The sequence below is a fragment of the Streptomyces sp. NPDC048018 genome, assembly GCF_043202995.1.
Taxonomy (GTDB): Bacteria; Actinomycetota; Actinomycetes; order Streptomycetales; family Streptomycetaceae; genus Streptomyces.
In genome coordinates this window covers 1-57671 of record NZ_JBIDBK010000016.1, presented here as the reverse complement: position 1 = coordinate 57671, position 57671 = coordinate 1, and the positions used below count along the sequence as shown (strand labels likewise).

The 57671-nt window shown below is 72.9% G+C and carries 44 protein-coding genes and 1 other RNA gene (1 of these 45 running past the window's edge); 29 read left to right on the top strand and 16 right to left on the bottom strand.

The window, feature by feature from the left end:
- The 6 genes from mtrA to ACGF1Z_RS34245 all read left to right on the top strand — a co-directional run.
- Positions 1–75, top strand: partial view of a two-component system response regulator MtrA gene (mtrA, locus tag ACGF1Z_RS34270; protein WP_393010339.1) — the 3' end only. 603 nt of this gene lie to the left of the window's left edge; the window shows 75 of its 678 coding nt (coding positions 604–678); its start codon lies beyond the left edge, outside the window; the stop codon is at positions 73–75.
- 1 nt (position 76) lies between these two features.
- On the top strand, positions 77–2071 hold the full coding sequence (gene mtrB, locus ACGF1Z_RS34265) for an MtrAB system histidine kinase MtrB (RefSeq protein WP_393010337.1): 1995 nt from the start codon (positions 77–79) through the stop codon (positions 2069–2071).
- Positions 2061–3935 (top strand): LpqB family beta-propeller domain-containing protein, encoded by a 1875-nt coding sequence (locus tag ACGF1Z_RS34260; RefSeq protein ID WP_393010335.1) that lies wholly within the window; start codon positions 2061–2063, stop codon positions 3933–3935. Before mtrB ends, ACGF1Z_RS34260 begins: the two co-directional genes overlap by 11 nt.
- A gap of 160 nt (positions 3936–4095) precedes the next feature.
- On the top strand, positions 4096–4926 hold the full coding sequence (locus ACGF1Z_RS34255; RefSeq protein ID WP_393010333.1) for a ComF family protein: 831 nt from the start codon (positions 4096–4098) through the stop codon (positions 4924–4926).
- A 293-nt stretch (positions 4927–5219) separates the two neighbouring features.
- Positions 5220–5897 (top strand): ribosome hibernation-promoting factor, HPF/YfiA family, encoded by a 678-nt coding sequence (gene hpf, locus ACGF1Z_RS34250; RefSeq protein WP_393010331.1) that lies wholly within the window; start codon positions 5220–5222, stop codon positions 5895–5897.
- Between the two features lie 234 nt (positions 5898–6131).
- On the top strand, positions 6132–6887 hold the full coding sequence (locus tag ACGF1Z_RS34245; RefSeq protein ID WP_393010329.1) for a response regulator: 756 nt from the start codon (positions 6132–6134) through the stop codon (positions 6885–6887).
- Positions 6888–6944: 57 nt separating this feature from the next.
- Here the strand turns inward: ACGF1Z_RS34245 and ACGF1Z_RS34240 are convergent, their stop codons facing one another.
- Both ACGF1Z_RS34240 and ACGF1Z_RS34235 read right to left on the bottom strand, forming a co-directional pair.
- Entirely contained in the window at positions 6945–8108 is a 1164-nt protein-coding gene (locus tag ACGF1Z_RS34240; protein WP_393010327.1) for a winged helix-turn-helix domain-containing protein, read from the bottom strand.
- 68 nt (positions 8109–8176) lie between these two features.
- Positions 8177–8758 carry a GNAT family N-acetyltransferase gene (locus ACGF1Z_RS34235; protein ID WP_393010325.1) on the bottom strand — a complete coding sequence of 194 codons (582 nt, stop codon included), beginning with the start codon at positions 8756–8758 and terminating at the stop codon, positions 8177–8179.
- 253 nt (positions 8759–9011) lie between these two features.
- On the opposite strand from ACGF1Z_RS34235, the gene secA reads away from it, so the two are divergent.
- Positions 9012–11816 (top strand): preprotein translocase subunit SecA, encoded by a 2805-nt coding sequence (secA, locus tag ACGF1Z_RS34230; protein WP_393010323.1) that lies wholly within the window; start codon positions 9012–9014, stop codon positions 11814–11816.
- A gap of 420 nt (positions 11817–12236) precedes the next feature.
- Here the strand turns inward: secA and ACGF1Z_RS34225 are convergent, their stop codons facing one another.
- On the bottom strand, positions 12237–12665 hold the full coding sequence (locus tag ACGF1Z_RS34225) for an Rv3235 family protein (RefSeq protein ID WP_393010321.1): 429 nt from the start codon (positions 12663–12665) through the stop codon (positions 12237–12239).
- Positions 12666–12953: 288 nt separating this feature from the next.
- Here ACGF1Z_RS34225 and ACGF1Z_RS34220 point away from each other — a divergent pair, with 288 nt between their 5' ends.
- Together ACGF1Z_RS34220 and ACGF1Z_RS34215 are read left to right on the top strand one after the other, a co-directional pair.
- On the top strand, positions 12954–13460 hold the full coding sequence (locus ACGF1Z_RS34220; protein ID WP_393010319.1) for a DUF6912 family protein: 507 nt from the start codon (positions 12954–12956) through the stop codon (positions 13458–13460).
- 47 nt (positions 13461–13507) lie between these two features.
- Positions 13508–14167, top strand: a complete 660-nt coding sequence (locus ACGF1Z_RS34215) for an HAD family hydrolase (RefSeq protein WP_393010317.1) — start codon at positions 13508–13510, stop codon at positions 14165–14167.
- Positions 14168–14235: 68 nt separating this feature from the next.
- Here the strand turns inward: ACGF1Z_RS34215 and ACGF1Z_RS34210 are convergent, their stop codons facing one another.
- Positions 14236–14793: a DJ-1/PfpI family protein gene (locus ACGF1Z_RS34210; protein ID WP_393010315.1), complete on the bottom strand. Its 558-nt coding sequence runs from the start codon at positions 14791–14793 to the stop codon at positions 14236–14238.
- A 380-nt stretch (positions 14794–15173) separates the two neighbouring features.
- On the opposite strand from ACGF1Z_RS34210, the gene ACGF1Z_RS34205 reads away from it, so the two are divergent.
- A complete protein-coding gene (locus ACGF1Z_RS34205; protein WP_393010313.1) occupies positions 15174–20123 on the top strand; it encodes an NAD-glutamate dehydrogenase in 4950 nt (1649 codons plus the stop codon).
- A 102-nt stretch (positions 20124–20225) separates the two neighbouring features.
- Here the strand turns inward: ACGF1Z_RS34205 and ACGF1Z_RS34200 are convergent, their stop codons facing one another.
- Genes ACGF1Z_RS34200 through ACGF1Z_RS34190 form a run of 3 tightly spaced genes read right to left on the bottom strand, consistent with a single transcriptional unit; the run spans position 20226 to position 23294 of the window.
- Positions 20226–21611 (bottom strand): glycosyltransferase 87 family protein, encoded by a 1386-nt coding sequence (locus ACGF1Z_RS34200; protein ID WP_393010311.1) that lies wholly within the window; start codon positions 21609–21611, stop codon positions 20226–20228.
- Positions 21612–21637: 26 nt separating this feature from the next.
- On the bottom strand, positions 21638–22369 hold the full coding sequence (locus tag ACGF1Z_RS34195) for an ABC transporter ATP-binding protein (protein WP_393010309.1): 732 nt from the start codon (positions 22367–22369) through the stop codon (positions 21638–21640).
- Positions 22362–23294 (bottom strand): ABC transporter permease, encoded by a 933-nt coding sequence (locus tag ACGF1Z_RS34190; protein ID WP_393010307.1) that lies wholly within the window; start codon positions 23292–23294, stop codon positions 22362–22364. Before ACGF1Z_RS34190 ends, ACGF1Z_RS34195 begins: the two co-directional genes overlap by 8 nt.
- 142 nt (positions 23295–23436) lie before the next feature.
- Between ACGF1Z_RS34190 and ACGF1Z_RS34185 the strand changes: the two genes are divergently transcribed.
- Positions 23437–24051 carry a TetR/AcrR family transcriptional regulator gene (locus tag ACGF1Z_RS34185; RefSeq protein ID WP_393010305.1) on the top strand — a complete coding sequence of 205 codons (615 nt, stop codon included), beginning with the start codon at positions 23437–23439 and terminating at the stop codon, positions 24049–24051.
- 101 nt (positions 24052–24152) lie between these two features.
- Here the strand turns inward: ACGF1Z_RS34185 and ACGF1Z_RS34180 are convergent, their stop codons facing one another.
- The 4 genes from ACGF1Z_RS34180 to ACGF1Z_RS34165 form a co-directional block, all read right to left on the bottom strand.
- Positions 24153–25136 carry a carbohydrate ABC transporter permease gene (locus ACGF1Z_RS34180; RefSeq protein ID WP_393010303.1) on the bottom strand — a complete coding sequence of 328 codons (984 nt, stop codon included), beginning with the start codon at positions 25134–25136 and terminating at the stop codon, positions 24153–24155.
- Entirely contained in the window at positions 25133–26488 is a 1356-nt protein-coding gene (locus tag ACGF1Z_RS34175; RefSeq protein WP_393010353.1) for a carbohydrate ABC transporter permease, read from the bottom strand. Before ACGF1Z_RS34175 ends, ACGF1Z_RS34180 begins: the two co-directional genes overlap by 4 nt.
- Before the next feature lie 72 nt (positions 26489–26560).
- Entirely contained in the window at positions 26561–27928 is a 1368-nt protein-coding gene (locus ACGF1Z_RS34170) for an ABC transporter substrate-binding protein (protein WP_393010301.1), read from the bottom strand.
- 122 nt (positions 27929–28050) lie between these two features.
- Positions 28051–31656, bottom strand: a complete 3606-nt coding sequence (locus tag ACGF1Z_RS34165) for an FHA domain-containing protein (protein ID WP_393010299.1) — start codon at positions 31654–31656, stop codon at positions 28051–28053.
- Between the two features lie 478 nt (positions 31657–32134).
- Here ACGF1Z_RS34165 and ACGF1Z_RS34160 point away from each other — a divergent pair, with 478 nt between their 5' ends.
- From ACGF1Z_RS34160 to ACGF1Z_RS34145, 4 genes are all read left to right on the top strand, one after another.
- Positions 32135–33892, top strand: coding sequence for a serine/threonine-protein kinase (locus ACGF1Z_RS34160; RefSeq protein WP_393010297.1), 1758 nt, complete (start codon positions 32135–32137; stop codon positions 33890–33892).
- Between the two features lie 127 nt (positions 33893–34019).
- Positions 34020–35261: a serine/threonine-protein kinase gene (locus ACGF1Z_RS34155; RefSeq protein ID WP_393010295.1), complete on the top strand. Its 1242-nt coding sequence runs from the start codon at positions 34020–34022 to the stop codon at positions 35259–35261.
- Between the two features lie 43 nt (positions 35262–35304).
- A complete protein-coding gene (gene prfB / locus ACGF1Z_RS34150) occupies positions 35305–36414 on the top strand; it encodes a peptide chain release factor 2 (RefSeq protein WP_393010294.1) in 1110 nt (369 codons plus the stop codon).
- A gap of 397 nt (positions 36415–36811) precedes the next feature.
- The gene (locus tag ACGF1Z_RS34145) at positions 36812–37729 is read left to right on the top strand and encodes a hypothetical protein (protein WP_393010292.1); all 918 of its coding nucleotides are present in this window, start codon (positions 36812–36814) and stop codon (positions 37727–37729) included.
- Between the two features lie 125 nt (positions 37730–37854).
- On the opposite strand, the gene ACGF1Z_RS34140 is transcribed toward ACGF1Z_RS34145, so the two are convergent.
- A complete protein-coding gene (locus ACGF1Z_RS34140) occupies positions 37855–38040 on the bottom strand; it encodes a hypothetical protein (RefSeq protein WP_376637865.1) in 186 nt (61 codons plus the stop codon).
- 225 nt (positions 38041–38265) lie between these two features.
- Here ACGF1Z_RS34140 and ftsE point away from each other — a divergent pair, with 225 nt between their 5' ends.
- The 5 genes from ftsE to ssrA all read left to right on the top strand — a co-directional run bounded on the left by ftsE (position 38266) and on the right by ssrA (position 42192).
- The gene (ftsE, locus tag ACGF1Z_RS34135) at positions 38266–38955 is read left to right on the top strand and encodes a cell division ATP-binding protein FtsE (protein WP_046910798.1); all 690 of its coding nucleotides are present in this window, start codon (positions 38266–38268) and stop codon (positions 38953–38955) included.
- A 21-nt stretch (positions 38956–38976) separates the two neighbouring features.
- Positions 38977–39894 (top strand): permease-like cell division protein FtsX, encoded by a 918-nt coding sequence (gene ftsX / locus ACGF1Z_RS34130; RefSeq protein WP_393010290.1) that lies wholly within the window; start codon positions 38977–38979, stop codon positions 39892–39894.
- A gap of 79 nt (positions 39895–39973) precedes the next feature.
- Entirely contained in the window at positions 39974–41158 is a 1185-nt protein-coding gene (locus tag ACGF1Z_RS34125; protein WP_393010288.1) for a S41 family peptidase, read from the top strand.
- Positions 41159–41176: 18 nt separating this feature from the next.
- Entirely contained in the window at positions 41177–41719 is a 543-nt protein-coding gene (gene smpB, locus ACGF1Z_RS34120; protein ID WP_393010286.1) for an SsrA-binding protein SmpB, read from the top strand.
- A 104-nt stretch (positions 41720–41823) separates the two neighbouring features.
- Positions 41824–42192, top strand: a transfer-messenger RNA (tmRNA) gene (ssrA, locus tag ACGF1Z_RS34115).
- 34 nt (positions 42193–42226) lie between these two features.
- Here ssrA and ACGF1Z_RS34110 read toward each other — a convergent pair.
- A complete protein-coding gene (locus ACGF1Z_RS34110; protein ID WP_393010284.1) occupies positions 42227–43516 on the bottom strand; it encodes an MFS transporter in 1290 nt (429 codons plus the stop codon).
- Between the two features lie 198 nt (positions 43517–43714).
- Here ACGF1Z_RS34110 and ACGF1Z_RS34105 point away from each other — a divergent pair, with 198 nt between their 5' ends.
- The 3 genes from ACGF1Z_RS34105 to ACGF1Z_RS34095 all read left to right on the top strand — a co-directional run bounded on the left by ACGF1Z_RS34105 (position 43715) and on the right by ACGF1Z_RS34095 (position 47456).
- A complete protein-coding gene (locus tag ACGF1Z_RS34105; protein ID WP_393010282.1) occupies positions 43715–44698 on the top strand; it encodes a LysR family transcriptional regulator in 984 nt (327 codons plus the stop codon).
- Between the two features lie 116 nt (positions 44699–44814).
- Positions 44815–46182 (top strand): nitrate/nitrite transporter, encoded by a 1368-nt coding sequence (locus ACGF1Z_RS34100; protein WP_393010280.1) that lies wholly within the window; start codon positions 44815–44817, stop codon positions 46180–46182.
- 113 nt (positions 46183–46295) lie between these two features.
- The gene (locus tag ACGF1Z_RS34095) at positions 46296–47456 is read left to right on the top strand and encodes a uroporphyrinogen-III synthase (protein WP_393010351.1); all 1161 of its coding nucleotides are present in this window, start codon (positions 46296–46298) and stop codon (positions 47454–47456) included.
- A 68-nt stretch (positions 47457–47524) separates the two neighbouring features.
- Here the strand turns inward: ACGF1Z_RS34095 and ACGF1Z_RS34090 are convergent, their stop codons facing one another.
- Positions 47525–48067: a DUF1772 domain-containing protein gene (locus ACGF1Z_RS34090; RefSeq protein WP_393010279.1), complete on the bottom strand. Its 543-nt coding sequence runs from the start codon at positions 48065–48067 to the stop codon at positions 47525–47527.
- A 136-nt stretch (positions 48068–48203) separates the two neighbouring features.
- The gene (locus ACGF1Z_RS34085) at positions 48204–49028 is read right to left on the bottom strand and encodes a helix-turn-helix domain-containing protein (RefSeq protein ID WP_393010277.1); all 825 of its coding nucleotides are present in this window, start codon (positions 49026–49028) and stop codon (positions 48204–48206) included.
- A 321-nt stretch (positions 49029–49349) separates the two neighbouring features.
- Here ACGF1Z_RS34085 and ACGF1Z_RS34080 point away from each other — a divergent pair, with 321 nt between their 5' ends.
- From ACGF1Z_RS34080 to ACGF1Z_RS34065, 4 genes are all read left to right on the top strand, one after another.
- Positions 49350–49910 carry an ABATE domain-containing protein gene (locus ACGF1Z_RS34080; protein WP_393010275.1) on the top strand — a complete coding sequence of 187 codons (561 nt, stop codon included), beginning with the start codon at positions 49350–49352 and terminating at the stop codon, positions 49908–49910.
- Positions 49911–49971: 61 nt separating this feature from the next.
- On the top strand, positions 49972–52338 hold the full coding sequence (locus ACGF1Z_RS34075) for a HelD family protein (protein ID WP_393010273.1): 2367 nt from the start codon (positions 49972–49974) through the stop codon (positions 52336–52338).
- Between the two features lie 351 nt (positions 52339–52689).
- Positions 52690–54129 (top strand): NAD-dependent malic enzyme, encoded by a 1440-nt coding sequence (locus ACGF1Z_RS34070; protein WP_393010271.1) that lies wholly within the window; start codon positions 52690–52692, stop codon positions 54127–54129.
- Between the two features lie 347 nt (positions 54130–54476).
- A complete protein-coding gene (locus ACGF1Z_RS34065) occupies positions 54477–54758 on the top strand; it encodes an HU family DNA-binding protein (RefSeq protein ID WP_003968811.1) in 282 nt (93 codons plus the stop codon).
- A 187-nt stretch (positions 54759–54945) separates the two neighbouring features.
- On the opposite strand, the gene murA is transcribed toward ACGF1Z_RS34065, so the two are convergent.
- Positions 54946–56292, bottom strand: coding sequence for a UDP-N-acetylglucosamine 1-carboxyvinyltransferase (gene murA / locus ACGF1Z_RS34060; RefSeq protein WP_393010269.1), 1347 nt, complete (start codon positions 56290–56292; stop codon positions 54946–54948).
- A 263-nt stretch (positions 56293–56555) separates the two neighbouring features.
- Between murA and ACGF1Z_RS34055 the strand changes: the two genes are divergently transcribed.
- Both ACGF1Z_RS34055 and ACGF1Z_RS34050 read left to right on the top strand, forming a co-directional pair.
- Positions 56556–57116 (top strand): YqgE/AlgH family protein, encoded by a 561-nt coding sequence (locus ACGF1Z_RS34055; RefSeq protein WP_393010267.1) that lies wholly within the window; start codon positions 56556–56558, stop codon positions 57114–57116.
- 51 nt (positions 57117–57167) lie between these two features.
- On the top strand, positions 57168–57458 hold the full coding sequence (locus tag ACGF1Z_RS34050) for a DUF3039 domain-containing protein (protein WP_037879418.1): 291 nt from the start codon (positions 57168–57170) through the stop codon (positions 57456–57458).
- Positions 57459–57671 lie beyond the last annotated feature (213 nt).

Sequence of the window (57671 nt, the reverse complement as noted above, 5' to 3'; positions counted from 1 at the left end):
GTCGAGAAGGACCCCGAGCGCCCGGAGATCGTGGTGACCGTCCGCGGTGTCGGTTACAAGGCAGGGCCGAGCTGACATGAACGCAGGCAGTACTGCTCCGAAGCCCGGGGATCCGGGAGTCCGTACGGGGCGGGCTGCCGGACCGGGGCGGGGGGGCTCGAGTCTTGGCCGTCTGCTCCAGGACGGGACACCGGGTGGACCGGTGTTCCGGCTTCTCGCGCGCTGGGTGCGCCGGCCGTTGCTGCCCGCCGTGCGGCTGTGGCGCCGCAACCTCCAGGTGCGGGTCGTCGCCGGCACCCTGCTGATGTCGCTCGGCGTGGTGCTGCTGCTCGGCCTGGTCGTCATCGGCCAGGTCCGCAACGGCCTGCTCGACGCCAAGGAGAAGGCCGCGCAGAGCCAGGCGGCCGGCGGATTCTCCGCCGCGCAGGACCGGGCGGCGACCACGCCGTCCGCGCCGGGCGGGGACCAGGACGGCGGCCGGGCCGGGTCCTCGGTCAACTGGCGTTCCACGCTCGTCGAGCAGCTCGCGAGCGGTGGCCAGAGCGCCTTCAACGTCGTCGCGCTCTCCCTGGAGACCGGGGACACCGCGAGTCGCGGTGCCCGTGCCTCCGGCGAGGTCGACCCGACCACGAGCATCCCCGCCAATCTGCGGCACAGCGTCGCGCAGGGCACAAGCACCTTCCAGTCGTACGCCCGCATCCACTACACGAGCGGCAAGGCCTCCGAGGCCGGCCTGGTGGTCGGCAAGCGCCTCAACGACGCCGACGGCACCCCGTACGAGCTGTACTACCTCTTCCCGCTGACGCAGGAGGAGGACTCCCTCGCCCTGGTCAAGGGCACCCTGGCGACGGCCGGTCTGTTCGTCGTGGTGCTGCTCGGCGCCATCGCGTGGCTCGTCGTACGGCAGGTCGTCACGCCCGTGCGGATGGCCGCCGGGATCGCCGAACGGCTCTCGGCGGGCCGGCTCCAGGAACGGATGAAGGTCACCGGCGAGGACGACATCGCGCGGCTCGGTGAGGCCTTCAACAAGATGGCGCAGAACCTCCAGCACAAGATCATGCAGCTGGAGGAGCTGTCCCGGATGCAGCGGCGCTTCGTCTCGGACGTCTCGCACGAGCTGCGCACGCCGCTGACGACCGTGCGGATGGCCGCCGACGTCATCCATGACGCGCGGGCCGACTTCGACCCGGTCACCGCGCGCTCCGCCGAACTGCTCGGCGACCAGCTCGACCGCTTCGAGTCGCTGCTGGCCGACCTGCTCGAGATCAGCCGTTTCGACGCGGGCGCGGCGGCCCTGGAGGCCGCGCCGATAGACCTGCGCGAGGTCGTCCGGCGCGTCATCGGCGGCGCGGAGCCGCTGGCCGAGCGCAAGGGCTGCCGGATCGTCGTCGTCGGCGACGAGCAGCCCGTGGTGGCCGAGGCGGACGCCCGCCGTGTCGAGCGGGTGCTGCGCAACCTGGTCGTGAACGCCGTCGAGCACGGCGAGGGCCGGGACGTGATCGTGCGACTCGCCGCCGCCGGCGGGGCCGTCGCGGTGGCCGTCCGGGACTACGGCGTGGGCCTCAAGCCGGGCGAGGCGACCCGGGTCTTCAACCGGTTCTGGCGCGCCGACCCGGCACGCGCCCGCACCACCGGCGGTACGGGCCTGGGCCTGTCGATCGCGGTGGAGGACGCGCGGCTGCACGGCGGCTGGCTCCAGGCCTGGGGCGAGGCGGGCGGCGGTTCGCAGTTCCGGCTGACGCTGCCGCGCACCGCGGACGAGCCGCTGCGCGGCTCCCCGATCCCGCTGGAGCCGGAGGACTCGCGGCGCAACCGCGAGCAGGCGGCGGCCGGGACCGGTGCCGGGGCGCGTCTGACGTCGGTGCCGGCGCAGCCGGCCGGGGACCGCACGGCGGGCCTGTCCGTACCGCCGCGGATGCCGCCCGTGCCGAGGGCGACGGTGGACCCGACGGCTCTGCCGGGCAACGGTGCCCGGGTGGTGGCCAGGAACGCCGAGGGGGCGGACGGCGACGGTGGTGAGGCGATGGCGTCGACGCGCGCCGAGCGGGAGGACGGAACACGTGGGCGCTGACCTTCGAGGGGCGCGGGAGGCCCTGGGGCGGGGACGGTCGGTGCGGGGCGTGGTCCTCGCGGCGTGCGGTTCGCTGCTGGTGGCCGGCTGCGCCACCATGCCCGACAGCGGTGACGTGCGCGCGGTGAAGGCGTCCAACCCGGGCGACTCCCAGGTGCGGGTCTACGCGGTCGCGCCGCGCGAGAACGCGGATCCGGACGAGATCGTCGACGGCTTCCTGGAGGCCATGACGAGTGACGACCCCGGTTTCGCGACGGCGCGGAAGTACCTGACGAAGCAGGCGGCCCGGACGTGGAAGCCGGAGGAGAGCATCACGGTGCTCACCAACGCGCCCGACCGCGACCAGGCCGACCACCTGGCCGACCCGGAGTCGAAGGGGCGGACGTATCCGCTGTCCGGGCGCCGGATCGCGACGGTCGACGCGAGTCACGCCTACCAGCCGCAGGCGCCCGCCGAGTTCAACCAGTCGGTCCACGTCGTGCAGCAGCTCTCGGCGGACGGCAAGACCAGGGAATGGCGCATCGACAACCTGCCGCAGGGCCTGGTGCTCGGCGAGGCGGACTTCCTGCGCAACTACCGTTCGGTCAACAAGTACTACTTCGCCTCCGGTGAGAACTGGGTCGTCGCCGACCCCGTCTACATCCGGCAGCGGCAGGACCCGGTGACCCGCATGGACCCGGTAACGCAGACCGTCAGGGCGCTCCTGGAGGGGCCCACGGGCTGGCTCGGCCGCGCCGTGGACTCGCGCTTCCCGTCCGGTACGCAGCTGCGTACCGGCGTGACGTCGCTGACGACCGACGACCAGTCCACGCTGAAGGTGCCGCTCAACGCGAAGGCCGACCACGTGAGTTCGCCCGCCTGCAAGGGCATGGCGGCGCAGCTGCTGTTCACGCTCGGCGACCTGACCTCGGTCCGGGTGGAGCAGGTCGAGATCCTGGGCAGCGACGGCAACTCCCTGTGCCGCCTCGGCAAGGGGCAGGCCCTGGAGGAGTACTCGCCGGTGCGCGACCCGCGCCGGGGCGAGAACCCGTACTTCGTCGACGACCACGGCAAGCTGATGATGATGTCGGTCGGCGCGAAGCAGGCCGACCGGCCGACGGAGGCGCCCGGGCCGTTCGGCAGGGGCGTGGCGCCGCTGCGTTACGTGGCGGTGGACCGCGACGAGAGCCAGGCGGCGGGTGTCGTGCAGGACGGGCGCGAGCTGCGCGTCGGATCCCTCAGCTCCGAGGAGGAGCTGCCGGCGCCGGTCGTGATCAGCAGCGCGCTCCGGCCCGAGGACCGTCTGTCGGCACCGAGCTGGGACGGCCGCGGCGACCTGTGGGTCGCCGACCGCAATCCGGTGAAGCCGCGCCTGTGGATGGTGCCGGGCGGCCGGGGCGAGCGGGTCGAGGTGAGCACGCCGTGGCTGAAGGACGGCGCCCGCGTCGAGTCGCTGCGGGTCTCCGCGGACGGCGTGCGCATCGCGCTGCTGGTGACGAAGGACAAGAAGACCACCCTGCAGATCGGCCGGGTCGAGCGCAGCTACACCGACGGCCACGAGGTCGTGTCGGTCATGGACCTGCAGAACGCGGCGCCGCGCCTGGAGTCCGTCACCGCAGTGTCCTGGGCCGGTCCGAGCCGGCTCGTCGTGGTGGGCACGGAGGCCGGCGGGGTGCAGCAGGTGCGGTACGTGCAGACGGACGGCTCGACGTCGACGACGTCCGTCCTGCCGGGGCTGAACGGGGTCACGGCGGTGGCCGCTCCGCACGGCGAGCAGGCCCCGGTGGTCGCGGACTCCAAGCCGGACGGCATCGTGCGCCTGGTGCCGGGCGCGAACTGGCAGCCGGTGGTCAAGGAGGGCAGTTCCCCGGTCTACCCGGGCTGACCCGAGCTCGCGGCCCCGCCCTGTCGGCGGGCCCTGCGGGACGAGGGCGAACCGCCCTCCCGGCGTCGCCGCCCCCCCTCCTGGAACCCCCGTCCGGTCGTCCGGCCGGGGGTTTTCCACAGGGGTGGCCGGAGCCGGCCCGCAGGGGGACAGTGGACCCATGCGGGGGTGGTGGCGAGAGATGGCCGGGCTGATGCTGCCGGTCTCCTGCGGTGGATGCGGGAGCGCCGGGGCGGCGCTGTGCCCGCCGTGCGCGGCCGGGCTCCACGGGAGCGGGCCCCGCAGGGTGCGGCCGACGCCCGAGCCCCGGGGACTGCCGGCGGTGCACGCGGCGGCGCCGTACGAGGGTGGGGTGCGCGCGCTGATCCTGGCCCACAAGGAGCGTGGCGCGCTGGCGCTCGCCGGACCGCTGGGCGGCGCGCTGGCCGATGCCGTGGAGGCCGCCGAGCGGGTCTCTGGCGGGCCCGGGGCCGGGCCCCTGCTCCTCGTACCGGTGCCGTCCTCCCGGCGCTCCGTGCGCGCGCGTGGCCACGATCCGACGCGGCGGATCGCGCTGGCGGCGGCAGGGCGGCTGCGGCGCGGGGGACGGGCGGCGCGGGTGCTGCCGGTGCTGCGCCAGCGGCGGCCGGTGGCCGACCAGGCGGGGCTCGGCGCGCGGGAGCGGCTCGCGAACCTGACGGGAGCGCTGGAGGTCGCCGGGGGCGCGGTGCGGCTGCTCGACGGGGCCGCGCGGGCGGGCGGCCGGGTGGTGCTCGTGGACGACCTGATGACCACCGGGGCGTCACTGGCGGAGGCGGCGCGGGCGCTCGCGAAGGCCCGGCCCGGTGTCCACCGTCCGTTCATTCCGGGATTACCGGACGGTCCGGAGGGAGCCGTGACGGAAGCACTATTCGAACACCCGGCGGCGGCTGTGGTGGCATCCTCTCCGTCCTCGTTCGAGATAAACAGGAACTCGCGGAGAAGTTGCATCGTTGCAGGTGGTGAGAGGTGAATGCACCCGAATGGAGGTAACTGGCCGCAGCGGGTGCCGACACCCGTCGGAAGGGGCTATGTTCGGTTGTGAGGAATGGCGAATGCCACGCCTCGCCGAATGCACGGGTGCGCCTTCAGGACAGGAGTTCAGGGCGAATTAACCTCCGGTTGGTGGGATGGGAAGCGTGATCACGGGGGAGGAGGAGGTCAGTTCGCCAAGTCCGACACTTCGGTAACCACCGGAGTCTGGTGCAAAGGGAGATGCTCGCCGGCCAAGGAGCCGGACCGAGCGATCCGGGAACGGAGTTCTGCGTGGACATCGTCGTCAAGGGCCGCAAGACCGAGGTGCCCGAGCGCTTCCGGAAGCACGTGGCCGAGAAGCTGAACCTGGAGAAGATCCAGAAGCTCGACGGCAAGGTGATCAGCCTCGACGTCGAGGTGTCCAAGGAACACAATCCGCGGCAGGCCGACCGGTCCGACCGCGTGGAGATCACCGTCCATTCCCGAGGCCCGGTGATCCGGGCGGAGGCGGCGGCAGGCGACCCGTACGCAGCGCTCGACCTCGCCCACGGCAAGCTGGAAGCGCGTCTGCGCAAGCAGCACGACAAGCGGTTCACCCGCCGCGGCAACGGCAGGCTGTCGGCCGCGGAGGTCCCCGACGTCGTGCCCGGTGTCGCCCAGCTCAACGCGAACGGCGAGCTGGTCGCCGACGAGCCCGGCGTGCCGACCACGATGATGGGCTCGATCGAGGTCCAGGGCGAAGGACCGCTGGTGGTCCGGGAGAAGACCCACAGGGCCGCCCCCATGACCCTCGACCAAGCGCTCTACGAGATGGAGCTGGTCGGGCACGACTTCTATCTCTTCGTCGACTCCGACACGAAGCAGCCGAGTGTCGTCTACCGGCGGCACGCCTACGACTACGGCGTCATCCACCTCGAGAGCGACCCGCTCGCCGAGGGCGGAGGCGCGGGCGGTGCGCTGGGCGGCTGACCCCCGGCCGCAGGAACACGACACCGCAGACCACGACCCCCGGTGCCCCTGGAGCGCCCCTCGCGCTCCCAGGGGCACCCCTGTGCGCCCCCACGCGCCCACAGGATCACCGCGCGACCGCCGCGGCATGAAATCATGGCGTGCACACCAACCGGTGCTCCCCGAGCAGCGGTTGGAGGGCCGAAAGCACAATCAAAAGACGACTTCAGGCCACGGCCTTCAGGGGGAGGAACGATGGCGGACGGCTTCGGGCCGGTGCACAGCGGGCGGGGCGGGCACGGCCCGGTGAACTCGGAGGGGTCGGAATCGGCCAACGGTTCGTCACGAGACGAGCCGATCCGGGTTCTTGTCGTGGACGATCACGCCCTTTTCCGCCGCGGTCTGGAGATCGTCCTCGCGCAGGAGGAGGACATCCAGGTCGTCGGCGAGGCGGGGGACGGCGCGGAGGCCGTCGACAAAGCCGCCGATCTGCTTCCCGACATCGTCCTCATGGACGTCCGGATGCCCAAGCGGGGCGGGATCGAGGCGTGTACCTCCATCAAGGAGGTCGCCCCCAGCGCGAAGATCATCATGCTGACGATCAGCGACGAGGAGGCGGACCTCTACGACGCGATCAAGGCGGGCGCGACCGGTTATCTCCTCAAGGAGATCTCCACCGACGAGGTCGCCACCGCGATCCGCGCGGTCGCCGACGGGCAGTCGCAGATCAGCCCGTCGATGGCGTCGAAGCTCCTCACCGAGTTCAAGTCGATGATCCAGCGCACCGACGAGCGCCGGCTGGTGCCCGCGCCCCGGCTGACCGACCGCGAGCTGGAGGTCCTCAAGCTCGTCGCGACCGGGATGAACAACCGGGACATCGCCAAGGAGCTGTTCATCTCCGAGAACACCGTGAAGAACCACGTCCGCAACATCCTGGAGAAGCTGCAGCTGCACTCCCGGATGGAGGCCGTGGTCTACGCGATGCGGGAGAAGATCCTCGAGATCCGCTGACCCGTCCCCGGCTCACGTCCCCGCCGCCGACCACAGGGCCCCGGGACCGGGCCGCCCTCAGCCGAGGGCCTTCACCAGGTCCGGGGCGAGCTCCGGAGCGTCCACGCGCTCCACCGCCACCGCGTCGCAGCCCACCCACGCGGCCGCCTCGCGCAGCGCGGTCGCCACCGCGGGCACCGCCTTGGGGCCCGACAGCGACACCTGCCGCGCGACCAGGGTCCGGCCGTCGCGTGCCGGGTCCACCCGGCCGACCAGCCGGCCGCCGGCCAGGACGGGCATCGCGAAGTACCCGTACACCCGCTTCGGCTTGGGCACGTACGCCTCCAGGCGGTGCGTGAAGCCGAAGATGCGCTCGGTGCGGGCCCGCTCCCAGATCAGCGAGTCGAAGGGCGACAGCAGCGTCGTCCGGTGCCGGCCGCGCGGCTCCGTCGCCAGCGCCGCCGGGTCGGCCCAGGCCGGCTTCCCCCAGCCGGCCACCGTCACCGGGACCAGGCCCGAGTCCGCCACGACCGCGTCGAAGGCCTCGGCCTTGATCCGGTGGTAGTCGGCGATGTCCGCCCGCGTGCCGACGCCGAGCGCCTCGCCCGCCTGGCGGACCAGTCGGCGCAGGCACTCGGTGTCGTCCAGGTCGTCGTGGAGCAGCGCGGCCGGGACGGCGCGCTCGGCCAGGTCGTACACGCGCTTCCAGCCCCGCCGCTCGGTGACCACCACCTCGCCGTACATCAGCGCCCGCTCGACGGCGATCTTCGAGTCGGACCAGTCCCACCACTCGCCCTTGTTCTTGGCGCCGCCGAGTTCGGTCGCGGTCTGCGGCCCCTCCGCCCTGAGCTGGGCGATGACCGCCTCGTAGGCGCCGTCCGACAGCTGGTGGCCCCAGTGCGGGCGGTCCCGGTAGGCGCGGCGGCGGAAGGCGAACAGCGGCCACTCCTCGACGGGCAGGATGCAGGCCGCGTGCGACCAGTACTCGAAGGCGTGGCCCTCGGTCCAGTAGGCGTCCTCGACCGTGCCGCGGCCGACGGCGCCCAGGCGCGCGTAGGGGATGAGCTCGTGCGAGCGGGCCAGGACCGAGATGGTGTCGAGCTGGACCTGACCGAGATGGCGCAGCACGCCCCGGACCCCGGCCCGGCGGTCCGGGGCGCCGAGGAATCCCTGGGCCCGCAGGGCGATCCGGCGGGCGTCGTCGGCGGACAGTTCGGCGGCGGGGCGCGGAGCGGTCGTCATGGTCCGCAGCCTAGGACCCGGCTCTGACACCCGGCCGGGGCCCGGCGCGCGGGCGGCCCCGGCGGGGCTCAGGCCTCCGTCGTGACCTTCGCCGGCAGGTACGGCAGCGGCGAGGGGAGGCCCAGGTCGGAGGGGAGCAGCGAGCCGAGCCAGGAGTCGCGGACGGTGCCGTTCTGGACCAGGCCGGCCCGCTCGACGCCCTCGATGGTGAAACCGACCCGCTCGGCCACCGCGCGCGAAGGGCCGTTGCCGACCTCGGCGCGCCACAGCAGGCGGTGGACGCCGATCGAGAAGGCCCAGCGGGCGACGGCGCCGACGGCCTCCGTCATGTAGCCCCGGCCGCGGTGCTCCCTGGCCTGCCAGAAGCCGATCTCGCGGACGCCCGGGGCGCGCGCGTGCAGACCGGTGGCGGCGAGCAGCGGGCCGCCGTCCAGGGGCTCGACCGCGAAGGCGTACTCGCCGTCCTGCTGCCAGCCCTCGGGCACGAGGCGGGTCACGAAGAGCTCGGCGTCCGCACGCGCGTACGGGGAGGGGACGGTGGTCCAGCGTTGGATGTCGGGGTCCTGACAGGCCTCGTACACGGCGTCGGCGTCTGCCGCCGTGAAGGGGCGCAGGCGCAGCCGTTCTGTGGTGAGTGTGATGGGCTCCATGACGGAATTCTGCTGACCCGCCCCGGCCTGTGCGAACCGTTTTCCGGAGGAGGCGGCACCTTCGGGGGGCCTCGCGCGTTCTCCCTTCACGGGAGGCGTCACGGGCGCGAACGGAGCTCCGGCACTGCGGGCCTCCCTTCGTGAGGGCGGTCTCGCTTACGATGGCCGTTGCGGTGGGGACCACCTGCCGTGCCCGCGCCCGAGTCATGACAAGACCCAGTGCCAGGCCCGACCGGCAAGGAGACCAGCCTCAGTGTCCGTCTTCAACAAGCTCATGCGTGCAGGCGAAGGTAAGATCCTGCGCAAACTGCACCGCATTGCGGACCAGGTCAACTCCATCGAAGAGGATTTCGTCAACCTCTCCGACGCCGAGTTGCGGGCGCTCACCGATGAGTACAAGCAGCGCTACGCCGACGGTGAGAGCCTCGACGACCTGCTTCCGGAGGCGTTCGCCACCGTCCGCGAGGCCGCCAAGCGCGTCCTCGGCCAGCGTCACTACGACGTGCAGATCATGGGCGGCGCCGCCCTCCACCTCGGCTACGTCGCCGAGATGAAGACCGGTGAGGGCAAGACCCTCGTCGGTACCCTCCCGGCGTACCTGAACGCGCTGTCCGGCAAGGGCGTGCACCTGATCACGGTGAACGACTACCTGGCCGAGCGCGACTCCGAGATGATGGGCCGCGTCCACCGCTTCCTGGGCCTGAACGTCGGCTGCATCCTCGCCAACATGACGCCGGCCCAGCGCCGCGAGCAGTACGCCGCCGACATCACGTACGGCACGAACAACGAGTTCGGCTTCGACTACCTGCGCGACAACATGGCGTGGTCCCAGGACGAGCTCGTCCAGCGCGGCCACAACTACGCGTGCGTCGACGAGGTCGACTCGATCCTCGTCGACGAGGCCCGTACGCCGCTGATCATCTCCGGTCCGGCGGACCAGGCCACCAAGTGGTACGGCGACTTCGCGAAGCTCGTCACCCGCCTCGTCAAGGGTGAGCCGGGCAACCCCCTCAAGGGCATCGAGGAGACCGGCGACTACGAGGTCGACGAGAAGAAGCGCACGGTCGGCATCCACGAGTCCGGTGTCGCCAAGGTCGAGGACTGGCTGGGCATCGACAACCTGTACGAGTCGGTGAACACTCCCCTCGTCGGTTACCTGAACAACGCCATCAAGGCCAAGGAACTGTTCAAGAAGGACAAGGACTACGTCGTCATCGACGGCGAGGTCATGATCGTCGACGAGCACACCGGCCGTATCCTCGCGGGCCGCCGCTACAACGAGGGCATGCACCAGGCCATCGAGGCCAAGGAGGGCGTGCAGATCAAGGACGAGAACCAGACGCTCGCCACGATCACCCTTCAGAACTTCTTCCGCCTCTACGACAAGCTCTCCGGCATGACCGGTACGGCCATGACCGAGGCGGCCGAGTTCCACCAGATCTACAAGCTGGGCGTCGTCCCGATCCCGACGAACAAGCCCATGCAGCGCAAGGACCAGCCGGACCTGATCTACCGGACCGAGGTCGCCAAGTTCGCCGCCGTCGTCGACGACATCGCGGAGAAGCACGAGAAGGGCCAGCCGGTCCTCGTCGGCACCACCTCGGTCGAGAAGTCCGAGTACCTGTCGCAGCAGCTCAGCAAGCGCGGCATCCCGCACGAGGTGCTCAACGCGAAGCACCACGAGCGCGAGGCCGCGATCGTCGCCCAGGCGGGCCGCCGGGGCGCCGTCACCGTCGCCACGAACATGGCCGGCCGCGGTACGGACATCAAGCTCGGCGGCAACCCCGACGACCTCGCCGAGGCCGAGCTGCGCCAGGCGGGCCTCGACCCGGTCGAGCACGTGGAGGAGTGGGCCGCGGCCCTTCCGGCCGCCCTGGAGCGCGCCGAGAAGGCCGTGAAGGCGGAGTTCGAGGAGGTCAAGGAGCTCGGCGGGCTCTACGTCCTGGGCACCGAGCGCCACGAGTCCCGCCGCATCGACAACCAGCTCCGCGGCCGCTCCGGCCGTCAGGGCGACCCGGGCGAGTCCCGCTTCTACCTGTCGCTCGGCGACGACCTGATGCGCCTCTTCAAGGCGCAGATGGTCGAGCGCGTCATGGCCATGGCCAACGTGCCGGACGACGTGCCGATCGAGAACAAGATGGTCACCCGTGCCATCGCCTCCGCGCAGGGCCAGGTCGAGTCCCAGAACTTCGAGACGCGTAAGAACGTCCTGAAGTACGACGAGGTCCTCAACCGCCAGCGCGAGGTCATCTACGGCGAGCGCCGCCGCGTCCTGGAGGGCGAGGACCTGCACGAGCAGGTGCGCCACTTCATGGACGACACCATCGACGACTACATCCGCCAGGAGACCGCCGACGGCTTCGCCGAGGAGTGGGACCTGGACCGGCTGTGGACCGCGTTCAAGCAGCTCTACCCGGTGAAGGTGACCGTGGAAGAGCTGGAGGACGCCGTCGGCGACCGCGCGGGCATCACCGCCGAGTTCATCGCCGAGTCCGTCAAGGACGACATCCACGAGCAGTACGAACAGCGCGAGAAGCAGCTCGGCTCGGAGATCATGCGCGAGCTGGAGCGCCGCGTCGTCCTCTCGGTCCTCGACCGCAAGTGGCGTGAGCACCTCTACGAGATGGACTACCTGCAGGAGGGCATCGGCCTGCGCGCGATGGCCCAGAAGGACCCGCTGGTCGAGTACCAGCGCGAGGGCTTCGACATGTTCTCCGCGATGATGGAGGGCATCAAGGAGGAGTCCGTCGGCTACCTGTTCAACCTGGAGGTCCAGGTCGAGCAGCAGGTCGAGGAGGTCCCGGTGCAGGACGCCCCGTCCCTGGAGAAGCAGGACGCGGTCGCGGCCGGCGCCGGCCGTCCGGAGATCCGCGCCAAGGGCCTGGACGCCCCGCAGCGTCCGGACCGCCTGCACTTCTCCGCGCCGAAGGTCGACGGCGACGGCTCGGTCATCGAGGGCGACTTCGCCTCGGACGGCGACCCCTCAGGCGACGGCATGACCCGCGCGGAGCGCCGCAAGGCGCAGAAGAGCGCGGGCGGGCGCCGGCGCAAGAAGTAGCCGTCGCGAGCAGGAGTGCGGCGCCGGGAGCACCCCGGCGCCGTTGAAGGGCCGGTCGCCAGGCGACCGGCCCTTTCGCGTGCCGGGGCGCGACGGGGTGGCGGTGCGCGCTTCGGCCGCGGGGGGCCGCCGGGGCTCCCCGCGGCCCGGGCCCGCACCCTTCGCGTCCTCCGGACACGGGGCTCGGCGGGGCCCGGTGTCGCGAGCCCCGCCCGGTGTCGCCGGCCCCAGGTGTCGCAGGTCCGGCCCGGTGGCGGAGGCCCGGCCCGGTGGCGGAGGCCCGGCCCGGTGTCGCAGGTCCGGCCCGGTGGCGGAGGGCCGGCCCGGTGTCGCAGGTCCGGCCCGGTGGCGGGAGGCTTCGCCCGGTGCCGGGCCGGGCCCGCGGAAGCCCGGTGTCGCAGGCCCGGTGTCGCCAGGGGCCTACGGGTTCGGCAGGCCGTCCAGTTCCACGGCCGCGCAGCGCCAGCGGCGGTCCCGGCCGCGTTCGAGGCGGAAGGCCATGGCGCGGACCCGGTCGCCCGTGGTGACGGTCGCGCAGGCCTCCAGGGTGTCGTCGGCCGGCACGTGGCCGTGGCAGCGCTGGAGGACCGGGCGGGGGCCGGAGGACCGGAAGGGCGTCGCCGGGGCCAGGTGGACCAGCTGCTCGTACGCCTCGCCGACCGTGTACCCGAGCATCCAGTGGACCGGGCGCTCGCCGCTCAGGACGGCCAGCAGGCGCTCCGCGAACACGACGTGGGCCGGCAGCACCCGGCGCGGGCCGGCGCCCGCACGGCCCCGCGGACGGGTGCCGGCGGGACCGGAGGGGTGGCGTGGGGCGGCGGGCCGGCGCGTGGTCATCGGCGTGGTCATGGGATCCCCGTTCGTAGCGCTGGGTACGCGAGCGGTACCGGGCGGTAACTTCGCTGGGGACCTTCTACGGGGGGACGGGACGCACCGGCAAGGCGCGCGTCCGGGTCGCCCGTCACGCAGGGCGATTCACCTATCAGGGGGACAGGCGCCGCGGAAGGGTGCACGGGCGTGCGAAGGGGCGGCGCCGGGGCCGTGCCGACGGCGCCGGGAGGTGCGGGGGGGAGCTGCCCCCGAAGGGGGACTCCGCACGTATCCTGAGGCTGTCTCCGACTACGAAAGCGGCCAGCCATGCGCGTGTACGTCCCCCTGACCCTCCCCGGTCTCGCACAGGCGCACAAGGCGGGCGAGCTCGGCCCCGGCCCGCTCACCGCCTACGCCGTCACGCCCGCGCTGCGCGAGTGGTACGTCTCCGACGACATCGAAGAGCTCGAGTACGCCGCGCTCAACCGCGCCGCCGCCGCCTCCCTGCGCCTGCTCGCCGGCGACCCCGAGGCCGCCCGGCGGCGTGTCGTCGTCGCCGTGGACGTGGCCGACAAGGAGGCCGTCGTCGACCCCGACCGCGGCCTGGACGCGAGCTCGCTCGGCGAGGTGCGGATCGCGGGCACCGTTGCGCTGGCCAAGGCCGCGGCCGTGCACGCCGACGCCGACGACGCCGAGCCGGACGTCTCGGCGGCCGCCGACGCGCTCGGGGCGGCGGACCAGGGCGACGACGACGCCCAGTTCGTCGTGGACGGTGCCGAGGACCACGAGCTTCTCTGGTACGGCGTGCAGGAGATCCCCGCCCTGCTCGGCTGAGGCCTCGCCGGGTCGGCCTCACCCGTTCGGCCGGTACGGTGCTTCCCATGGGGAAGCACGCGAAGCATCTGGTCTGGGACTGGAACGGCACTCTGCTCGACGACATCAGCGCGGTCATCGGCGCCACCAACGCGGCCTTCGCCGAGCTGGGACTCGAACCGATCACGCTGGAGCGGTACCGGGACCTGTACACGGTGCCGGTGCCGAAGTTCTACGAGCGCCTGATGGGGCGGCTGCCCACCGACGCGGAGTGGATCGTCATGGACGACGCCTTCCACCGCCACTACTGGCAGCAGGCCGAGGGCTGCGGGCTGACCGTCGGCGCGGCGGAGCTGCTCGCCGCGCGGCAGACGTCCGGGTTCACCCAGTCGCTGCTCTCGCTCGCGCCGCACACGGAGCTCGTACCGCTGGTGCGGCGGCACGGGATCGCGGAGCGGTTCGTCCGGGTCGACGGGCGGACCGACCGGTCCACGGACGGGAAGTCCGGGCACATGGTGCGGCATCTGGCGGCCCTGGAGGGGGTGCCGGCCGATCGGGTGGTCGTCATCGGCGACGCGGCGGACGACGCGATCGCGGCGCGCTTCGTCGGGGCGAAGGCGGTGCTGTACACCGGGGGCTCGCACAGCCGCGCGTCCCTGGCACGGGTGGGGGTGCCGGTGGTCGACTCGCTCGCCGAGGCGGTCGCCGTGGCGGACGAGCTGGTCTAGGCCGTGGGCTCCGGGCGGCCGGGGTGTGGTGTCACGGCCCCGGCCGGAACGGGGCGGGCGGCCCCGGGTCAGGCCTTCGCCTCGCGGAGGACCTTCAGGAACTCCCGCATCCACGTCGGGTGGTCCGGCCAGGCGCGGGACGAGACCAGCCGGCCGTCGACCACCGCCGCCGTGTCCTGGAACGTGGCGCCCGCGGACTGCATGTCCGGCTCCAGGGCCGGGTACGCGGTGACGCGGCGGCCCTCCAGGCTGCCGAGGGCGGCCGTGAGGAGGGGGCCGTGACAGATCTGGGCGACGGGCTTGTCCGCGTCGAAGAACGACTTCAGGATCTTGCGGAGCTCCGGGTCGTTGCGCAGGTACTCCGGGGCGCGGCCGCCGGGGATGACCACGGCCACGTACTCGCCGGGGTCGACCTCCGAGAACGCCAGGTCGGCGGGCCAGGTGTACCCCGGCTTCTCCGTGTACGTGTCGTAACCGGGCTCGAAGTCGTGGACGACGAAGCGCAGCTGCTTGCGGGCCGGGGCCGCGATGTCGACCTCGTAGCCCTCCTCCAGCAGGCGCTGGTAGGGGTACATCACCTCCAGCGACTCCGCCGCGTCTCCCGTCACGATCAAGATCTTCGCCATGGCGACTCTCCCCGGTCTGTCGGATCCGTCTGTGGCCGTGTGCCCCGGAGAACCATTCGTCGCTGTCCAGATCGTCAAACTTACCGACCCGCTTTTGTACACATAAGGCTCATGACGGCCGGGGGGGCATCAGCGATAGGCTTTTCCCGTGATCAGCGCTATACGCCGAGGGGGCAGCGCAGCCCCCGGCCTCCGCCCGGTCCGCCTCGGCGGCCGGGCCGACGGCGCGTTCGCGGGGATCCCCCGTCCGGTGGCCGAGAAGCGCCCGGACATCTCTCATCGCGGCATAACGTCTCTTGCGACCGGTACCACCGCGTCGTGGCGTTGTGTCCTTTCTTCCACCGACGTCACGCAACGGCGCGCGACAGGAGTCAGAGGACATGCAGACCAAGCTGGACGAAGCCAAGGCCGAGCTGCTCGATCGGGCTGCCCGGGTAGCTGAGAACAGCCCGGTCGGGGGGCTACTTCCGACAGGGCCGGAGAAGGGCAAGCGTCCGGACCGCGCGACCCTGCTCGACTACCTCCAGCGCTACTACCTGCACACCGCGCCCGAGGACCTCACCGGCCGCGAGCCGGAGGACGTCTTCGGCGCCGCGCTCTCGCACTACCGTCTCGCCGAGAACCGTCCGCAGGGCACCGCGAACGTGCGCGTCCACACCCCCACGGTGGAGGAGAACGGCTGGACCTGCAGCCACTCCGTCGTCGAGGTGGTCACCGACGACATGCCGTTCCTCGTCGACTCCGTGACGAACGAGCTGTCGCGCCAGGGGCGCGGCATCCACGTCGTCATCCACCCGCAGGTCACCGTCCGCCGCGACCTGACCGGCAAGCTCATCGAGGTGCTCGCCAAGCAGCCCAAGGGCGAGCTGCCGCACGACGTGCTCACCGAGTCGTGGATCCACGTCGAGATCGACCGCGAGACCGACAAGGCCGACCTCAAGCAGATCACCGCCGACCTGCTGCGCGTCCTGTCCGACGTCCGCGAGGCCGTCGAGGACTGGGAGAAGATGCGCGACGCCGCGCTGCGCATCGCCGAGGGCCTGCCCGGCGAGCCCACCGCCTCCGACCTGCGGCCCACCGAGGTCGAGGAGGCCCGGGAGCTGCTGCGCTGGCTGGCCGACGACCACTTCACCTTCCTCGGCTACCGCGAGTACGAGCTGGTCAACGGCGACGCCCTGTCCGCCGTCCCCGGCACCGGCCTGGGCATCCTGCGCTCCGACCCGCACCACAGCGGCGACGACCACCACGCCCACCCCGTCTCGCCGTCCTTCAGCCGGCTGCCCGCCGACGCCCGCGCCAAGGCGCGCGAGCACAAGCTGCTGATCCTGACGAAGGCCAACAGCCGCTCGACCGTCCACCGGCCCTCGTACCTCGACTACGTCGGTGTGAAGAAGTTCGACGCCGACGGCAACGTCGTGGGCGAGCGCCGCTTCCTCGGCCTGTTCTCCTCGGCCGCCTACACCGAGTCCGTGCGCCGCGTCCCCGTCGTCAAGCGCAAGGTCCAGGAGGTCCTCGAGGGCGCCGGCTTCGCGCCGAGCAGCCACGACGGCCGCGACCTGCTCCAGATCCTGGAGACCTACCCGCGCGACGAGCTCTTCCAGACCCCGGCCGACGAGCTGCAGTCCATCGTCACCAGCGTCCTGTACCTGCAGGAGCGGCGGCGGCTGCGCCTCTACCTGCGCCAGGACGAGTACGGCCGCTACTACTCGGCCCTCGTCTACCTGCCGCGCGACCGCTACACCACCCGCGTCCGGCTGCGGATCATCGAGCTCCTCAAGGAGGAGCTGAACGGCACGTCGGTCGACTTCACGGCCTGGAACACCGAGTCGATCCTGTCCCGGCTGCACTTCGTCATCCGCGTCGAGCCCGGCACCGTGCTCAGCAAGCTGACCGACGCCGACGTCGACCGCATCGAGTCCCGGCTCGCCGACGCCGCCCGCTCCTGGTCCGACGGCTTCGGCGAGGCGCTCAACGCCGAGCTGGGCGAGGAGCGCGCCGCCGAGCTGCTGCGCCGCTACGGCAACGCCTTCCCCGAGGGCTACAAGGCCGACCACTCGCCGCGCGCCGCCGTCGCCGACCTGTGCCACCTGGAGGCCCTGGCCGACAGCGACAAGGACTTCGCGCTGTCGCTGTACGAGCCCGTGGCCTCCGGCAGCGGCGAGCGCCGCTTCAAGATCTACAAGACGGGCGAGCAGATCTCGCTGTCCGCCGTCCTGCCGGTCCTCAACCGGCTCGGCGTCGAGGTCACCGACGAGCGCCCGTACGAGCTGCGCTGCTCCGACCGCACCCACGTCTGGATCTACGACTTCGGCCTGCGGATGCCGCTGACCGGCGGCGACTACCTCGCGGACGACGCCCGCGAGCGCTTCCAGGAGGCGTTCTCGGCCACCTGGACCGGCCTGGCCGAGAACGACAACTTCAACTCCCTCGTCCTGTCCGCCGGGCTCAACTGGCGCGAGGCGATGGTGCTGCGCGCCTACGCGAAGTACCTGCGCCAGGCCGGTTCGACCTTCAGCCAGGACTACATGGAGGACACCCTCCGCAACAACGTCCACACCACCCGGCTGCTGGTCAACCTCTTCGAGGCGCGCATGGCCCCGGAGCGGCAGCGCGCCGGCACCGAGCTGATCGACGGCCTGCTGGAGGAGCTGGACGGCGCCCTCGACCAGGTCGCCTCCCTCGACGAGGACCGCATCCTGCGTTCCTTCCTCACCGTCATCAAGGCCACCCTGCGGACGAACTTCTTCCAGAAGGCCGCCGACGGCAGGCCGCACTCCTACGTGTCGATGAAGTTCGACCCGCAGGCCATCCCGGACCTGCCGGCCCCGCGCCCCGCCTTCGAGATCTGGGTGTACTCGCCGCGGGTCGAAGGCGTCCACCTGCGCTTCGGCAAGGTCGCCCGAGGCGGACTGCGCTGGTCCGACCGCCGCGAGGACTTCCGTACGGAGATCCTCGGCCTGGTCAAGGCGCAGATGGTGAAGAACACCGTCATCGTCCCGGTCGGCGCCAAGGGCGGCTTCGTCGCCAAGCAGCTGCCGGACCCGTCGGTCGACCGTGACGCGTGGCTGGCCGAGGGCGTCGCCTCGTACAAGACCTTCATCTCCGCGCTCCTCGACATCACCGACAACCTGGTCGCCGGCGAGGTCGTGCCCCCGGTCGACGTGGTCCGCCACGACGAGGACGACACCTACCTGGTCGTCGCCGCCGACAAGGGCACCGCGACCTTCTCCGACATCGCCAACGGCGTCGCCGAGTCCTACGGCTTCTGGCTGGGCGACGCGTTCGCCTCCGGCGGCTCGGCCGGCTACGACCACAAGGGCATGGGCATCACCGCCCGCGGCGCCTGGGAGTCCGTCAAGCGGCACTTCCGCGAGCTGGGCCACGACACCCAGACCGAGGACTTCACCGTCGTCGGCGTCGGCGACATGTCCGGCGACGTCTTCGGCAACGGCATGCTGCTCTCCGAGCACATCCGCCTCGTCGCGGCCTTCGACCACCGCCACATCTTCATCGACCCGAACCCGGATGCGGCCACCTCGTACGCCGAGCGCCGCCGCCTCTTCGAGCTGCCGCGCAGCTCCTGGGCCGACTACGACACCGAGCTGCTCTCGGCCGGCGGCGGCATCCACCCGCGTACCGCCAAGTCGATCCCGGTCAACGCGCACATGCGGGCCGCCCTCGGCATCGAGGCCGGCGTCACCAAGCTGACCCCCGCCGAGCTGATGAAGGCGATCCTGCAGTCGCCCGTCGACCTGCTGTGGAACGGCGGCATCGGCACGTACGTGAAGTCCTCGGCCGAGTCGAACGCCGACGTCGGCGACAAGGCCAACGACGCCATCCGCGTCGACGGCCAGGACGTCCGCGCCAAGGTCGTCGGCGAGGGCGGCAACCTCGGTGCGACCCAGCTGGGCCGCATCGAGTTCGCCCGCTCCGGCGGACCCGGGGGCGAGGGCGGCAAGATCAACACCGACGCCATCGACAACAGCGCCGGCGTGGACACCTCCGACCACGAGGTCAACATCAAGATCCTGCTCAACGGGCTGGTCGCCGAGGGCGACATGACCGTCAAGCAGCGCAACAAGATCCTCGCCGAGATGACGGACGAGGTCGGCGCGCTCGTGCTGCGCAACAACTACGCGCAGAACACCGCCCTGGCCAACGCCGTCGCCCAGTCGCCGTCCCTGCTCCACGCCCACCAGCGCTTCATGCGCCGTCTGGGCCGAGACGGGGCGCTCGACCGCTCGCTCGAGTTCCTGCCCAACGACCGGCAGATCCGCGAACTGCTGAACGGCGGCCGCGGCCTGTCCCAGCCCGAACTCGCCGTCCTCCTCGCCTACACCAAGATCACGGTGGCCGACGAGCTGATCGGCACCGACCTGCCCGACGACCCGTACCTGCGCGGGCTGCTCCACGCGTACTTCCCGACGCTGCTGCGCGAGCAGTTCACGGACGCCGTCGACAACCACGCGCTGCGCCGCGAGATCATCACCACGGTCCTGGTCAACGACACCGTCAACACCGGTGGCTCGACCTTCCTGCACCGCCTCCGCGAGGAGTCCGGCGCGTCGATCGAGGAGATCGTGCGGGCGCAGACCGCGGCCCGTGAGATCTTCCGCCTCGGCGAGGTCTGGGACGCCGTCGAGGACCTCGACAACAAGGTCGCGGCCGAGTTCCAGACCCGGATGCGCCTGCACTCGCGCCGGCTGGTCGAGCGCGGCACCCGCTGGCTGCTCAACAACCGCCCGCAGCCGCTCCAGCTCAGCGAGACCATCGAGTTCTTCTCGGAGCGGGTCGGACAGGTCTGGGAGAAGCTGCCGCAGCTGCTGCGCGGCGCGGACCTGGAGTGGTACGAGTCGATCCTCGCGGAGCTGACCGCGGTCGGCGTCCCGGAGGAGCTCGCGCTGCGCGTGGCCGGCTTCTCCTCGGCCTTCCCGACGCTCGACATCGTCGCGATCGCGGACCGCACCGGCAAGGACCCGCTGGCGGTCGCCGAGGTCTACTACGACCTGGCCGACCGGCTGCGGATCAGCAGCCTGATGGACCGGATCATCGAGCTGCCGCGGGCCGACCGCTGGCAGTCGATGGCCCGGGCCTCGATCCGCGAGGACCTGTTCGCCGCGCACGCGGCGCTGACCTCGGACGTCCTCGCGGCCGGGAACGGCACCTCCACCCCGGAGGAGCGGTTCAAGGCCTGGGAGGACGACAACGCGGCGATCCTGGGCCGTGCGCGCACGACCCTGGAGGAGATCCAGGGCTCGGACGACTTCGACCTGGCGAACCTGTCGGTCGCCATGCGGACGATGCGCTCGCTGCTCCGTACGCACAGCTGACCGCCCGGCGGCACGGGGACGCCCCCGCCGGTCCTTCGGGACCGGCGGGGGCGTCCGCTTCTCCGCGTGCGGGCCCGCCCGCGGCGTCCCTCTTCTCGCGCGTCAGACGGCCGGGCCGACCGCGGACGTCCACAGGCGCCGGGCGGCGAGCGCCGCCGCCGCGAGCAGGAGGGCGTTGCGCAGCACCATCACGGTGAGACCCGGCCAGGTGCCGGTGACGACGTCCTCGTAGAGCACGGGGTACGCGAGGGCGCTCAGGGCCGCGGCGGGCAGGAGCAGCAGCGCGACCGGGCGCATGACCGTACTGCGGGAGGTCAGGCAGACGGCGGCCAGGCCGAGCAGCCAGATCAGGTACTGCGGGCTGATCACCCGGCTGGTGACGGTGAAGAGCAGGACGGCGGCGAAGGCGGCGTCGAGCGGGGTGGCAGCGGTCCAGCGGCGGGCCCGGACCCGCCACAGCAGCAGCCAGATGAAGGCCAGGGTGGTCAGCAGCAGGGCGAGGTGCCCGACGGTGGAGACGTACGGGCCGACGTACTCGAAGGCGCCGTAGCGGAACTCCACTGCGCCCGGCCAGGTGCCGGTGGCCTTCGCGAGGGCGAGGCCGGTGCCGCCGAGGGACTCGATCTGGACGCCGCGGCTGCCCTGCTGGCGCAGGAAGCCGAGGGAGTCGGAGAAGAGCAGCGCCAGGGCGGCGAGGAGGGCCGTGGCGGTGACGGCCGCGGCGGTCCAGGCCTCGCGGGTGGTGCGCCCGCGCGGGGTGCCGATCAGCGTGAGCGCGGGCCAGACCTTGACCATGGCGCCGAGTCCGGCGAGCACCCCGCCGATCCGGTGGGCGGCGGGGGAGCGGGCGGTGAAGGCGAGCAGGGCGAGGACGGCGAGCGCGGTGGTCTGCACGTCGTAGCGGGCGAGCGGGATGTGCAGCAGCAGCGGGAGCCCGAGCACCCAGTACCAGGCGCCGTGGGTGAGCCGGGCGCGGTCGGCGCGGGCCAGGGCCGCGGCGACCGCCAGGTCGGCGAGCAGGGTGAGCAGGACGAAGCCCTGGAAGTACGTGAGCGAGGGCAGGGCTCCCGGCGCCATGATGACCAGGCCGGCGCCCGGCGGGTACTGCCAGGTGACGTCGTCGGGCGGGAAGGTGCCCTGGGCGAACTGCCCGTACCAGTGCCGGTAGAGCACGTGGACCTCGCTCGCCACGCCGCCGATGCCGAGCGTGTCGCGGTCGAGCAGGAACAGCATGCCGGCCCGGGTGAGCAGCCACGTGATGCCGAGGGCGAGCAGCGGGCCGCGTCCCACGGTCACGAAGGTGGCGGAGGTGAAGGTCTCCGACTCGAAGGGGGACCGGGTGAGGGCGGGCGGCGCCGCTCCGGTGCGGGGGGCGCCGCCTTGCCCGGCGGGCGGCCCAACGGGGTGACCGGTCGTGCTTCCCGGGGCGGCGGCTCCGGTCGGGGGGCTTCCGGTGGCGGGTTCGTACGGAGGCGGGTCGGTCGTCATTCCTCCGCACTCTAGACCGCTATGCCCTATTTGCCCTTTCTCTGGACGTCCGTCCCGGTGAAGTGTTCGTAGGCCTTCACCACCTCGTCCGCCGGGCCGTCCATCCGCAGGGTCCCCGATTCCAGCCACAGTGCGCGGTCGCAGGTCTCGGTGATGGTCGAGTTCGCGTGGCTGACCAGGAAGACGGTGCCCGCCTCGGCCCGCAGTTCGTCGATCCGCTGCCGGCTGCGCCGCCGGAACGGCGCGTCGCCGGTCGCCAGGGCCTCGTCGATGAGCAGCACGTCGTGGCTGCGGGCGGCGGCGATGGCGAAGCGCAGCCGGGCGCCCATGCCCGAGGAGTAGGTGCGCATCGGACGGGAGACGGCCTCGGCGTCCTTGTCGTTGATCCCGGAGAACTCGACGATGGAGGCGTAGCGGTGGGCGATCTCCTTGCGGCTCATGCCCATCGCGAGCCCGCCCAGGATGACGTTCCGCTCGCCCGTCAGATCGCCCATGAGCGCCGCGTTGACGCCGAGGAGGGCGGGGCGGCCGCGCGTGTAGACCCGGCCCGCGCTGGTGGGCAGCAGGCCGGCGACGGCCTTCAGGAGGGTGGACTTCCCCGATCCGTTCGAACCGATCAGGCCGATCGCCTCACCCCGGTACGCGGCGAAGCTGACGCCCCTGACCGCGTGGACCGCCCGCTTGCCGCCCCGCTCGGTGTAGGTGACGTGGACGCCGTCGGCGACGACCGTCGGCTCCCGCTCCGCTCGCTCAGCCACGGCCGTACCTCTCCTCCGCCTGCCAGAAGTAGACGAACCCCCCGGCGAAGGTCAGTGCCGCCCAGCCGGCCGCCAGCGCCCACACGTGCGGCGGCAGCTGCGAGCCGGTGAAGCTCTCGACGAGCGCGAAGCGCATCAGGTCGATGTAGACGGCGGCCGGGTTCGCCTGGAGCAGCAGGATCACCGCGTGCGGCAGGTCGCGGCCGTGGGTCAGGTGCGCGATCGACCACATGACCCCGGAGGCGTACATCCAGGTGCGCAGCACGAACGGCATCAGCTGGGCGATGTCGGGCGTGCGGGCGGCCAGCCGCGCCATCGCCATCGCGAGCCCGGTGCCGAAGAGCGTCTGGAGCAGCAGTGCGGGGATCGCGAGCAGCCAGCTCCAGCGCGGGAACTCGCCGCAGCAGAAGAGGATCGCGACCAGGGCGCCCAGCGAGAAGACCAGCTGCTGGAGCTGCTGGATCGCGAGCGCGATGGGCAGGCTCGCGCGCGGGAAGTGCAGGGCGCGCACGAGGCCCAGGTTGCCGCTGATGGCACGGGTGCCGGTCATGATCGTCTGTGAGGTGAAGGTCCACACGAAGACGCCGGTGATCAGGAACGGGACGTAGTCCGGGACGCCCCGCTGCACGTCCATCAGGACGCCGAAGATGGCGTAGTAGACGGCCGCGTTGAGCAGCGGGTTCATCACCTGCCAGATCTGGCCGAGCCGGGCCTGGCTGTACTGCGCGGTCAGCTTGGCCGTCGCGAACGCGGTGATGAAGTCGCGGCGGGACCACAGCTGCCGCACGTAGGCGGGGAGCGAGGGGCGTGCGCCGCTCACGGTGAGCCCGTGGCGCAGGGCGAGGGCGCGCAGCTCCTCCGAGGAGGGAGGGGTGGGCGGCGCGGGCCGCTCGGGCGGGGCGAGGGTCTGGGTCGTCACGTGCATCGCCTTCGGTGGGGCGGTGGAACCCGTCCGACGGAACGGGTCCGTATCGTCGCTACGAGGAGAGTAGGACGCCCTCACGTCGCAACGCAACCGTGTCGTCGTCACGCGCTCCGCCGCGTGACCGCTGGTTAGGATCCTGTGCATGACGACACCCTCCGGACCCCCGGGAACCCCTCGCCGCGCCCCCGCGGGAGCCGCCGTGCTCCGGGAGGACGTCACGGAGGCCATCCGCGCCGCCGTCTTCGAGGAGCTGGCCGCGGTCGGCTTCGCCCGCATGTCCATCGAGGGCATCGCCCGCCGCGCCGGCGTCGGCAAGACCGCCGTCTACCGGCGCTGGAAGTCCAAGCTCGCGCTCGTCCTCGACCTCGTCGGCGCGGTCGCCCTCCAGGGCCTGCCCGCGCCCGCCACCGGCTCCCTGCACGGCGACGTCCGCGCGCTCCTGGAGGTCGCCTCCCACGCCCTGCGCCACCCGGTGGCCTCGCAGGTCATCCCCGACCTCCTGGTCGAGGCCGTCCGGCACCCCGAGATCGCCGACACCCTCAAGGCCGCCCTCCTCGACCCCCAGAAGGGCGTCGTCGCCCAGGTCGTCCGGGCGGCCGTCGAGCGCGGCGAACTGCCCGCGGGCGCCGACCCCGACCGGGCCGTCGACCTCGTGATCGGGCCGCTCTACTGGCGGCTCGTCGTGGTGCGCACCGAGCCGCCGGAGGGCTACCTCGACGACCTGACCCGCTCGGCCGTCGCCGCGCTGACGGCGTGACGGCGTGGGGCGCGCCGGGCGGGGCGACGGCGCGCCGGGCGGCGTGACGGCGTGGGGCGGGCCGGCACGGTCACCCGGTCCGTCTCACCGTGCCGTACGGGTCACTTCACCGCGCCCGCCATCACGCCCGACACGAACTGCCGCTGGAACGCGAAGAAGACCAGCAGCGGGATCACCATCGACACGAAGGCGCCCGGCGCGAGCACGTCGACGTTGTTGCCGAACTGCCGGACCTGCTGCTGCAGCGCCACCGTGATCGGCGGCGACTGGGCGTCCGCGAAGATCAGCGCCACCAGCATGTCGTTCCACACCCACAGGAACTGGAAGATCCCGAGCGAGGCCAGCGCCGGGCCGCCCAGCGGCAGCACCACCCGGGTGAACAGGCGCACCTCGCCCGCCCCGTCGAGCCGCGCCGCCTCCAGGAGTTCGCGCGGGATCTCCGCGAAGAAGTTCCGCAGCAGGAAGATCGCGAACGGCAGCCCGAAGGCGGTGTGGAACAGCACCACGCCCAGCGTCGTCTCGAAGATCCCGACCGCGCCGAACAGCTTCGACACCGGCACCAGCGCCACCTGCACCGGCACCACGAGCAGCCCGACCACCAGCAGGAACCACCAGTCCCGGCCCGGGAAGTCCAGCCACGCGAAGGCATAGCCGGCGAAGGCCCCGATGACGACCACGAGGACGGTCGCCGGGACGGTGATCAGGACGGTGGAGACGAGCGAGTCGGTGATCGCCTCGTTGGAGAGGAGGTGGCGGTAGTTCTCGGTGGTCAGCTGCGCGGGGGCGGTGAACACCTGCCACCAGCCGCCCGAGGCGATGTCGGAGGGCGAGCGCAGCGAGGAGACCAGCAGCCCGACCGTCGGCATCAGCCAGAACAGCGCGACCAGGACCAGCAGGAGCCGCACCCCGCCGGAGCCGGCGCGGGCGGCGATCCGGGACACCGCGCCGCCCGCCGGTCCGCCCGTCCTCCCGCCCGTCCTCCCGCCCGTCGGTCCGCCCGGCCTCCCGCCCGCCGGTCCGCCCGGCCTCCCGCCGGCAGGGGGAGTCGGCGGGTTGCCGACCGGGGGGCTCGTCTGGCCGCTCATCGGCGGGTCTCCCTTCGCGCGCGGCGGACACGGCGGATGTTGACCGCCATCACCGGCAGGACGAGCAGCAGGAGCAGCACGGCGATGGCCGAGCCGACCCCGAGGTCCGCGTCCGTGCCGAAGGACGAGCGGTAGAGCTGGAGCGCCAGCACGTTGGCGTCGTCCTGCGCCGAGCCCGGCGCGATGATGAAGACCAGGTCGAAGACCTTCAGGACGTTGATCATCAGGGTGACGAGGACGACGCCGAGGACCGGTGCGAGCAGCGGGACCGTGATCCGGCGGAACACCTGCCACTCGCCGGCCCCGTCGACCCGCGCCGCCTCCAGGAGTTCGCGCGGCAGGCCCGCGAGCCCGGCGGCGATGAGGACCATCGCGAAGCCGGCCCACATCCATACGTAACTCCCGATGATCGCGGGGGTGACGAGGGTGGGGCCGAGCCACTCCACGCCGTCGTACTGCTCGCGGAAGTTGCTCGCGGGCAGCCGCAGCACCGCCCCGTCGGCGGCGGCCGGGAGCGTGAAGGTGCCGTCGGCGCCGGCCGTGGCCCGTGCCACCACCCGGCCGTCCTTCACCGCCTCGATCCGCAGTCCCTTCAGGCCGAGTTCCTTCGGGTCCACCGCGTTCGGGCGTCCGCCGCCGCCCCGGGTGAAGTCCAGCCAGGCGACCCCGGTGACCCCCTCGCCCGCCGCGGCGGGGGTACGGGCCGGCCGGGCGTCGCCGGGCATCTGGGCGGGCGCCACGCCGACCAGCGGCAGCCGGGCGACCTCCCCCGTGCGGACCGGGGACCTCGTGACGTAGGCCCCGCCGCCCGCCGCCGCCAGCGGGTGCACGGGAAGCGGGCGGGCGCGGGGGAAGACCGACGCCTCGGCGAAGGTGTCGTGCACGCCGACCCAGACCGCGTTGGCGACCCCGCGGTCCGGGTCCTGCTCGTACACCAGCCGGAAGATGATGCCCGCGGCGAGCATCGAGATCGCCATCGGCATGAAGACGAGCAGCTTGAACGCCGTTCCCCAGCGCACCCGTTCGGTCAGCACCGCGAAGACGAGGCCGAGGGCCGTCGCCACGGTCGGGGCGACGGCCACCCAGATCAGGTTGTTGCGGACCGCCGTGCGGATCGACTCGTCGGTGAACAGGGTGACGTAGTTGTCCAGGCCGGCGAAGGAGTCGCCGGACCGGTCGAAGAAGGAACGCTGGACCGAGAAGCCGATGGGGTAGACGACGAGCGCGCCGAGGAGGACGAGGGCGGGCAGGAGGAAGGCCGCGGCGGTGAGCGTGGTGCGGGTGCCGCGGCGGCGGCTCCGGCCCGGCGGGCCGGAGCGTGCGGAGCGGCCGGGGCCTTCGGTGCGGACCAGGCCGTCGGTGCCGGCCTCGTCCGCGGCCGCCCGGCCTTCGGGCGTGGCGTGCGCTTCGGTGCCGGTCACGGCTCAGCCCTTGTAGGCCTTGGCGGCCTCGGCCTCCAGCCGGGCCTGTGTCCCGGCGACGTCCTTCGGGTTCTTCAGGAAGTCCTGGAGCGCCTTCCACTCCCCCTTGCCGGGCGTCCCGCCGAACGACTGCGGCATCTGGTCCGACATGTCGAAGCGGAAGCCGTCCCCCGCGCCGATCAGCGCCGTGGCGATCCTGCGCTGCACGTCGTTCGGGTACGCCGCCGGGTCCAGTGCCTTGTTGGGGGACAGGAAGCCGCCCTCGGCCGCCCAGATCCGCGCCGCGTCGGGCGAGGCGAGGAAGGTGAGCAGGGCCTGTGCGCCCTTGGTGTCCTTCAGGGCCACCGCGGCGTCGCCACCGGTCACCACCGGGGCCGCGCCGTCGCCGACGGCCGGGAACGGGAAGACCTTCGCGTCCGTGCCGATCTTCGCGCCGGTCTCGGCGATGTTGACCGCCGAGAAGTCGCCCTCGAAGACCATCGCCGCCTTGGCCCGGTCGCCGCCGGTGAAGGTCTGCGTCACGGAGACCGGGAACTCGGTCTGCAGCGCGCCGTTCGTGCCGCCCGCGAGCAGGGCCGGCTTGCCGAAGAGCTCGGCCAGGGTGGTCAGCGCCCTGCCCACCGAGGGGTCCGTCCACTTCAGGGTGTGCCGGGCCAGCTGGTCGTACTTCTCCGGGCCCGCCTGGGAGAGGTAGACGTTCTCGAACCAGTCGGTGAGCGTCCAGCCGTCCGCGCCGCCGACCGAGACGGGGGTGACGCCGGAGGCGGAGATCGTCTCGGCGGTGCCGACGAAGTCCTTCCAGGTCTTCGGCTCGCTCGCGCCCGCGTTGTCGAACGCGGCGGCGTTGTACCAGACGAGGGACTTGTTGGCGGCCTTGAAGTAGACCCCGTACGCCGTGCCGTCGACCGCGCCGAGGTCCTGCCAGCCCTTCCCGTAGTTCTTCGCGAGCTGCGCCTTCGCCTCCGGCCCCAGCGGCTTGAGCCACTTCTGGGCCGCGGCCTGGTGGATCGCACCGACCTGCGGCAGCATCGCCACGTCCGGCGGGGAGCCGCCGGCGATCTTCGTCCCGAGGAAGTTGACGATCGGGTCCTGGGCCGGCACGAAGGTGACGGTCGCGCCCGTGCGCTTCTCGAACTCCTTGAGGACCTTCGTGAAGTTCGCCTGCTCGGGGCCGGTCCAGACGGCGGCGACCTCGATCTTCTCGCCCTTCAGGGACGGGAGGACCAGCCCGGAGCCGTTCGTGGGGGCCTTCGCGCCGGGCGCGCTGCCCGTACCTCCGCCTTCGTCCTCGCCGCCGCAGCCCGCGGCCGCCAGCACGGCGACCGTCGTCGCCGCCACGACGCCGATTCGAAGAGTTCTGCCGTTACGCATCCGAGCCCCGCCTCTCCCACGTGTACCGGTCCCGTGCGCTCAGGTCTACGCCCGGTGCCGGAGGGCCCGCAATACCGCCTTCCCTGTCGAACGGGGGATCGTGATGGGCTCGTGACGTGCCGTCAGGCGTGGCTGGGGGAGGTGAGCGGCGCCACCGGCGTGGCCTCCACCGACCGGGCGGCGCGGTCGAGAGCACTGGCCAACAGGGCCAGATCCGTCGGTCCGTTGCCCAGCTCGCGGACCGGGCGACGGGTGGGCGGGTCGCCCATCCGCTCCCACTCCAGCGGGACCACCGTGGGCCGTTGGGTCGCCGTGCGCGGGATGCGCCCCGTGACCCGGCCCGCCTGGAACGGCGTCACCCGGCCGTCCGGATGCCCCAGCCGCCCGCGACCGGGCTGCGGCTCGTCCGGTCCCTGGCCCGGCGCCGCGGGCGGCGGGTCGAGCACGATCCGCAGCCGCGCCCCGTGCGCCAGCTCCGTGTCCGCCGTGCGGTCCGGCCGCGCCGAGGTGGCGACCAGGTGCACCCCGAGCCGCGCCCCGTGGCGCGCCACCGCCTCCAGGGCCCGCACCACGGACCCGGCCGCCGGGCGCCCCGGCGCGCCCAGCGCGGGCGCGACCAGTGCGTCGAAGTCGTCGACGAGGACGATGAGCCGGGGGAGCGCGCCGGCCCCTTCCCCGGCGCCGGCCCGGCCGCCCGGCTGCGCGGTGCCCGGCTCGTCCGGCGCGTCCGTGCGCAGGGTGCGGCCGCTGGAGATGTCGTCCGGCGCGCCCGTGCCCGTGCGGTGGGTCCTGGCGCTCGGGCGGTCCCCGAGCAGGTCCCGGCCGGGCGACGGGGTGCGGAAGCCCACTCCGCCGTCCTGGTCGTACACCTCGCCGGGGGCGCTGCGCTGCGTACGGCTGCTGGGCGCGTCGTCGAGGGCGCCCGCGCCCGCGCGGGAGGTCCTGGCGCTCGGGCGGTCGCCCAGCAGGTCCGGGGCCGGGGGCGGGGTGCGGTCGGCCGGGACTCCCGCGCCGCCACCCGTGCGGTGGGTCCTGGCGCTCGGGCGGTCGCCCAGCAGGTCCGGGGCCGGGGGCGGGGTGCGGTCGGCGAAGGAGGCCGAGCCGTGTCGGGGAAGGCGGCCGCTCGGGGTGTCGCCGACCGCGCCGTCGGGGGCCACCCGCAGGGTGCGGCCGCTCGCGCGGTCGCCGAGGAGGTCCGTGCCCGGGGGCGGGGTGCGGTCGCCCAGGGGCGTGGCGGCGGTGCGGGACACGCGGCCGCTGCCCGCGTCGGACAGGTCGGCCCCTGTCCGGGCTTCCGGGATGCGGGCCGTGGCACGCGCGCCCGGCGGGAGGGACTCGGCGGGGCTCGGCGAGCGCTGGCCGATCAGGCGGCCCGAGCGCCGGTCCGCGAAGGGGGTGTCGCCGAGGAGCTCGGCGCGGCGCTTCAGTTCGGCGCCCAGGGCCTGGGCGAACTCCCGCATGCGGACCGGGTCGGAGGCCACCAGGTGCTCGGTGACGTGCGGCAGTTCCGTGCAGGCCGCGAGGCCCTCGCCGCGCTCGCCGCCCGCGCCGTCGACCAGGAGCAGGCCGAGCCGGTCGGGGCGGCCCCCGGCCGCCAGGGAGGCGGCGACCGAGCGCAGCAGTTCGGTGCGGCCGCTGCCCGCCGGGCCCTCGATCAGCAGGTGCGGGCCCTCCTGCGTGAGGTCCACGGCGACCGGCCCGCGCGGTCCGGCGCCCAGGACCGCCGTGCCCTCCGACGAGGAGGCCCAGCGGGCCATCAGGGAGGCGGGGGTGGCCCGGGCGAGGCCCAGCTCGTCGAGGAGCCGGGCCGACGGCGGCAGCGCGGCCGCCGCGCGCCCCGGTCCGGGCCCCCCGGCCGTCTCCGTGCGCAGCGGGGCGAGGGCCCGGCCGAAGCGCTCGGCCCACGCGACGGACACCGCGTCCACCACGCCGACCGTGCCGTGCCCGGCGACCCGGCCGCCGGCCGTGCGCAGCAGCCGCAGCGCCGTCGCCACGTCCCCGCTGAGCAGGGCCGCCGCCCCGCACTCGCGGAAGGCGAAGGAGGCCGCGCAGGCCTCCTCGTACGTCGCCGCGACCGGTGAGGCGGGCGAGGAGGCGGGCGCCTCGGCGAGGCAGACGAGATGGATGCCGGCGGCGGCGCCCGCCCCGGCGAGCCGCGCCGCCGTCTCCCGCAGCGCGGCGGAGCCCGGATCACCGTCGACGACCACGACCGTCGCGGGCCCCTCGTAGCGCGCGGCCGCCTCGGCGACCGCCGCCCGGTCGGCGCTCGGCCAGCCCGGGCCGAGCGGGCCGTCGTCGAGGCGGCGGGCGAGTTCGGTCAGCCGCGCGTGCGCCTGCTCGCGGTCGTACGCGAGGAGCAGCCGGCAGTCCTGTCCGTGGGCGGGCCGCACGTGCGGCAGCCAGCCGAGCCAGCCCCAGGCCCGGCGCCGCTCCTCCAGGGGGCGGTGCCGGTCGGCGCTGACCAGCACGATCTCCAGGTCCGCGGGGGAGTGCAGGGCGGCGAGCTGGGCGACGACGGAGCGGGCGAGCCCGGCGAGCCGCGGCGCGGGTCCGGCGAGGCCGAGCGATCCGGCCTCGCGCAGTCCGACGGTGACGGGCACACCGGACAGCTCGGCGCGGTCCGTGGTCCCGAGCCGGACCACCAGGGCCTCCGGGTGCTCGGCGCCCCGCTCCCACAGGCGCGGTCCGGGGCCGAGCGCGGTGAGCAGCACGGAGGCGGGATCCGGCCAGCTGTCCGGCGAGGGTCCGGCACCGGGCGCGGCCCCCGGGGCGCCGCCGCCGAAGGCGGGCACGGGCTCGACCCCGTACTCGCCGGAGGACGGATCCTCGCGTCCGCCCGCGAGCCGCCGGGCCCAGGCGCCGAGCCCCCGTCTGCGGGTCTGCCGGGTCCTGCTGTGCGGCTCGATCTCGCCCTGGGGCCCGGCGGGCTCCTCCGCACGCGCGTGCCCGTGGCCGTCGGGGTGTGCGATGCCCGCGCCGTGGGTCGCGTCCTCGGCGCCCGCACCCGTCGCGTACGGCGGGGCGCAGGCCGCGGGGGCCGCCCCGGGCGGGTCGAGGGGGCCGGCCGGCTCGGGGCGGGCCACCCGCAGGTGCCCCTCGCCGTCCGCGCTCGTGGACAGCGCGCGGTCGGTCTCGCCGGCGCCCCCGGGGCCGGTGAGGCGCAGGGCGGACTCGCCGACCCGGAGCAGGGCGCCGGGCGGGAGACGGACGGGCTCCGGGCCGACGGGGACGCCGTCGACGCTCGTGCCGTTCGTGGAGCCCGGGTCGGTGACCGTGACGCGGCCGTCCGTGCCGACCGTCACCGTGCAGTGGGAGCGCGAGACGTCCGGATCGTCCAGCGGCACGTCCGCGTCGACGGAACGGCCGATTCTGATCGCTCCGCCGTGCAGCAGATGCACTCCGCCGGCGTCCGGTCCGGCCACCACGTGGAGCCTGGCGGGGGCCCCCTCGCCGACGCCGTCGTCCGCGCCGGGCACCTGGAGGGAGAGCACGGCGCCGTCGACCAGCGGCGGCACGCCGAGCAGGCAGCGGCGGGTGTCGAGGCGCTCCGCTCCCGCGTAGAGCACGGTGGTCCCGGAGGAGGAGGTGTCCGGGCCGGAGACGGCCGCGGCGAGGGAGGAGGCCACGGCGGCCAGCTCGGTCCCCGCGGGCGCGGTGACGAGCACGTCGCAGGCGCGCCCGGCGCCGTGGCCGGCGTGCGGCGCGAGGACGGTCAGCCGGATCTGCATCGCCGTCAGCGGTCCCTTCTGCGCGGCGTGCCCGGCAGGGGAATCCCACTCGCTCCCCCCACCCGGCACGGACGCGTCGTCCGGTACAGGTCGGCACGGCGCGGGGGCTCCCGACCCCCGACACGACGTGCTGTAGGCATCCTCGCACCTGCCAGTGACAACCCGCCCACGGGTCGCCCGGAAGTGATCTTGTTCGATCGCGCTCGACGCCTCTCCGGACGGGAATTCGCCTGGTTGCGTATGTCTCGCGGTGCTTCCGGCAACCCGTGGCGCGATCCGGGCGTCTTCCTTCCGGACACGGACGGCGTCGGAATCGGCCGTCTCGCGGACAGTCGGTGACCCGTTCGGCGGCACTAAAGTGGGTCGGACACCCGGACGGGTCACAGAACACACAGGGACCCCGGGGACACTTCCACGGACCATCCCGGGACCCAGGGGCCCGGGACCCCAGGACCACGATCAGCAGGGAGCGCGTGACGTGCGGCCTATCGGCAGCAAGTACCTGCTCGAGGAGCCGCTCGGCCGCGGCGCCACGGGCACCGTCTGGCGAGCCCGCCAGCGGGAGACGGCCGGCGCCGAGGCGGCGGTGGCGGGGCAGCCCGGCGAGACCGTCGCGATCAAGGTCCTCAAGGAGGAGCTCGCCAACGACGCGGACATCGTGATGCGCTTCCTGCGCGAGCGGTCCGTGCTGCTGCGGCTCACCCACCCCAACATCGTGCGCACCCGCGACCTCGTCGTGGAGGGCGACGTCCTCGCCCTGGTCATGGACCTCGTCGAGGGCCCCGACCTGCACCGCTACATCCGCGAGAACGGTCCGCTCACCCCGGTCGCCGCCGCCCTGCTCACCGCCCAGATCGCGGACGCGCTCGCCGCCAGCCACGCCGACGGCGTCGTGCACCGTGACCTCAAGCCCGCGAACGTGCTGCTCGCCGAGCGGGACGGCGCGATGTTCCCGATGCTCACCGACTTCGGCATCGCGCGCCTCGCCGACTCCCCGGGCCTGACCCGCACCCACGAGTTCGTCGGCACCCCCGCCTACGTGGCCCCCGAGTCCGCCGAGGGCCGCCCCCAGACGTCCGCCGTCGACATCTACGGCGCGGGCATCCTGCTGTACGAGCTGGTCACCGGGCAGCCCCCGTTCGCCGGCGGCACCGCCCTGGAGGTCCTGCACCGGCACCTGAGCGAGGAGCCGCGCCGCCCCTCGACCGTGCCCGGCCCGCTGTGGACGGTGATAGAGCGCTGCCTCAGCAAGGACCCGGACCGGCGGCCCAGCGCCGAGAACCTGGCCCGCGGGCTGCGTACGGTCGCCGCCGGCGTCGGCGTGCACGCCACCCCCGCCCAGATCGAGGCCGCCGACGGCGTCGGCGCACTCCTCGCGCCCGACCCGGCCCCGGCGCCGGTGCCGCCCGCCGCCCCGGGCGTGGACCCGGCCGGCGCGACCCAGGTCCTGCCGAGCGGCGCCCCGCAGCCGCCGCGGTACGACCCCGCGGCCCCGACCGGCGTGCTCCCGGTCAACGGCCCGGCCGGTGCCGCCGACCCGACCGCCATGCTGCCCACCACCGGCCGCGGCCCGGCGGACGCCGCCGACCCGACCGCGGTCATGCCGCCCGTCCCGCAGGACCCGCCGGGCGAGCAGCCGCATCCGTGGCAGACCCAGCTGGGCGCGCTGCGGGACCGCAACGAGCAGACCCAGGTGCAGTACCTCGACCCGAGCGAGGACCCGCTGCGCCGGCGTCCGCAGCGGCGCCCCCAGCCGCCGCAGGGCGGACCGCAGCAGTACCAACAGCCGCAGCAGTACCAGCAGCAGCCGCCGCAGCAGTACCAGCAGCGCCCGCCGCAGCCCTACCAGCAGCAGGACCGCCGGCCCCAGCCGCACGCCCCGCAGCCGCCGCAGCGGCAGCAGTACGCGCCTCAGCCGCCCCAGCAGCAGTACGTGCCCCCGCAGCCGCCCCCGCAGGCCCCCGCGCCCCGTGAGCCGCGCCGGCGCAGCGCCAACCCGATGCGCATCCCCGGACTGGGCTGCCTCAAGGGCTGCCTGTTCACGATCGTGCTCTTCGTGGTCGCCGGCTGGCTCATCTGGGAGCTCACCCCGCTGCAGGACTGGGTCGCCGAGGGCAAGGGCTACTGGCAGGCGATCGGCGACGGGATCAGCTCCTTCACGGACTGGGTCTCCTCGCTCCTCGACAGCGCGGACACCGGCACCGGCAGCGGATCCACCGGCGGTACGGGCCAGTAAGGACCGGTAAAGACCGGCGATTCTGTCGCTTTGTCGACTTCCGAGGGGTGATTTCCCCTCGGAAGTGCCGGTCGGCGCCCTCGGCCGCGTAACTTTGACGCGAACCGCAGCCGCTGAGGGAGCAGTCTTGGCACGGAATATCGGCAGCCGCTACACGGCCCACCAGATCCTCGGGCGGGGCAGCGCCGGCACGGTGTGGCTCGGCGAGGGCCCCGAGGGTCCCGTCGCCATCAAGCTGCTGCGCGAGGACCTCGCCTCCGACCAGGAGCTCGTCGGTCGCTTCGTCCAGGAGCGCACCGCCCTGCTCGGACTCGACCACCCCCACGTGGTCTCCGTCCGCGACCTCGTCGTCGACGGCAACGACCTCGCGCTCGTCATGGACCTGGTCCGCGGCACCGACCTGCGCACCCGCCTGGACCGCGAGCGCCGGCTCGCGCCCGAGGCCGCCGTCGCGATCATCGCCGACGTCGCCGACGCCCTCGCCGCCGCCCACAAGGCCGGCGTCGTCCACCGCGACGTCAAGCCCGAGAACATCCTGCTCGACATGGAGGGGCCGCTCGGCCCCGGCGGAGCCCACCCGGCGCTCCTCACCGACTTCGGCGTCGCCAAGCTCATCGACACCCCCGGCCGCACCAAGGCCACCCGCATCATCGGCACCCCTGACTACCTCGCCCCCGAGATCGTCGAGGGCCTGCCGCCGCGCGCCGCCGTCGACATCTACGCCCTCGCGACCGTCCTGTACGAGCTGCTGGCCGGCTTCACCCCGTTCGGCGGCGGCCACTCCGGCGCCGTCCTGCGCCGGCACGTCACCGAGACCGTCGTCCCGCTGCCCGGCATCCCCGAGGAGCTGTGGCAGCTGATCGTCCAGTGCCTCGCCAAGGCCCCCGCCTCCCGGCTGCGCGCCTCCGAGCTCGGGACCCGGCTGCGGGACGTGCTGCCGACGCTCAAGGGCATCCCGCCGCTCGACGTGGACGAGCCGGACGCCGACCCGGGGGCGGAGCCGTCGTACGACGAGGACCCGTACCCGGCCAAGGGGGGCGCCGACGCGCCCCCGCCGCGCCGCGCCGCCGTGCCGCTCGTCCCCGGCGCCTCCCCCGACTCCAACCGGGACACCCACACCTCCATGCGGGTCCCCGGCCCCGACGAGCTCTCCGGCGGCCCGCTCGGCACCGCCCGGGCCCCCCGCCCGTCCGGTGCCCGGCGGCCCGGCTCCGCCCGGCACAAGGCCGATGCCGTCCGCAAGCGCCGGATCACCCTCACGGTCGCCGCCGTGGTGATCGCGGGCGCGCTCGGCGCCGGCGGCTATCTCGCGGCCTCCGGGGACGGCGGGTCCCCGCCCCAGGACAGCCGCCCGTCGGCCCGGCCGTAGCCGAGGGGTCCAGGTCCTTGCCACGAGCCGTTACGCTGGACGCGTGGCAGTCGTCGATGTATCCGAAGAGCTGAAGTCCCTCTCCTCGACCATGGGGTCGATCGAGGCCGTCCTGGACCTCGACAAGCTGAGGGCAGACATCGCCGTGCTCGAAGAGCAGGCCGCGGCCCCGTCCCTGTGGGACGACCCCGAGGCCGCGCAGAAGATCACGAGCAAGCTTTCGCACCTCCAGGCCGAGGTCCGCAAGGCCGAGGCGCTGCGAAGCCGCATCGACGACCTCGCGGTGCTGTTCGAGCTGGCCGAGGAGATGGACGACCCGGACACCCGGGCCGAGGCCGAGACCGAGCTCACGGCCGTGCGCAAGGCGCTCGACGAGATGGAGGTCCGCACCCTCCTCTCCGGCGAGTACGACGAGCGCGAGGCCCTGGTGAACATCCGGGCCGAGGCCGGCGGCGTCGACGCCTCCGACTTCGCCGAGCGCCTGCAGCGCATGTACCTGCGCTGGGCCGAGCGCCACGGCTACTCGACGGAGATCTACGAGACCTCGTACGCGGAAGAGGCCGGCATCAAGTCGACCACCTTCGTCGTCAAGGCCCCCTACGCCTACGGCACCCTCTCCGTCGAGCAGGGCACCCACCGTCTGGTCCGCATCTCGCCCTTCGACAACCAGGGCCGCCGCCAGACCTCCTTCGCCGGCGTCGAGATCCTCCCCGTCGTCGAGTCCTCGGACCACGTCGAGATCGACGACTCGGACCTCCGCATCGACGTCTACCGCGCCTCCGGTCCCGGCGGCCAGGGCGTCAACACCACCGACTCGGCGGTGCGCATCACGCACATCCCGACCGGCATCGTGGTCTCCTGCCAGAACGAGCGCTCCCAGATCCAGAACAAGGCGAGCGCCATGAACGTCCTCCAGGCCAAGCTCCTGGAGCGCCAGCGCCAGGAGGAGCGCGCCAAGATGGACGCGCTCAAGGACAGCGGCAGCTCCTGGGGCAACCAGATGCGCTCGTACGTCCTCCACCCGTACCAGATGGTCAAGGACCTCCGTACGGAGTTCGAGGTCGGCAACCCGCAGTCGGTCCTGGACGGCGAGATCGACGGCTTCCTGGAGGCGGGCATCCGCTGGCGCAAGCAGCAGGAGCAGGCGCAGTAGGGCGCCCACCCGCACACGTCGACCGGGCCCCGCTCACCACTCGGTGAGCGGGGCCCGGTCTCGTTCGCACGGGCGCCGCGCAGCCGAATTCGCTGGCGCAAGCACCGGACAGGCGATCCTGACGCTTTGTCGACATGGGAACTGTCATGGCAGGGCCCGGAGTTCCGGGTTTACGTCACAGTTGCATCCCCGCATGGCGGGCAGAAGTGGATCTTTCGGTCATCGCACGCGCAACGACCTTGACGAGCCATCGGAAACTCGAAAGGGTGACCCGCGGCATGCGTATGTCTGGGGCGCGTGTGAACGGGGGAGAGTCCGGTGCGTGTGACGGCCCCTGGTGTCCGCAGCCCCGAGCGCAGCTCTACAGACGATTTGAGCTACTGGGGGTAGCAGCCAGATGACGAAGAAGACGCGGATTCGCGTTGCGCGCGTTGCGGCCGGTGCGGTGATCGCGGCCGGCGCGTCGCTCACTGTCGCCGGTGTGGCTTCCGCGGCCGGGATCACCGGCGGGGTCACCGTCGAGATCACCGGCGAGAACGACGGTTGCGAGACCGACCCGCTGGGTTGCGAGACCGGCGGCAATGAGTCGGGCGGTAACGAGTCGGGCGGTAACGAGTCCGGCGGTAACCAGTCGGGCGGTAACGAGACCGGCGGTAACGAGACCGGCGGTAACGAGTCGGGCGGCAATGAGTCCGGCGGTAACGAGTCGGGCGGTAACGAGTCGGGCGGTAACGAGTCGGGCGGTAACGAGTCCGGCGGTAACGAGTCCGGCGGCAACGAGACCGGCGGCAACGAGACCGGCGGTAACGAGACTGGCGGCAATGAGACCGGCGGCTCGGGCAACAACGGTGGCACCGGTAACAACGGTGGCACGGGCAACAACGGTGGCACCGGTAACAACGGTGGCACCGGCAACAACGGTGGCACCGGCAACAACGGCGGCACGGGCAACAACGGCGGCACCGGCAACACCGGCGGCACCGCCACCACCGGCGGTTCCGCCACCACCGGCGGTTCCGGCGACAACGGCGGTTCCGGCGACAACGGCGGCACCGCCACCACCGGCGGCTCCGGCAACGGCGGCGCCGGCACCTGCACCGTCGACCTCGACGGTGCCGAGTGCGTCGACAACAACCCGGGCACCAACAACGCCGGCTCGCAGCCCGTCGAGCAGGGCAAGGCCAAGGAGGAGCTGGCCGAGACCGGCGCCGCCGAGACCTCGTTCCTGATCATCGGCGCCGCCACCATGATCGCCGGTGGCATCGGCTTCCGCTTCCTGCCGCGTCTCGTCGGCGGCGGGCGTACCGCTGTCTGAGTCCGTGAGGGCCGCGTAGACGTCTAGACGTCCCCGCACGAAGGCCGGCGCGGTCCGCGGAGACGTACAGAAGGGCCCGGAACCCCTCGGGGGGATCCGGGCCCTTCTCGTGCTGCTCGGGCGGTCTACGTACCCTTCAGGGCCGCCAGCAGGGCCATCGTCGCCACCAGGGCGATCACCAGGGTCAGCAGCATCGCCGGGGTCAGCCCGGTCGGCTGGGGCAGTCGCTCGCGGTTCGCGCGGCAGACGGGACAGCGGCCCTCCGCGACGGGGGCCGCGCAGTTGGCGCACACCAGACGGTCATAGGTCATGCGCTCTCCTCCTCCCGCACGGGGGTCCTCACCGGAAGAACGCTCCGGGTGAGCCGCGCGTTCCCCTACCACTGTGCCAGCTCCGCGGCTTTTCGGCGCGCCCCACGGAACCGCGATCGGAGGGATGAAAAGGATAAAGCACACAAGCCCGGACCGCGACTGCGCGGGCCATCCCCGTTCGCGTATGGTCACGCACACCTACTCCCGGCCGACCGTGGTGCATCCGTGATCCGATTCGACAACGTCTCCAAGTCCTATCCGAAGCAGAACCGCCCCGCGCTCCGGGATGTCTCCCTGGAGATCGAGAAGGGGGAGTTCGTCTTCCTCGTCGGTTCCTCCGGCTCCGGAAAGTCGACCTTCCTGCGGCTGATCCTGCGCGAGGAGCGCACCAGCCAGGGGCAGGTCCACGTCCTGGGCAAGGACCTCGCCCGGCTGTCCAACTGGAAGGTGCCGCACATGCGGCGCCAGCTGGGGACCGTCTTCCAGGACTTCCGCCTCCTCCCCAACAAGACCGTCGCGGAGAACGTGGCCTTCGCCCAGGAGGTCATCGGCAAGCCCCGCGGCGAGATCCGCAAGGCCGTCCCGCAGGTCCTCGACCTGGTCGGCCTCGGCGGCAAGGAGGACCGCATGCCGGGCGAGCTCTCCGGCGGTGAGCAGCAGCGCGTCGCCATCGCCCGGGCCTTCGTGAACCGCCCGATGCTGCTGATCGCGGACGAGCCCACCGGCAACCTCGACCCGCAGACCTCCGTCGGCATCATGAAGCTGCTCGACCGCATCAACAGGACAGGGACCACCGTCGTCATGGCGACCCACGACCAGAACATCGTCGACCAGATGCGCAAGCGCGTGATCGAGCTGGAGAAGGGCCGCCTCGTCCGCGACCAGGCGCGCGGCGTCTACGGCTACCAGCACTGAGCGAGTAGGGGATACACACACATGCGCGCTCAGTTCGTGCTCTCGGAGATCGGGGTCGGTCTCCGGCGCAACCTGACGATGACCTTCGCCGTCATCGTCTCCGTGGCCCTGTCGCTCGCCCTCTTCGGCGGCGCCCTGCTCATGCGCGAGCAGGTCAGCACGATGAAGGACTACTGGTACGACAAGGTCAACGTCTCCATCTTCCTCTGCAACAAGAGTGACGGCGCCACCTCGGCCAAGTGCGCCAAGGGTGCCGTCACCGCCCAGCAGAAGGAGCAGATCGAGGCCGATCTGAGGAAGATGGACATCGTCGAGTCGGTCCACCAGGAGACCGCCGACGAGGCCTACAAGCACTACAAGGAGCAGTACGGCGACACCGCCATCGCGTCGGTCGTCACCCCGGACCAGATGCAGGAGTCGTTCCGGGTCAAGCTCAAGGACCCGGAGAAGTACAAGGTCGTCGCCACCGCCTTCGCCGGGCGCGACGGGGTCGAGTCCGTGCAGGACCAGCGCAACATCCTGCAGAACCTCTTCGACCTCATGAACGGCATGAACATCGCGGCCCTCGGCGTCATGGGCCTGATGCTGGTCATCGCGCTGATGCTGATCGTCAACACCGTGCGCGTCTCCGCCTTCAGCCGGCGCCGCGAGACCGGCATCATGCGGCTGGTCGGCGCGACCAACTTCTACATCCAGATGCCGTTCATCATGGAGGCCGCCTTCGCCGGTCTCCTCGGCGGCGCCGTCGCCTGCGTGATGCTGCTCGTGGGCCGGTACTTCCTGATCGACCACGGCATCGCCCTCGCCGACAAGATGCAGCTGGTCAACTTCATCGGCTGGGACGCGGTCCTCGCCAAGCTGCCGCTCGTCATCGCGATCGGCCTCCTGATGCCCGCCTTGGCGGCATTTATCGCGTTGCGCAAGTACCTGAAGGTGTGACAGTTCACTCGACGTCCACCCATGGCGTCGTACGGCCAACCGCCGTGCGACGCCATGCGCTTGTCCTAGAGTGGGCGACATGCGTGCCGGTGTCGGCCCCGAATTCTGTCGACGGCCCCGCGGAGTTCTCCGTGGGGCCGCCTTGACGTTGCTCTTCGCCGGCGTGCTCGGCACCGCCGCGGCCACCGGCTCGCTGCCCCGCCGTGAGGACGCCGCCGAGGCCGCCCCGGCCCCCGTGGCCACCCGCGCCACCGTCGACCGGGCCGCTCTCGCCCGTGCCGCCGCCGAGGCCATCGCGGACGGCAAGTCCGGCAAGAAGGCCGCCGAGGAGTTCGTCAGCCGCAGCGGCGACCGCTGGGGCGCCGTCTACGACAAGCGGGAGTACGCCGAGTTCGAGCAGGCCCTCGACGGCGCCTACACCGGAGTCGGGCTCTCCGCCCGCAAGGCCGCCCCGGACCGGGTCGAGATCAGCCGCGTCCAGCCCGGCGGACCCGCCGAGCGCGCCGGACTGCGCCCCGGGGACCGGCTCACCGCCGTCGACGGGCGCCGGGTCGGCGGGCTCTCCGTCTCCGAGGTCGTCTCCCTGCTGCGCGGCGGCGGCGTCTCCGGCACCACCGTCTCCCTGCGGCTGGAACGCGGCCGCGCCACCTGGACCCAGACCCTGCGCCGGGCCCGGCTCGCCACCGACCCCGTCACCGTGCGCCGCTACGACGACGGGACGGTCCTCATCCGGGTCGCCGCCTTCACCAAGGGCACCGGCGAGCGGGTGCGGACGGCCGTGCGCGAGGCGCCGCCCGGCGCCGGCGTCCTGCTCGACCTGCGCGGCAACTCCGGCGGACTGCTCGCCGAGGCCGCGACCGCCGCCTCCGCCTTCCTCGACGGCGGCCTCGTCGCCACCTACGACGTCGACGGCGAGCAGCGCGCGGTGTACGCGGCGGGCGGCGGCGACACCGTACGGCCGCTGGTGGCCCTGGTCGACGGCGGCACCATGAGTGCGGCGGAGCTGCTCACCGGCGCCCTGCAGGACCGGGGCCGGGCGGTCACGGTCGGCTCGCGCACCTTCGGCAAGGGGTCCGTGCAGATGCCCAGCGCCCTGCCCGGCGGTTCCGTCGCCGAGCTCACCGTCGGCCACTACCGCACTCCCGCGGGGCACGCGGTGGACGGCCGCGGCATCACCCCGGACGTCGCGGTCGGCGGAGCGGTCGGGGACCGGGCCGAGGAACGGGCCCGCACGGTATTGAGTGGCCTCGGAGGGGCCCCGTAGTGCGAAAATGACCGCACTATGGCTAAGGGACTCGTCAACGTGCAGGGAAAGCCTGCGAAGAAGAAGGCCCAGGACAAGGGGCCGGAGCGCAAGCTCATCGCGCAGAACAAGAAGGCGCGGCACGACTACCACATCCTCGACACCTACGAGTGCGGCGTCGTGCTCATGGGTACCGAGGTGAAGTCGCTGCGCATGGGCCGGGCGTCGCTCGCGGACGGCTTCGTCCACATCGACGGCGGGGAGGCCTGGCTGCACAACATCCACGTGCCCGAGTACACCCAGGGCAGCTGGACCAACCACTCGGCGAAGCGGAAGCGCAAGCTGCTGCTGCACCGCGCCGAGATCGACAAGCTGGAGCAGAAGGCCTCCGAGACCGGTCACACGATCGTGCCGCTCGCGCTGTACTTCCTGGGCAGCCGGGTGAAGTGCGAGATCGCGCTGGCCAAGGGCAAGAAGGAGTTCGACAAGCGGCAGACGCTGAAGGAGAAGCAGGACACCCGTGAGGCGAGCCGCGCCATCGCGGCGGCCCGTCGCCGGCAGCGTGCGGCGGAGGCCAGGTAGCCCTCCTGGCGACCGTCGCCGGAATGCGCTGGCAACCGTGCGCGTTGGTCACGTACGATGGACCACGCACCCCACAGAGGGTGCGCGGATTGAAAAATCAACATGGGGATGATCGGTTTCGACAGCGGATGTCGAAGCAGGGGAAGCGTGTCGAGGAAGCGGCAATGATCTCGTTAACCACGCGCCGAAACCAATAATCGCCAACACCAAGCGCGATTCCTTCGCCCTCGCTGCCTAAGTAGCGACTTGCGAAGTGTCAGCCCGGGGCTGTTCCCGACCCGGATCCTGGCATCATCCAGGGAACTAAACCTTGATCCCGGTCACGGGGTGAAGAGGGAAATCCAACAGTGACTGAGCCCGTTCCGGACTTGTCTGGGTGATCCGGAGGGCTGAGAAACTCGTACCAGACTGCACACGGAGAAGCCCTGATTCCGCACCGTTGGACGCGGGTTCGATTCCCGCCATCTCCACCGAGAGTCCGAGGAGGCCCTGCCTCGCTCGGACACCTCATCCCATGTGGGCGCAGGCCCGGTGGTCGTTCGACGACCGCCGGGCCTGCGTCATGCTCCGGACCAGGAGTGCGGTCGCCGCCGCCAGGGGCGGGATCAGGTAGCCGTACGTCGTGGCCGGGGCGTGGTCGGCGAGCCAGCCGCCGGAGGCGGAGCCGAGGGCGATGCCGCCGAGGAGGGCGGTCACCGCAAGGGTCATGCCCTCGTTCAGCTGGGCCGCCGGGGTGAGCCGCTGGACCAGGGTCATGCCCGTGACCATCGTCGGGGCGGTCGCCGTCCCCGCCGCCAGGAGCGCGCCCGCGAGGAGGAGCAGCGAGCCGCTGAGCGCGGCGAGCAGCGGCAGGGTCATCAGGACCGCCATCGCCGCCAGGCAGCTCGCGAGACCGGCCGAGCGCCGGGCGTGGCCGTAGACCAGGCCGGCGGCGCAGGAGCCCGTGGCCTGGAGGGCCAGGATCGGGCCGGCGACCGGGGAGTCGACGTACGCGAGGGTGACCACCTCCATCGAGCCGAAGACCGCGCCGGTGGCCAGGAAGACCGCGAGCAGGGCCGGCATGCCGGGGGCGCGCAGCGGGGAGCCGGCCGTGGTGCGCGGGGCGATCGGGGGCTCGGTCGCGCGCTGCGCGGCGAAGAGCAGGACGCCGGTGAGGAAGAGGGTGGCGGCGGCGAGGGTGCCCGCCTCCGGGAAGAGCGCCGAGCAGAGGAACGCGGCCAGGACCGGGCCGAGCATGAAGCACAGCTCGTCGACGGCCTGTTCGAAGGCGTTGGCGGTGTGGCGCGCGTCCGGGTCGTCCCTGAGGAGGTGGGCCCAGCGGGCGCGGGACATGCCGCCGGTGTTGGGCGCGGTCGCGGAGGCCGTGGTGGCCGCGAAGAGGGCCCAGGCGGGGGCCTGGGCGTGGGCGCAGAGCAGCAGGGTCAGCTGGCCGAGGACCGCCCAGACGGTGGCGGGTACGGCGACACGGGCCTGGCCGTGGCGGTCGACGAGGCGGGCGATCCAGGGCGCGGTCAGCGCACCGGCCACCAGGCCGGCCGCGCTGACGGCGCCGGCGAGGGCGTAGGAGCCGTAGGCCCCGGCGATCATGACGACGGAGCTGACGCTGAACATGCCCGCGGGCAGCCGGGCGATCAGATTGCCGAGGGTGAAGGCCCGCGCGCCGGGGACGGCGAAGAGCCGGCGGTAGGGATTGGCGGGGGTCGTGGCCACGGCGGCGGGCCCGGCGGGGGCTTCGCGGGGCCCGGGAGCGCTGTGGGGCAGCGGTGTCTCACGGGTCTTGGCGGCCCTACGGGGCACCCGTGTCTCCCGGGCCTCGGGAGCGGCGTGGGCTGCCTGTGCTGCCTGTGCTGCCTGTGCCTGGCGGGCCGCGAGTGCTGTCTGCGCTGTCTGTGTCGTGTCCGGGTGGGGCATGGGACAAGCGTCCGTGGGCGGGCCCCGCGCGGTCCAACACCTGTTCGATGGTGATTCACGCACCTGTGTTGTTGGATACCGGCCGTGGCCTCCTCGTACGACCTCGATCCCCGCCTCCTCCGCGCCTTCGTCGCCGTTGCGGCGGAACTGCACTTCACCCGCGCCGCCGGGCGGCTCTTCGTCGCCCAGCAGGCGCTCAGCCGGGACATCCGGCGGCTCGAACGGGAGCTGGGCGCCGAGCTGTTCGTGCGGACCACACGGCAGGTCTCGCTGACGCCGGACGGCGAGCGGCTGCTGCCGTACGCGCACGCGGTGCTCGCCGCGCACGACGAACTCGCCGACGCCTTCCGCGGCGAGCCCCGCCCGCTGCTCGTGGACCTCAACAGCGCGGGCCTCGGGCACGAGCGCGTCGTGCACCGGGCCCGTGAACTCGCCCCCGAGCTGGAGCTGATGGCCCGCTACGAGAGCGGTCTGACCGGCGCCGTCCACGAGATCCTGGCCGGGCGCCTGGACGCCTCCTTCGGGCGCTACGGCGGGCTCGCGCCCGGGCTGCGGACCCGGCTGGAGGCGCAGTTCGTGCGGTACGAGCCGATGGCCGTGCTGCTTCCGGAGCGCGACCCGCTGGCCGCGCTGCCCGAGGTCCCGCTCGCCGCCCTGGCGGGCCGTGACGTCTACGCGGGCGCGGGCAACGACCGTACGCCCGAGTGGACCGAGCTCGCCGCGCGGCTCTTCGCCGGGCACGGCATCCGCGTCGCGCCGCCCGCGCCGCTCGTCGTCGGGAGGGAGGAGTTCCGCCGGGTCATGGCCAAGACCCCGACGCCGGTGCTCGCGGTGGTCGACTTCCCTCCGATGCCGGGCAGTGTCCTGCGGCCGCTCGTCGACCCGGTACCGCTGTCGCCGGTGAGCCTCGTCTGGCGCAGGGGGCTGCGGCACCCCGGCCTCGACGCCCTGCGCCGGGCCGCCGCCGAGCTCTCCGCGCAGGAGGGCTGGTACGAGCGCCCGGCCGGTTCCTGGCTGCCGGACGGGGAGGACCTGGGGGCGCTCACAGCAGTCCCGAGCGCCGGGTGAGAGCAAGGTTCCGCATCCGTCACCTCCCGGCACCGCGCTGAAACGAGGCTTTCCTAGCGTCACCGCAAAGACACGCGACACCGTGGCACAGACACACGACACCGTGGAGGTACGACATGGGCGGCCGCTGGATCGAACGGTGGGAGCCGGAGGACGAGACCTTCTGGCGTGAGGGGGGAGAGCGCGTCGCGCGCCGGAACCTGTGGTTCTCGGTGTTCGCCGAGCACATCGGCTTCTCCGTCTGGACCCTGTGGTCCGTCATGGTGCTCTTCATGGGACCGCAGTACGGAGTCGACCCGGCGGGCAAGTTCTTCCTGATCGCGACCGCCACCCTGGTGGGCGCCTTCGTCCGGGTCCCGTACACCTTCGCGGTCGCCCGCTTCGGCGGGCGCAACTGGACCGTCTGCAGCGCGCTGCTGCTCCTGCTGCCGACGGGCCTCGCCTACGCGGTGATGGAGCCGGGCACCTCGTACGGCACGTTCATGCTGGTCGCCGCGCTCACCGGGGTCGGCGGCGGCAACTTCGCCTCCTCGATGACCAACATCAACGCCTTCTTCCCGCTGCGGAAGAAGGGCTGGGCGCTCGGCCTGAACGCGGGCGGCGGCAACATCGGCGTCCCCGTCGTGCAGCTGGTCGGCCTGCTGGTCATCGGGACCGCCGGGGCCGCGCACCCGAGGATCGTCCTCGGTGTCTACCTGCCGCTGATCGTCGTGGCCGCCGTCTGCGCCGCGCTGTTCATGGACAACCTGGCCCCGGTCAGGAACGACACCGGCGCCGTGAAGGACGCCGTGAGGTCCCGCCACACCTGGATCATGGCCTTCCTGTACATCGGCACCTTCGGCTCCTTCATCGGCTACAGCTTCGCCTTCGGTCTGGTCCTGCAGACCCAGTTCGGCCGCACCCCGCTGCAGGCCGCCTCGCTCACCTTCGTCGGCCCGCTGCTCGGCTCGCTCGTCCGGCCGGTCGGCGGCGCGCTCGCCGACCGGAAGGGCGGCGCCCGCATCACCCTGGCCACCTTCGCCGCGATGAGCGTCGCCGCCGGGGTCGTCCTCTACGCGTCCGTCGTCGCGTCCCTGGGGATCTTCCTGGTCGGCTTCATCGCGCTCTTCGCGCTCAGCGGCCTCGGCAACGGCTCCACGTACAAGATGATCCCGGCGATCTTCCTCACCCAGGGGCACCGCAAGGGCCTGTCGGGCGAGGCGGCGGAGGCGTACGGGCGGCGGCTCTCCGGCGCCTCCATGGGCCTCATCGGCGCGGTCGGCGCGCTCGGCGGCCTCGGCATCAACCTCGCCTTCCGCCAGTCCTTCCTCACGGTCGGCTCCGGCACGGGCGCCTTCGTCGCCTTCCTCGTGTTCTACGGGGCGTGCATGCTCGTCACCTGGGCGGTATACCTTCGCCGGCCCACCGCCGTGGCGCCCGTTCCCGACACCGCGGCGGGTGCCGAGCCGACCGGCGCCGGTGCGCGCGAAGCCGCCGAGGTGTGATTCACGGTGGGCCCGCACGCCGTAACGACCAGGAAATACGCGTGAACCGAGACCGACACGCGGCCCCGGCACGCTCGGCCGACAGGGACGAGGACGACAGGGGCGAGCACGACATGGACGAGCAGCAGGAACAGGGCCCCCTGGCGGGCTTCACCGTCGGGGTCACGGCGGCACGGCGCGCGGACGAGCTGATCGCGCTGCTGCGCCGCCGGGGCGCGGGTGTCGTCCACGGCCCCGCGCTGCGGATCGTGCCGCTCGCCGACGACACCGAACTGCTCGCCGCCACCAAGGACCTCATCGACCACGCCCCGGACGTCGTCGTCGCCACCACGGCGATCGGCTTCCGCGGCTGGGTCGAGGCGGCCGACGGATGGGGATACGGCGAGCAGCTCCTCGACCGGCTCCGCGGGGTCGAACTCCTCGCCCGGGGGCCCAAGGTGAAGGGCGCGGTGCGGGCGGCCGGGCTCACCGAGAGCTGGTCGCCGTCGTCGGAGTCGATGGCGGAGGTCCTCGACCGGCTGCTCGACGAGGGCGTCGCCGGGCGGCGGATCGCCCTGCAGCTGCACGGGGAGCCGCTGCCCGGCTTCCTGGAGACGCTGACGGCCGGCGGGGCGGAGGTCGTGTCCGTTCCCGTCTACCGCTGGATGCCGCCCGAGGACATCGGCCCGCTCGACCGGCTGCTCGACGCGACCGTGTCCCGCGGGCTGGACGCGGTGACCTTCACCAGTGCCCCGGCCGCCGCCTCGCTCATCGACCGGGCGCGCGAACGCGGTCTGCTCGACGAGCTGTTGACGGCCCTGCGGCACGATGTGCTCGCGGTGTGCGTGGGCCCGGTGACGGCGCTGCCGCTGCAGGCCCTCGCCGTCGACACCCACCAGCCCGAGCGCTTCCGGCTCGGCCCGCTCGTGCAGCTGCTCGGCCGGGAACTGCCCGCCCGGGCGCGGGTGCTGCCGGTCGCCGGGCACCGGATCGAGATCCGCGGCCACGCGGTCCTCGTCGACGGCGCCCTGCGGCCGGTCCCGCCGGCCGGCATGGCCCTCCTCGGCCTGCTCGCCCGGCGCCCCGGCTGGGTCGTCGCCCGCCCCGAACTCCTCCGCGCCCTCCCGGGCGCGGGCCGCGACGAGCACGCGGTGGAGACGGCGATGGCCCGGCTGCGGACGGCCCTGGGCACCCCGAAGCTGATCCAGACGGTGGTGAAGCGGGGCTACCGGCTGGCGCTGGACCCGGTGGCGGACACCAAGTACGGCACCGAGGAGGGGAGCCCGGGCGCGTAGGGGCCCCGGGGCCGAGGAACGGGGCCCGAGGCGGGGTCCAGGGGTCTCCCGGCCCCGCGCGTGAGCGTCTAGGGCCTCGTCGTCCCGCGGCGGGGCGCGTCGTACGCGGTGTCGTGGCCGTCCCGCCGGCCGCGGCCGCGCACGGCCGTGGCGCGCAGGAGGCAGGCGAACCCTGCCGCGGTCAGCACCGCGCGGACGAGGTTCCAGGCCACCCACGGCCCCTCGAAGGCGGCGCGGGCCCGGCCGGGATCCGTGGCCGCGGCGAGGGCGTCGTTGAGGGGGACGTTCGCCGCCGACGTGACGGCGAAGACGGCCGCGTAGAGCGCGAGGGCGGCCCAGGTCCAGCCGCGGGCGCGGCCGGCGCGGTGCTGCCAGGCGGCCACCGCCGTGAGGAGGAGCGCTCCGAAGAACGGCGTGAAGAACACCGGGTTCTGGATCACGTCGTTGATGTTCCGCATCACCTCGACGTAGACCCGGTCGTCGCTGCGCGCGAGGGCCGGCATCACCGAGCACCCGTACGCGAACCAGATCCCCGCGACCAGTCCGGTCGCCGCCGTCGCCGCGCCGAGGACCGCCCCGGCGCCCTTTCCGTCCCTGCTGCTCTGTGTCATGTCTGCATTCAAGAGCGGGGGTTGAACGCGGGACATGGTCCGGCGTCGCACCGGCATACGCGAACGTCCACGCCCCCACGGCGCCGTACGCCCGCTCCGGCGGCCCCCGGAGCCGGTCCCGCAGTGATCCGCGCCGTCACCGGGCCCGCAGCATCGGCGCCCGGGGGTGGGACTTCTGCAGCCCCGGGCGGAAGATCATGATGATCAGGCGGGCGCCGGGGGCGGTGAGGGGCTGGGCCGCGCAGATGCTGACGTGGCCCGGGCCCAGGAGGGCGTGGCGGAGCGGGCGTTCGTCGCCGTCGGGGTGGACGGTGACGCCCCCGGCCGCCCACAGCGGGCCGAGGTCGGGGTCGGCGCGGACCTCCCGCTCGATGCCGCGCAGGGTCTCGTCCTCGCCGCGCACGGCCAGGGCGGCGCGCAGCTGGGGGAGGATCAGCGGGGCCCACACCCTGTGCCAGTCGATGATCGTCGTCTCGCGGGCCTGCCTGTCCAGGAGCATCCAGCGCATCGTGTTCGCGGGGGCCCGGCCGCCCGGGTAGAGGTCGGCGAAGTGCCGGTTGTGCGCGATCAGGTTCCAGGAGGCGTCGGTCACGTACGCCATGTGGCCGATGCCGTCGACGGCCTCCTGCCACACGCCGGGGACCTCCAGGCCGGAGGAGGCGTGCAGGGGACCGGGCGGGTCGCCGATGCCCGCGTACCGGCAGAGCAGGACCCACTCCTGCTCGTTGAGGCCGAACAGGCGCGCGACCTGCCGCAGGTAGTCGACGGGCGGGTTCGGGTAGCGGCCGGTCTCCAGGCGGTTGTACGTGTCGACCGCGCGGCAGGTGAGCTCGTCGACCTGGTGCTGGGACAGCCCGCGGGCGCGGCGGCCGCGGCCCGTGGGCCGGGACAGGCCGTGGGCCTCGGGGGCGATCAGCTCGCGGCGTTCCTTGAGGAGCGCCCGTAGCGCCGTCTTGTTCACCGCACCCCCCGCGATAAGTCCGTGTGTGAATTGGTAGGAAAAACAGTCCGTAGATAATAAACAGTTGAACGTTAATGCTGTGGGGGCCCCGTGCTGACCTGCACGGACGCACCCGGACAACCGGACAGCCCTCCCCCGAGCGGTCCGGTTCCCGGTCGGCCCGGGCGGCTCCCCCGTACGCCCGGGCCGGCCTGTTCCGCCACGCCGCCCCCGCGCGGGGGCGGCGCGCACCCGGCGTGATCCGCCGGACACGGCCTGGCCACCCGCCCCTTCCGCGGGCACTCTGGACGAGACGTTCCGGGCTCAGGGGGTGGCAGGGGCATGACAGTGCGGTTCCGCTCCGGACGCGTCTGCCTGGACCTCACCGACGAGCCCCTCGACCGCCCCGAGGCCCTCGCCCGCTTCCTCCGCGCCACCGGCCTCGTCCCGCCCGGCACCCGGCTGAGCGCTCTCGACACACGCTGGCTCGCCGGCTTCCGCGAGCTGCGCGACTGCGTCGCCGAGCTCGTCGGCGGCCAGGTCGAGGCCCGGCCCGCCCGGCCCGCCGCCCTGGAGCTCCTCAACGCCCTCGCCGCGGCCTCCGCGCCACCCGCGCCCCGCGCCGTACGCACTCGATCCGGTGTTCTCGTGCGCACCCTCGGCGGAGAGCCCGACTGCCGTGCCCTGCTCGCCGCCGTGGCCCGCGACGCGGTCGACCTGCTCACCGATCCGGCCGCCCGCGCCCTGCTCCGCCGCTGCGAGGGACCGGGCTGCCGGCGCTGCTACCTCGACACCTCCCGCGGCCGGCGCAGGCGCTGGTGCTCCAGCGAGGTCTGCGGCAACCGGGCCCGCGCCGCCCGGCACCGCGCCGCCCACCCCCGGCCCACCCGCGACCAGGCCTGACACGGCGCCCCCCGGTGGCGTAGCCTCGAAGGCTGCTCAGTGCACGTGAGAAGGGGGCCAGGTGGCCGCGCAGGAAGCCGTCGACACGGTCAGAGACCGCGAGATCGGTGTCGAACAGGAACATCTGGACCGGGTCTACCAACGTCTCGAAGAGAAGATCCACGAGGCCGAGTTCCTGATGAACGACGCCGCCCAGCGGGGCCAGGTCGGCACGCCCGGCGCCCTCGCCGAACGCGACGCCCAGGTCTTCCGGGCCGGAATCCACCTCAACCGGCTCAACAACGAGTTCGAGGACTTCCTCTTCGGACGGATCGACCTGCTCTTCGGCAAGGACGGCAAGAAGGGGCCCGACGGCGCCTACACCTCCGTCGAGCCCGCCGAGGACGCCGTGCGGACCGAGGGCGCCCGCCAGTACGCCGACATCGGCGAGACCCTGCACATCGGCCGCATCGGCGTCCTCGACGCCGACTACGCCCCGCTCGTCATCGACTGGCGCGCCCCCGCCGCCGCGCCCTTCTACCGCTCCACGCCGGTCGACCCCGGCCGGGTCGTCCGGCGCCGCGTCATCCGTTCCAAGGGCCGCCAGGTCCTCGGCGTCGAGGACGACCTGATGCGCCCCGAGCTCACGGCCACCCTCGACGGCGAGGAGCTCCCGGTCATCGGTGACGGCGCCCTCATGGCCGCGCTCGGCCAGGCCCGCGGCCACACCATGCGCGACATCGTCGCCTCCATCCAGGCCGAGCAGGACCTGGTCATCCGCGCCCCCGCCGCCTCCGTCACGTACGTCGAGGGCGGGCCGGGCACCGGCAAGACCGCCGTGGCGCTGCACCGTGCCGCGTACCTGCTCTACCAGGACCGGCGGCGCTACTCCGGAGGCATCCTGATCGTCTCCCCGACCCCGCTGCTGGTCTCCTACACCGAGGGCGTGCTCCCCTCGCTGGGAGAGGAGGGCCAGGTCGCCATCCGGGCCCTCGGCTCGCTGGTCGACGGCGCCGAGGCCGACGCGTACGACGAGCCCGCCGTCTCCCGGATCAAGGGCTCCTCCCGGATGGTCGCCGTCCTGCGCAAGGCGGCCCGCGGCGCCCTGGAGACGCCCGCGCCCCGGCCGGCCGCCGACGGCGGACAGCTCGCGCTGGGGGAGGGGGACGAGGACGAGGCCCCCCGGGCCCCGGCCGGCACCCCGACCCTGCTGCGCGTCGTCGCCTTCGGGCGCCGCCTGGAGCTCGGTGCCGACGAGCTCAGGCGCATCCGCCACAACGTCCTCGGCGGCACCGCCCCCGTCAACCTGCTCCGCCCGCGCGCCCGCAGGCTGCTGCTCGACGCGCTGTACGCCAAGTCCGGCGCGGCCGGCCGGCACAGCGACCCCGAGCTCGCCGCCGAACTGCGCTCCTCCTTCGACGAGGACGTGTCCACCGAGGACTCCTTCCTCGCGTTCCTGGACGCCTGGTGGCCCGAGCTCACCCCGCGCCGGGTCCTGGAGGCCATGGGCGACGAGAAGCGTCTCGGGCGCTGGGCCCGCCGGATCCTCAACCCCGGCGAGGTGCGCCGGCTCGCCCGCTCGCTGCGCCGCCCCGGCCTCTCCGTGCACGACGTGGCGCTCCTCGACGAGCTGGCCATGCTCCTCGGCACGCCGGCCCGGCCCCGCAAGAAGCGTTCCTACGACCCGCTGGACCAGCTCACCGGCCTGGAGGAGCTGATGCCGGTGCGCGAGGAGACCCAGCGCGAGCGGGCCGAGCGGCTGGCCGCCGAACGCACCGAGTACGCCCACGTCATCGTCGACGAGGCGCAGGACCTCACGCCCATGCAGTGGCGCATGGTCGGCCGCCGCGGCCGGCACGCCACCTGGACGGTCGTCGGCGACCCGGCCCAGTCCTCCTGGTCCGACCCGGACGAGGCCGCCGCGGCCCGCGACGAGGCCCTGGGCACCCGCCCGCGCCGCCGCTTCGAGCTCACCGTGAACTACCGCAACCCGGCCGAGATCGCCGAGCTCGCCGCCAAGGTCCTCGCGCTCGCGATGCCCGGCAAGGAGTCGCCGAGGGCGGTCCGCTCGACGGGCGTCGAACCCCGCTTCGTCGCCGTGGAGGACAAGAGCCGGCTGGCCGAAACCGTACGGTCGGAGGCCGAGCGGCTGCTCTCCGAGGTGGACGGCACGGTCGGCGTCGTCGTCGCCATGGACCGGCGCGCGCAGGCCGCCCGCTGGCTCGCCGGGCTCGGCGACCGGGTGGTGGCGCTGGGCTCCCTGGAGGCGAAGGGGCTGGAGTACGACGCCACGGTGGTGGTCTCGCCCGCGGAGATCGCGGACGAGTCGCCGGCCGGTCTGCGGGTGCTCTACGTGGCGCTGACCCGCTCCACGCAGGCCCTCACCGTGGTCGCGGGCGACCGTGACCTGCCGGACGCCGACGGGGTGCCGGACCTGCTGCGGGACTGATTTCCGGTCAACTCGCGCCGGAGGAATCACTTGCCGGGGCGGTTTGTTAGCCTGGTCGTGGCACCGGCTCGATCCAAGCCCCCGGGCCCAACCTTCGTCCCTCAGAGGGACCACTTGCCGCGAGGCGAGCATGGCGGGTCGGTGCCGCTCACGTGTGGAGGCCCTCGTCACCTTCGGGTGACGGGGGCCTCTTCTGTTTCCCCTCGGTCTCTCGTATGGTGGAAACTACTTTCCGAAAACGAAATGACCGTATTACCTGCTACCCGCAGGTAGGTGCGACGATCGGAGGGCGCCGCCGGGCAACCAGCCGGGCCGGCGTAGCAACGAAGCTAGGGAAAGAGGAACACGGCCATGGCAACGGCGCCCAGCGTCTCGTACTCGATGACGGTCCGCCTGGAGGTGCCCGCGAGCGGCACCGCGGTCTCCCAGCTCACCACGGCCGTCGAGACCCACGGCGGCTCCGTCACGGGCCTCGACGTGACCGCCTCCGGCCACGAGAAGCTCCGTATCGACGTCACCATCGCCGCGACGTCCACGGCGCACGCGGACGAGATCGTCCAGCAGCTCAGGACCATCGAGGGCGTCGTCCTCGGCAAGGTCTCCGACCGTACGTTCCTGATGCACCTCGGCGGCAAGATCGAGATGGCGTCGAAGCACCCCATCCGCAACCGTGACGACCTGTCCATGGTCTACACCCCGGGTGTGGCCCGGGTGTGCATGGCGATCGCCGAGAACCCCGAGGACGCCCGCCGCCTCACCATCAAGCGCAACGCCGTGGCGGTCGTGACCGACGGCTCCGCCGTCCTCGGCCTGGGCAACATCGGCCCGAAGGCCGCCCTGCCCGTCATGGAGGGCAAGGCCGCCCTCTTCAAGCGGTTCGCCGGCATCGACGCCTGGCCGATCTGCCTGGACACCCAGGACACCGACGCCATCGTCGAGATCGTCAAGGCCATCGCCCCCGGCTTCGCGGGCATCAACCTGGAGGACATCTCCGCGCCCCGCTGCTTCGAGATCGAGGCCCGGCTGCGCGAGGCCCTGGACATCCCGGTCTTCCACGACGACCAGCACGGCACGGCCATCGTCGTGCTCGCCGCCCTCACCAACGCCCTGCGCGTGGTCGGCAAGGGCATCGGCGACGTACGGGTCGTCATGTCCGGGGCCGGCGCCGCCGGTACGGCCATCCTCAAGCTGCTCATCGCGGCCGGCGTCAAGCACGCCGTCGTCGCCGACATCCACGGGGTGGTCCACGCCGGCCGCGAGGACCTGGTCGACGCCACGCCCGACTCGCCGCTGCGCTGGATCGCCGACAACACCAACCCGGAGGGCGTCACCGGCACCCTCAAGCAGGCCGTCGTCGACGCCGACGTCTTCATCGGCGTCTCCGCACCGAACGTGCTGGGCGCCGAGGACGTCGCCGCCATGGCGGAGGGCGCGATCGTCTTCGCGCTCGCCAACCCCGACCCCGAGGTCGACCCGGCGATCGCCCGCCAGACGGCCGCCGTGGTCGCCACCGGCCGCTCCGACTTCCCGAACCAGATCAACAACGTGCTGGTCTTCCCGGGTGTCTTCCGCGGTCTGCTGGACGCGCAGTCGCGCACCGTGAACACCGACATGATGCTGGCCGCCGCGAGCGCCCTGGCCGACGTCGTCACCGAGGACGAGCTCAACCCGAACTACATCATCCCGTCGGTCTTCAACGACAAGGTCGCGGGAGCCGTCGCCGGGGCCGTCCGCACCGCGGCCAAGGCCGCCGGCGCGGGTGCCAACGACGGTTCCTCCACGCTGGTCTGACGGGTGGGGAGGCGGTCCGCGGCGCGTGTCGCGGGTCGCCGGACCCCAAACCCGCCTTTAGGGTGGTAGTCCGGCTCCGCACGGTTCGTGGGGAGTCGACGCTACGTCACCACCGCGGGGCACCGGCGCTTTTCGTGTGACCCCGGAGGGTGCCGGATTGGCGTTCCCGCCGCTGGTGGGGGCAGGATGCGGTCTGGGCGCGAGGGTCTGGCACCAGACCCGGGTCCGGGCACTGTCCGAGGGCCCTGGCAGCATCGGCTTCGCAGTGCCCATCATGCGGCCCCGCCGCGTGGCCCGCCTCACAGGCAACCCGCCTCACAGGCAAGAAGAAACACGGGAGTAACGAAATGAACCGCAGTGAGCTGGTGGCCGCCCTGGCCGACCGTGCCGAGGTGACCCGCAAGGACGCCGACGCCGTTCTGGCCGCGCTCGCCGAGACCGTCGGCGAGATCGTCGCCAAGGGTGACGAGAAGGTCACCATCCCCGGCTTCCTGACCTTCGAGCGCACCCACCGTGCCGCTCGCACCGCGCGCAACCCGCAGACCGGCGACCCGATCAACATCCCGGCCGGCTACAGCGTGAAGGTCTCCGCGGGCTCGAAGCTCAAGGAAGCCGCCAAGGGCAAGTAAGGGCCTGCAGGCAGCGCGCTGAGGCCGCTCAGGCGGCCTGAGGCGAGCGGAGAGGGCGGCCACCCTGTCAGGGGGTGGCCGCCCTCTCCTGTGCCCTCAGGAGGCCGCTGGGAGCGCCGGACGGGCACGCGACGGACACGGCCCCCGGACCCCTCGCAGGGGTCCGGGGGCCGTGTCCGTCGTCGGGTCAGACGAGCGCGCTTCCCGGAAGCTCGACCTTGGCGCCGAGCTCCACGAGCTTCTCCATGAAGTTCTCGTAGCCGCGGTTGATCAGGTCGATGCCGTGGACCCGGCTCGTGCCCTGGGCCGCGAGGGCGGCGATCAGGTACGAGAAGCCGCCGCGGAGGTCGGGGATGACCAGGTCGGCGCCCTGCAGCTTGGTCGGGCCGCTGACGACCGCCGAGTGCAGGAAGTTGCGCTGGCCGAAGCGGCAGTCCGAGCCGCCCAGGCACTCGCGGTACAGCTGGATGTGGGCACCCATCTGGTTGAGCGCGGACGTGAAGCCGAGCCGCGACTCGTACACCGTCTCGTGCACGATGGACAGGCCCGCGGCCTGGGTCAGCGCGACGACCAGCGGCTGCTGCCAGTCGGTCTGGAAGCCGGGGTGCACGTCCGTCTCCAGGGCGATCGCGTTGAGCGAGCCGCCCGGGTGCCAGAAGCGGATGCCCTCGTCGTCGATCTCGAAGGCGCCGCCGACCTTCCGGTACGTGTTGAGGAAGGTCATCATCGAGCGCTGCTGTGCGCCGCGCACGTAGATGTCGCCCTCGGTGGCGAGCGCCGCGGAGGCCCAGGAGGCCGCCTCGAGACGGTCGGAGAGGGCGTGGTGGTTGTAGCCGCCGAGCTTGTCGACACCGGTGATCCGGATGGTCCGGTCGGTGTCCATGGCGATGATCGCGCCCATCTTCTGCAGCACGCAGATGAGGTCCTCGATCTCCGGCTCCACGGCCGCGTTCGACAGCTCGGTGACGCCCTCGGCGAGCACGGCGGTGAGCAGCACCTGCTCGGTCGCGCCGACGGAGGGGTACGGGAGGGCGATCTTGGTGCCGCGCAGGCGCTGCGGGGCCTCCAGGTACTGCCCGTCCGCCCGCTTCTCGATCGTCGCGCCGAACTTGCGCAGCACGTCGAAGTGGAAGTCGATCGGCCGGCCGCCGATGTCGCAGCCGCCCAGGCCCGGGATGAAGGCGTGCCCCAGACGGTGCAGCAGGGGGCCGCAGAAGAGGATCGGGATGCGGGACGAGCCGGCGTGGGCGTCGATGTCGGCCACGTTGGCCGACTCGACGTGCGTCGGGTCCATGATCAGCTCACCCGGCTCCTCGCCGGGGCGGACCGTCACACCGTGCAGCTGGAGCAGTCCGCGCACGACGCGGACGTCACGGATGTCGGGCACGTTGCGCAGGCGGCTCGGCTCGCTGCCGAGCAGTGCGGCGACCATCGCCTTGGGCACGAGGTTCTTCGCGCCGCGGACGCGGATCTCGCCCTCCAGCGGGGTTCCGCCATGGACGAGCAGTACATCATGGCTGTCTGTGCCGGTCATGAATCTCGCGTTCCGGGTCGTCGGTCGGGTGGCCAGAGAAAAGGGTAAGGGTCAAGGAGACCCCACTTGTATGGCTGAGGGTGCCCCGCGAACGTAATGAATTCGGCACAACACCCTCCGTTCCCGTGATCTTGCGGAGCGTCACCGTCCACTTGTCTCCGATCACTCGCCGGGAGCCGGTGCTGACCTGCGGTGGCGGACGCCTACCCCGGACCCGGCCGGACAACCCCCGCGATCGCCGAAGATGCGGGATCATGTGTCGCATGACCGAGGTGTCCTCGCTCACAGGGCGACTGCTGGTCGCCACGCCCGCGCTGGCGGACCCGAACTTCGACCGCGCGGTCGTCCTGCTGCTCGACCACGACGACGAGGGTTCCCTCGGCGTGGTCCTGAACCGGCCGACCCCCGTGACCGTCGGCGACATCCTCGCGCCCTGGGCCGACCTCGCGGGGGAACCCGGCGTCGTCTTCCAGGGCGGTCCGGTCTCCCTCGACGCGGCCCTCGGCCTCGCCGTGATCCCCGGCGACGAGGGTCCGCTGGGCTGGCGGCGGGTGCACGGGGCGATCGGACTGGTCGACCTGGAGACCCCGCCCGAACTCCTCGGACCCGCCATCGGGGCCCTCCGCATCTTCGCCGGCTACGCGGGCTGGGGGCCGGGACAGCTGGAGACCGAGCTCGGCGACGGCGCCTGGTACGTCGTGGAGTCCGAGCCCGGCGACGTCTCCTCCCCCCGCCCCGAGACCCTCTGGCGCCAGGTCCTCCGCCGCCAGCGCGGTGACCTCGCGATGGTCGCCACGTACCCCGACGATCCCTCGCTCAACTGAGGCGGGCCGGGCGGGCGCCCGGGCCCCGTGTCTTTCAGTACCCTGGAGCGCATGAGCACTCTCGAGCCCGAGCGCGGGGCAGGTACGGGAACCCTCGTCGAGCCGACGCCGCAGGTGTCCCACGGTGACGGCGACCACGAGCGCTACGCCCACTACGTCCAGAAGGACAAGATCATGGCGAGCGCCCTCGACGGCACTCCCGTGGTGGCACTCTGCGGCAAGGTCTGGGTACCGGGGCGCGACCCCAAGAAGTACCCGGTGTGCCCGATGTGCAAGGAGATCTACGAGTCCATGGGCTCCGGCGGAGACAAGGACAAGGACAAGGGCGGCAAGGGCAAGTAGCCGCCGGTCCATCCGGCAGTCGGGGACGGCCCCCGGCGTGGGGGCCCCCCCCCCGGGGGGGGGGCCCCCGGGGGGGGGGGGGGGGGGGGGGGGGGGGGGGGGGGGGGGCCGCCTGGGGGGGGGCGCCGGCGTGATGTGCGCCACCTCGGCTGTCGGCGGAGACCGCGCGGGCCCGCTCGGCCTTACGCTGACCGGAGTCCCACGGGCCGGCCG

Bases quoted from the DNA above. Each gene is read 5' to 3' on its own strand.
- ACGF1Z_RS34245 (WP_393010329.1), top strand. From the start codon at position 6,132: ATGGCGGACGGCTTCGGGCCGGTGCACAGCGGGCGGGGCGGGCACGGC.
- ACGF1Z_RS34050 (WP_037879418.1), top strand. From the start codon at position 57,168: ATGAGCACTCTCGAGCCCGAGCGCGGGGCAGGTACGGGAACCCTCGTC.
- ACGF1Z_RS34225 (WP_393010321.1), bottom strand. From the start codon at position 12,665: ATGACCACGCCGATGACCACGCGCCGGCCCGCCGCCCCACGCCACCCC.
- ACGF1Z_RS34185 (WP_393010305.1), top strand. From the start codon at position 23,437: ATGACGACACCCTCCGGACCCCCGGGAACCCCTCGCCGCGCCCCCGCG.
- murA (WP_393010269.1), bottom strand. From the start codon at position 56,292: ATGACCGGCACAGACAGCCATGATGTACTGCTCGTCCATGGCGGAACC.
- ACGF1Z_RS34210 (WP_393010315.1), bottom strand. From the start codon at position 14,793: ATGGCGAAGATCTTGATCGTGACGGGAGACGCGGCGGAGTCGCTGGAG.
- smpB (WP_393010286.1), top strand. From the start codon at position 41,177: ATGGCTAAGGGACTCGTCAACGTGCAGGGAAAGCCTGCGAAGAAGAAG.
- ACGF1Z_RS34070 (WP_393010271.1), top strand. From the start codon at position 52,690: ATGGCAACGGCGCCCAGCGTCTCGTACTCGATGACGGTCCGCCTGGAG.
- mtrB (WP_393010337.1), top strand. From the start codon at position 77: ATGAACGCAGGCAGTACTGCTCCGAAGCCCGGGGATCCGGGAGTCCGT.
- ACGF1Z_RS34165 (WP_393010299.1), bottom strand. From the start codon at position 31,656: ATGCAGATCCGGCTGACCGTCCTCGCGCCGCACGCCGGCCACGGCGCC.
- ACGF1Z_RS34100 (WP_393010280.1), top strand. From the start codon at position 44,815: ATGGGCGGCCGCTGGATCGAACGGTGGGAGCCGGAGGACGAGACCTTC.
- ACGF1Z_RS34220 (WP_393010319.1), top strand. From the start codon at position 12,954: ATGCGCGTGTACGTCCCCCTGACCCTCCCCGGTCTCGCACAGGCGCAC.
- ACGF1Z_RS34205 (WP_393010313.1), top strand. From the start codon at position 15,174: ATGCAGACCAAGCTGGACGAAGCCAAGGCCGAGCTGCTCGATCGGGCT.
- ACGF1Z_RS34145 (WP_393010292.1), top strand. From the start codon at position 36,812: ATGACGAAGAAGACGCGGATTCGCGTTGCGCGCGTTGCGGCCGGTGCG.
- ACGF1Z_RS34055 (WP_393010267.1), top strand. From the start codon at position 56,556: ATGACCGAGGTGTCCTCGCTCACAGGGCGACTGCTGGTCGCCACGCCC.
- ACGF1Z_RS34125 (WP_393010288.1), top strand. From the start codon at position 39,974: ATGCGTGCCGGTGTCGGCCCCGAATTCTGTCGACGGCCCCGCGGAGTT.
- ACGF1Z_RS34255 (WP_393010333.1), top strand. From the start codon at position 4,096: ATGCGGGGGTGGTGGCGAGAGATGGCCGGGCTGATGCTGCCGGTCTCC.
- ACGF1Z_RS34235 (WP_393010325.1), bottom strand. From the start codon at position 8,758: ATGGAGCCCATCACACTCACCACAGAACGGCTGCGCCTGCGCCCCTTC.
- ACGF1Z_RS34170 (WP_393010301.1), bottom strand. From the start codon at position 27,928: ATGCGTAACGGCAGAACTCTTCGAATCGGCGTCGTGGCGGCGACGACG.
- ACGF1Z_RS34080 (WP_393010275.1), top strand. From the start codon at position 49,350: ATGACAGTGCGGTTCCGCTCCGGACGCGTCTGCCTGGACCTCACCGAC.
- ACGF1Z_RS34190 (WP_393010307.1), bottom strand. From the start codon at position 23,294: ATGCACGTGACGACCCAGACCCTCGCCCCGCCCGAGCGGCCCGCGCCG.
- ACGF1Z_RS34090 (WP_393010279.1), bottom strand. From the start codon at position 48,067: ATGACACAGAGCAGCAGGGACGGAAAGGGCGCCGGGGCGGTCCTCGGC.
- ACGF1Z_RS34095 (WP_393010351.1), top strand. From the start codon at position 46,296: ATGGACGAGCAGCAGGAACAGGGCCCCCTGGCGGGCTTCACCGTCGGG.
- ACGF1Z_RS34200 (WP_393010311.1), bottom strand. From the start codon at position 21,611: ATGACGACCGACCCGCCTCCGTACGAACCCGCCACCGGAAGCCCCCCG.
- ftsX (WP_393010290.1), top strand. From the start codon at position 38,977: ATGCGCGCTCAGTTCGTGCTCTCGGAGATCGGGGTCGGTCTCCGGCGC.
- ACGF1Z_RS34065 (WP_003968811.1), top strand. From the start codon at position 54,477: ATGAACCGCAGTGAGCTGGTGGCCGCCCTGGCCGACCGTGCCGAGGTG.
- ACGF1Z_RS34180 (WP_393010303.1), bottom strand. From the start codon at position 25,136: ATGAGCGGCCAGACGAGCCCCCCGGTCGGCAACCCGCCGACTCCCCCT.
- ACGF1Z_RS34240 (WP_393010327.1), bottom strand. From the start codon at position 8,108: ATGACGACCGCTCCGCGCCCCGCCGCCGAACTGTCCGCCGACGACGCC.
- ACGF1Z_RS34140 (WP_376637865.1), bottom strand. From the start codon at position 38,040: ATGACCTATGACCGTCTGGTGTGCGCCAACTGCGCGGCCCCCGTCGCG.
- ACGF1Z_RS34215 (WP_393010317.1), top strand. From the start codon at position 13,508: ATGGGGAAGCACGCGAAGCATCTGGTCTGGGACTGGAACGGCACTCTG.